The sequence below is a fragment of the Nonomuraea recticatena genome, from assembly GCF_039533245.1.
GTDB classification, from domain to species: Bacteria; Actinomycetota; Actinomycetes; order Streptosporangiales; family Streptosporangiaceae; genus Nonomuraea; species Nonomuraea roseola.
The window spans coordinates 55961-110741 of the sequence record NZ_BAAATE010000029.1; the positions used below are offsets into that span (position 1 = coordinate 55961).

59 protein-coding genes and 1 pseudogene (2 of these 60 cut by a window edge) are annotated in these 54781 nt (G+C 70.0%); 30 read left to right on the top strand and 30 right to left on the bottom strand.

Annotation, left to right across the window (positions count from 1 at the left end):
* A protein-coding gene (locus ABFX50_RS38180) for an SDR family oxidoreductase (RefSeq protein ID WP_346153543.1) crosses the window boundary here: on the bottom strand, positions 1-671 show its 5' portion. 193 nt of this gene lie to the left of the window's left edge; only the first 671 of its 864 coding nucleotides appear in the window; the start codon lies at positions 669-671; its stop codon lies off the left edge, out of view.
* Positions 672-760: 89 nt separating this feature from the next.
* On the opposite strand from ABFX50_RS38180, the gene ABFX50_RS38185 reads away from it, so the two are divergent.
* Together ABFX50_RS38185 and ABFX50_RS38190 are read left to right on the top strand one after the other, a co-directional pair.
* Positions 761-1717 carry a helix-turn-helix transcriptional regulator gene (locus ABFX50_RS38185; RefSeq protein ID WP_346153545.1) on the top strand — a complete coding sequence of 319 codons (957 nt, stop codon included), beginning with the start codon at positions 761-763 and terminating at the stop codon, positions 1715-1717.
* A 321-nt stretch (positions 1718-2038) separates the two neighbouring features.
* Positions 2039-2857, top strand: a complete 819-nt coding sequence (locus tag ABFX50_RS38190) for a S1 family peptidase (RefSeq protein WP_346153547.1) — start codon at positions 2039-2041, stop codon at positions 2855-2857.
* Between the two features lie 531 nt (positions 2858-3388).
* Here the strand turns inward: ABFX50_RS38190 and ABFX50_RS38195 are convergent.
* The 3 genes from ABFX50_RS38195 to ABFX50_RS38205 all read right to left on the bottom strand — a co-directional run bounded on the left by ABFX50_RS38195 (position 3389) and on the right by ABFX50_RS38205 (position 6445).
* Positions 3389-3757, bottom strand: a complete 369-nt coding sequence (locus ABFX50_RS38195) for a hypothetical protein (RefSeq protein ID WP_346153549.1) — start codon at positions 3755-3757, stop codon at positions 3389-3391.
* A gap of 291 nt (positions 3758-4048) precedes the next feature.
* Positions 4049-4834, bottom strand: a complete 786-nt coding sequence (locus tag ABFX50_RS38200; RefSeq protein WP_346153551.1) for a MerR family transcriptional regulator — start codon at positions 4832-4834, stop codon at positions 4049-4051.
* 96 nt (positions 4835-4930) lie between these two features.
* Positions 4931-6445, bottom strand: a complete 1515-nt coding sequence (locus tag ABFX50_RS38205) for a serine hydrolase domain-containing protein (protein ID WP_346153553.1) — start codon at positions 6443-6445, stop codon at positions 4931-4933.
* A gap of 105 nt (positions 6446-6550) precedes the next feature.
* Between ABFX50_RS38205 and ABFX50_RS38210 the strand changes: the two genes are divergently transcribed.
* Positions 6551-6718 (top strand): hypothetical protein, encoded by a 168-nt coding sequence (locus ABFX50_RS38210; RefSeq protein ID WP_346153555.1) that lies wholly within the window; start codon positions 6551-6553, stop codon positions 6716-6718.
* Positions 6719-7211: 493 nt separating this feature from the next.
* Here ABFX50_RS38210 and ABFX50_RS38215 read toward each other — a convergent pair whose 3' ends face one another.
* Positions 7212-7925, bottom strand: a complete 714-nt coding sequence (locus ABFX50_RS38215; RefSeq protein ID WP_346153556.1) for a C39 family peptidase — start codon at positions 7923-7925, stop codon at positions 7212-7214.
* Positions 7926-8239: 314 nt separating this feature from the next.
* On the opposite strand from ABFX50_RS38215, the gene ABFX50_RS38220 reads away from it, so the two are divergent.
* The gene (locus tag ABFX50_RS38220) at positions 8240-8815 is read left to right on the top strand and encodes a DoxX family protein (RefSeq protein ID WP_346153558.1); all 576 of its coding nucleotides are present in this window, start codon (positions 8240-8242) and stop codon (positions 8813-8815) included.
* Positions 8816-8882: 67 nt separating this feature from the next.
* On the opposite strand, the gene ABFX50_RS38225 is transcribed toward ABFX50_RS38220, so the two are convergent.
* Positions 8883-9356 carry an RrF2 family transcriptional regulator gene (locus tag ABFX50_RS38225; protein WP_346153560.1) on the bottom strand — a complete coding sequence of 158 codons (474 nt, stop codon included), beginning with the start codon at positions 9354-9356 and terminating at the stop codon, positions 8883-8885.
* 80 nt (positions 9357-9436) lie between these two features.
* Here ABFX50_RS38225 and ABFX50_RS38230 point away from each other — a divergent pair, with 80 nt between their 5' ends.
* Positions 9437-10180: an SDR family oxidoreductase gene (locus tag ABFX50_RS38230; protein ID WP_346153562.1), complete on the top strand. Its 744-nt coding sequence runs from the start codon at positions 9437-9439 to the stop codon at positions 10178-10180.
* 36 nt (positions 10181-10216) lie between these two features.
* On the opposite strand, the gene ABFX50_RS38235 is transcribed toward ABFX50_RS38230, so the two are convergent.
* Positions 10217-11101, bottom strand: a complete 885-nt coding sequence (locus ABFX50_RS38235; protein WP_346153564.1) for a LysR family transcriptional regulator — start codon at positions 11099-11101, stop codon at positions 10217-10219.
* A gap of 79 nt (positions 11102-11180) precedes the next feature.
* Here ABFX50_RS38235 and ABFX50_RS38240 point away from each other — a divergent pair, with 79 nt between their 5' ends.
* Complete coding sequence (locus ABFX50_RS38240; protein WP_346153566.1) at positions 11181-12401, top strand: MFS transporter; 1221 nt, start codon at positions 11181-11183, stop codon at positions 12399-12401.
* A gap of 3 nt (positions 12402-12404) precedes the next feature.
* Positions 12405-13061, top strand: a complete 657-nt coding sequence (locus tag ABFX50_RS38245; RefSeq protein ID WP_346153568.1) for an NAD(P)-dependent oxidoreductase — start codon at positions 12405-12407, stop codon at positions 13059-13061.
* On the opposite strand, the gene ABFX50_RS38250 is transcribed toward ABFX50_RS38245, so the two are convergent.
* Positions 13045-13608, bottom strand: a complete 564-nt coding sequence (locus ABFX50_RS38250; RefSeq protein ID WP_346153570.1) for a GNAT family N-acetyltransferase — start codon at positions 13606-13608, stop codon at positions 13045-13047. The two genes, ABFX50_RS38245 and ABFX50_RS38250, sit on opposite strands and share 17 nt — an antisense overlap.
* 68 nt (positions 13609-13676) lie before the next feature.
* On the opposite strand from ABFX50_RS38250, the gene ABFX50_RS38255 reads away from it, so the two are divergent.
* Both ABFX50_RS38255 and ABFX50_RS38260 read left to right on the top strand, forming a co-directional pair.
* Positions 13677-14705, top strand: coding sequence for an aminotransferase class V-fold PLP-dependent enzyme (locus tag ABFX50_RS38255; protein WP_346153572.1), 1029 nt, complete (start codon positions 13677-13679; stop codon positions 14703-14705).
* Positions 14706-14759: 54 nt separating this feature from the next.
* Complete coding sequence (locus tag ABFX50_RS38260) at positions 14760-15077, top strand: DUF952 domain-containing protein (RefSeq protein ID WP_183643651.1); 318 nt, start codon at positions 14760-14762, stop codon at positions 15075-15077.
* On the opposite strand, the gene ABFX50_RS38265 is transcribed toward ABFX50_RS38260, so the two are convergent.
* From ABFX50_RS38265 to yczR, 4 genes are all read right to left on the bottom strand, one after another.
* Positions 15056-15859, bottom strand: coding sequence for an ABC transporter permease (locus ABFX50_RS38265; protein ID WP_346117674.1), 804 nt, complete (start codon positions 15857-15859; stop codon positions 15056-15058). The genes ABFX50_RS38260 and ABFX50_RS38265 overlap by 22 nt on opposite strands.
* A gap of 2 nt (positions 15860-15861) precedes the next feature.
* Entirely contained in the window at positions 15862-16620 is a 759-nt protein-coding gene (locus tag ABFX50_RS38270) for an ABC transporter permease (RefSeq protein WP_346153575.1), read from the bottom strand.
* Positions 16620-17564: an ABC transporter ATP-binding protein gene (locus ABFX50_RS38275; protein ID WP_346153576.1), complete on the bottom strand. Its 945-nt coding sequence runs from the start codon at positions 17562-17564 to the stop codon at positions 16620-16622. Before ABFX50_RS38275 ends, ABFX50_RS38270 begins: the two co-directional genes overlap by 1 nt.
* A 195-nt stretch (positions 17565-17759) precedes the next feature.
* Positions 17760-19208 (bottom strand): MocR-like transcription factor YczR, encoded by a 1449-nt coding sequence (gene yczR / locus ABFX50_RS38280; protein WP_346153578.1) that lies wholly within the window; start codon positions 19206-19208, stop codon positions 17760-17762.
* 101 nt (positions 19209-19309) lie between these two features.
* Here yczR and yczE point away from each other — a divergent pair, with 101 nt between their 5' ends.
* A complete protein-coding gene (gene yczE, locus ABFX50_RS38285; protein WP_346153580.1) occupies positions 19310-19924 on the top strand; it encodes a membrane protein YczE in 615 nt (204 codons plus the stop codon).
* A 76-nt stretch (positions 19925-20000) separates the two neighbouring features.
* On the opposite strand, the gene ABFX50_RS38290 is transcribed toward yczE, so the two are convergent.
* The gene (locus ABFX50_RS38290) at positions 20001-20228 is read right to left on the bottom strand and encodes a hypothetical protein (RefSeq protein ID WP_183643665.1); all 228 of its coding nucleotides are present in this window, start codon (positions 20226-20228) and stop codon (positions 20001-20003) included.
* Positions 20229-20416: 188 nt separating this feature from the next.
* On the opposite strand from ABFX50_RS38290, the gene ABFX50_RS38295 reads away from it, so the two are divergent.
* From ABFX50_RS38295 to ABFX50_RS38310, 4 genes are all read left to right on the top strand, one after another.
* Positions 20417-20881, top strand: coding sequence for a hypothetical protein (locus ABFX50_RS38295; protein WP_346153582.1), 465 nt, complete (start codon positions 20417-20419; stop codon positions 20879-20881).
* Positions 20882-20900: 19 nt separating this feature from the next.
* A complete protein-coding gene (locus tag ABFX50_RS38300; protein WP_183643671.1) occupies positions 20901-21146 on the top strand; it encodes a hypothetical protein in 246 nt (81 codons plus the stop codon).
* A gap of 345 nt (positions 21147-21491) precedes the next feature.
* Entirely contained in the window at positions 21492-23165 is a 1674-nt protein-coding gene (locus ABFX50_RS38305) for an enoyl-CoA hydratase-related protein (protein WP_346153584.1), read from the top strand.
* Positions 23166-23215: 50 nt separating this feature from the next.
* The gene (locus ABFX50_RS38310) at positions 23216-24745 is read left to right on the top strand and encodes a helix-turn-helix domain-containing protein (protein ID WP_346117661.1); all 1530 of its coding nucleotides are present in this window, start codon (positions 23216-23218) and stop codon (positions 24743-24745) included.
* Between the two features lie 102 nt (positions 24746-24847).
* Here ABFX50_RS38310 and ABFX50_RS38315 read toward each other — a convergent pair.
* Together ABFX50_RS38315 and ABFX50_RS38320 are read right to left on the bottom strand one after the other, a co-directional pair.
* Positions 24848-25138 (bottom strand): annotated as a pseudogene (locus ABFX50_RS38315) (glycosyl transferase); the annotation flags it as partial.
* Between the two features lie 38 nt (positions 25139-25176).
* Positions 25177-25431 (bottom strand): hypothetical protein, encoded by a 255-nt coding sequence (locus ABFX50_RS38320; RefSeq protein WP_346153589.1) that lies wholly within the window; start codon positions 25429-25431, stop codon positions 25177-25179.
* Between the two features lie 98 nt (positions 25432-25529).
* On the opposite strand from ABFX50_RS38320, the gene ABFX50_RS38325 reads away from it, so the two are divergent.
* The gene (locus ABFX50_RS38325; RefSeq protein ID WP_346153591.1) at positions 25530-26570 is read left to right on the top strand and encodes a tyrosine-type recombinase/integrase; all 1041 of its coding nucleotides are present in this window, start codon (positions 25530-25532) and stop codon (positions 26568-26570) included.
* An 8-nt stretch (positions 26571-26578) separates the two neighbouring features.
* On the top strand, positions 26579-27205 hold the full coding sequence (locus ABFX50_RS38330; protein WP_183643685.1) for a LysE family translocator: 627 nt from the start codon (positions 26579-26581) through the stop codon (positions 27203-27205).
* Positions 27206-27218: 13 nt separating this feature from the next.
* Here ABFX50_RS38330 and ABFX50_RS38335 read toward each other — a convergent pair whose 3' ends face one another.
* The 3 genes from ABFX50_RS38335 to ABFX50_RS38345 form a co-directional block, all read right to left on the bottom strand.
* Positions 27219-28001 carry an SDR family NAD(P)-dependent oxidoreductase gene (locus ABFX50_RS38335; RefSeq protein WP_346117647.1) on the bottom strand — a complete coding sequence of 261 codons (783 nt, stop codon included), beginning with the start codon at positions 27999-28001 and terminating at the stop codon, positions 27219-27221.
* Between the two features lie 76 nt (positions 28002-28077).
* Positions 28078-28221, bottom strand: a complete 144-nt coding sequence (locus tag ABFX50_RS38340; protein WP_346153593.1) for a hypothetical protein — start codon at positions 28219-28221, stop codon at positions 28078-28080.
* A 49-nt stretch (positions 28222-28270) separates the two neighbouring features.
* The gene (locus tag ABFX50_RS38345; protein ID WP_346153595.1) at positions 28271-28744 is read right to left on the bottom strand and encodes a PaaI family thioesterase; all 474 of its coding nucleotides are present in this window, start codon (positions 28742-28744) and stop codon (positions 28271-28273) included.
* Between the two features lie 152 nt (positions 28745-28896).
* On the opposite strand from ABFX50_RS38345, the gene ABFX50_RS38350 reads away from it, so the two are divergent.
* Positions 28897-29097: a hypothetical protein gene (locus ABFX50_RS38350; RefSeq protein ID WP_346153597.1), complete on the top strand. Its 201-nt coding sequence runs from the start codon at positions 28897-28899 to the stop codon at positions 29095-29097.
* 313 nt (positions 29098-29410) lie between these two features.
* Here ABFX50_RS38350 and ABFX50_RS38355 read toward each other — a convergent pair whose 3' ends face one another.
* The 4 genes from ABFX50_RS38355 to ABFX50_RS38370 all read right to left on the bottom strand — a co-directional run bounded on the left by ABFX50_RS38355 (position 29411) and on the right by ABFX50_RS38370 (position 33170).
* Positions 29411-30241, bottom strand: a complete 831-nt coding sequence (locus ABFX50_RS38355; protein ID WP_346153599.1) for a nitroreductase/quinone reductase family protein — start codon at positions 30239-30241, stop codon at positions 29411-29413.
* 528 nt (positions 30242-30769) lie between these two features.
* Positions 30770-31744 carry an FAD/NAD(P)-binding protein gene (locus ABFX50_RS38360; RefSeq protein WP_346153601.1) on the bottom strand — a complete coding sequence of 325 codons (975 nt, stop codon included), beginning with the start codon at positions 31742-31744 and terminating at the stop codon, positions 30770-30772.
* Positions 31745-31860: 116 nt separating this feature from the next.
* The gene (locus ABFX50_RS38365) at positions 31861-32385 is read right to left on the bottom strand and encodes a GyrI-like domain-containing protein (RefSeq protein WP_346153603.1); all 525 of its coding nucleotides are present in this window, start codon (positions 32383-32385) and stop codon (positions 31861-31863) included.
* Complete coding sequence (locus tag ABFX50_RS38370) at positions 32382-33170, bottom strand: MerR family transcriptional regulator (RefSeq protein ID WP_346153605.1); 789 nt, start codon at positions 33168-33170, stop codon at positions 32382-32384. Before ABFX50_RS38370 ends, ABFX50_RS38365 begins: the two co-directional genes overlap by 4 nt.
* Before the next feature lie 79 nt (positions 33171-33249).
* Here ABFX50_RS38370 and ABFX50_RS38375 point away from each other — a divergent pair, with 79 nt between their 5' ends.
* Complete coding sequence (locus ABFX50_RS38375) at positions 33250-34014, top strand: MerR family transcriptional regulator (RefSeq protein WP_346153607.1); 765 nt, start codon at positions 33250-33252, stop codon at positions 34012-34014.
* A gap of 317 nt (positions 34015-34331) precedes the next feature.
* Entirely contained in the window at positions 34332-35159 is an 828-nt protein-coding gene (locus ABFX50_RS38380) for an SRPBCC domain-containing protein (protein WP_346153609.1), read from the top strand.
* Here the strand turns inward: ABFX50_RS38380 and ABFX50_RS38385 are convergent.
* Positions 35134-36180 (bottom strand): DUF4037 domain-containing protein, encoded by a 1047-nt coding sequence (locus ABFX50_RS38385; RefSeq protein ID WP_346153611.1) that lies wholly within the window; start codon positions 36178-36180, stop codon positions 35134-35136. The two genes, ABFX50_RS38380 and ABFX50_RS38385, sit on opposite strands and share 26 nt — an antisense overlap.
* Positions 36181-36352: 172 nt before the next feature.
* On the opposite strand from ABFX50_RS38385, the gene ABFX50_RS38390 reads away from it, so the two are divergent.
* A complete protein-coding gene (locus ABFX50_RS38390; RefSeq protein ID WP_346153612.1) occupies positions 36353-36688 on the top strand; it encodes a DUF3817 domain-containing protein in 336 nt (111 codons plus the stop codon).
* Here the strand turns inward: ABFX50_RS38390 and ABFX50_RS38395 are convergent.
* From ABFX50_RS38395 to ABFX50_RS38405, 3 genes are all read right to left on the bottom strand, one after another.
* Entirely contained in the window at positions 36646-37389 is a 744-nt protein-coding gene (locus ABFX50_RS38395; RefSeq protein ID WP_346153614.1) for a GNAT family N-acetyltransferase, read from the bottom strand. The genes ABFX50_RS38390 and ABFX50_RS38395 overlap by 43 nt on opposite strands.
* Positions 37386-38816 carry an adenylosuccinate lyase gene (purB, locus tag ABFX50_RS38400; protein ID WP_346153616.1) on the bottom strand — a complete coding sequence of 477 codons (1431 nt, stop codon included), beginning with the start codon at positions 38814-38816 and terminating at the stop codon, positions 37386-37388. The genes ABFX50_RS38395 and purB overlap by 4 nt, the downstream gene beginning before the upstream one ends.
* A gap of 92 nt (positions 38817-38908) precedes the next feature.
* Positions 38909-42067: an efflux RND transporter permease subunit gene (locus tag ABFX50_RS38405; RefSeq protein WP_379503504.1), complete on the bottom strand. Its 3159-nt coding sequence runs from the start codon at positions 42065-42067 to the stop codon at positions 38909-38911.
* Between the two features lie 162 nt (positions 42068-42229).
* On the opposite strand from ABFX50_RS38405, the gene ABFX50_RS38410 reads away from it, so the two are divergent.
* From ABFX50_RS38410 to ABFX50_RS38420, 3 genes are all read left to right on the top strand, one after another.
* Positions 42230-42706, top strand: coding sequence for a MarR family winged helix-turn-helix transcriptional regulator (locus ABFX50_RS38410; RefSeq protein WP_346153620.1), 477 nt, complete (start codon positions 42230-42232; stop codon positions 42704-42706).
* A gap of 217 nt (positions 42707-42923) precedes the next feature.
* Entirely contained in the window at positions 42924-43736 is an 813-nt protein-coding gene (locus tag ABFX50_RS38415) for an aminoglycoside 3'-phosphotransferase (protein WP_346153622.1), read from the top strand.
* A gap of 91 nt (positions 43737-43827) precedes the next feature.
* A complete protein-coding gene (locus tag ABFX50_RS38420) occupies positions 43828-44613 on the top strand; it encodes a GNAT family N-acetyltransferase (protein ID WP_346153623.1) in 786 nt (261 codons plus the stop codon).
* A gap of 43 nt (positions 44614-44656) precedes the next feature.
* Here the strand turns inward: ABFX50_RS38420 and ABFX50_RS38425 are convergent, their stop codons facing one another.
* Together ABFX50_RS38425 and ABFX50_RS38430 are read right to left on the bottom strand one after the other, a co-directional pair.
* Positions 44657-46936, bottom strand: a complete 2280-nt coding sequence (locus ABFX50_RS38425) for a HelD family protein (RefSeq protein WP_346153625.1) — start codon at positions 46934-46936, stop codon at positions 44657-44659.
* A 162-nt stretch (positions 46937-47098) separates the two neighbouring features.
* On the bottom strand, positions 47099-47938 hold the full coding sequence (locus tag ABFX50_RS38430; protein ID WP_346153627.1) for a LysR family transcriptional regulator: 840 nt from the start codon (positions 47936-47938) through the stop codon (positions 47099-47101).
* Positions 47939-48010: 72 nt separating this feature from the next.
* On the opposite strand from ABFX50_RS38430, the gene ABFX50_RS38435 reads away from it, so the two are divergent.
* On the top strand, positions 48011-49237 hold the full coding sequence (locus ABFX50_RS38435) for an MFS transporter (protein WP_346153629.1): 1227 nt from the start codon (positions 48011-48013) through the stop codon (positions 49235-49237).
* Positions 49238-49310: 73 nt separating this feature from the next.
* Here the strand turns inward: ABFX50_RS38435 and ABFX50_RS38440 are convergent, their stop codons facing one another.
* Entirely contained in the window at positions 49311-49934 is a 624-nt protein-coding gene (locus tag ABFX50_RS38440) for a maleylpyruvate isomerase family mycothiol-dependent enzyme (RefSeq protein WP_346153631.1), read from the bottom strand.
* A gap of 60 nt (positions 49935-49994) precedes the next feature.
* On the opposite strand from ABFX50_RS38440, the gene ABFX50_RS38445 reads away from it, so the two are divergent.
* From ABFX50_RS38445 to ABFX50_RS38455, 3 genes are all read left to right on the top strand, one after another.
* A complete protein-coding gene (locus tag ABFX50_RS38445; RefSeq protein ID WP_346153633.1) occupies positions 49995-50978 on the top strand; it encodes a sigma-70 family RNA polymerase sigma factor in 984 nt (327 codons plus the stop codon).
* Positions 50979-51229: 251 nt separating this feature from the next.
* Positions 51230-51547: a hypothetical protein gene (locus ABFX50_RS38450; protein ID WP_346153635.1), complete on the top strand. Its 318-nt coding sequence runs from the start codon at positions 51230-51232 to the stop codon at positions 51545-51547.
* A gap of 146 nt (positions 51548-51693) precedes the next feature.
* Complete coding sequence (locus ABFX50_RS38455) at positions 51694-52104, top strand: VOC family protein (protein ID WP_346153636.1); 411 nt, start codon at positions 51694-51696, stop codon at positions 52102-52104.
* A 46-nt stretch (positions 52105-52150) separates the two neighbouring features.
* On the opposite strand, the gene ABFX50_RS38460 is transcribed toward ABFX50_RS38455, so the two are convergent.
* The gene (locus ABFX50_RS38460; protein ID WP_346153638.1) at positions 52151-52795 is read right to left on the bottom strand and encodes a dihydrofolate reductase family protein; all 645 of its coding nucleotides are present in this window, start codon (positions 52793-52795) and stop codon (positions 52151-52153) included.
* Positions 52796-52972: 177 nt separating this feature from the next.
* On the opposite strand from ABFX50_RS38460, the gene ABFX50_RS38465 reads away from it, so the two are divergent.
* The 3 genes in view from ABFX50_RS38465 to ABFX50_RS38475 are tightly spaced (at most 7 nt apart) and all read left to right on the top strand, a layout consistent with a single transcriptional unit that may run on beyond the window.
* Positions 52973-53341 (top strand): YciI family protein, encoded by a 369-nt coding sequence (locus ABFX50_RS38465; RefSeq protein ID WP_346153640.1) that lies wholly within the window; start codon positions 52973-52975, stop codon positions 53339-53341.
* A gap of 7 nt (positions 53342-53348) precedes the next feature.
* Complete coding sequence (locus ABFX50_RS38470) at positions 53349-53687, top strand: YciI family protein (RefSeq protein WP_346153642.1); 339 nt, start codon at positions 53349-53351, stop codon at positions 53685-53687.
* Positions 53684-54781: the 5' portion of an RNA polymerase sigma factor gene (locus ABFX50_RS38475; protein ID WP_346153644.1), read on the top strand. It continues 147 nt past the right edge of the window; the window shows 1098 of its 1245 coding nt (coding positions 1-1098); it begins with the start codon at positions 53684-53686; its stop codon lies off the right edge, out of view. The genes ABFX50_RS38470 and ABFX50_RS38475 overlap by 4 nt, the downstream gene beginning before the upstream one ends.

Below are 54781 nucleotides of genomic sequence, written 5' to 3' on the forward strand. Positions count from 1 at the left end.
AACCCTCCCTGGGCCTTCATCAGCTCACGGGCACGCTCGCGGCTGACCTCCTCATAGCGGACGGGTTCGCCGAGCGCCTCGGCGATGGCCGCGACCTGCTCGCGCACGGTGACCAGGCCGGGACCCGTCAGGGTGTAGGCCCTGCCGTGGTGACCGTCCTCCAGCAGCGCGGCCACCGCGACGGCGGCGATGTCGGCCTCGTGGATCAGGTTCATCGGCTCGTCGGCGAAGGGATAGCGCACCACCCGCTCCGCCCGGATGGACGGCGCCCAGATCTGCAGCATGTTCGTCATGAACCCGCACGGCCGCACGTGCGTCCACTCCAGTCCGGACTCCTCGACCGCCTGCTCCACCGGGTTGGTGTGCAGGCCCGCGGTCACCGACGCCGCCGACAACACCACGATGCGCCCTACCCCCGCCTGCCTCGCCAGCGTGACGACCTCGCGCGCGCTGTCGGCCACCGAGAACAGGTACATCCGTTCCACGCCCTCCAGCGCGCCGGCCATGCCGGCCGGCGCGGTCAGGTCGCCCTCGACGACCTCCACCTGCGGCGGCAGCTGGGCCGCCGCGGGGTTGCGGGTCAGCGCCCGTACGCTCACACCCGCCCGCACCAGCTGGTCCACCACGTGGCGGCCGACGATTCCCGTCGCCCCAGTAACCAAGATCTTCATGTGCGTTCCTTCCGCCGTGTCGTTCACGAAGGCAACGCTAGAGTTGATTCCGGTCACTTCCTGGCCGGAATGTGAGGGAATCTGGGCGCATGGCGAACACGAGTTCCCGCATGCTGCGATTGCTGTCCCTGCTGCAAACCCACCGCTACTGGCCCGGCGTGGAACTGGCCGACCGGCTCGCCGTGAGCGAGCGCACTCTGCGCCGCGACATCGACCGGCTGCGCGAGCTGGGTTACCCGGTCCACGCCAGCCGCGGCGTCGCCGGCGGCTACCAGCTGCGATCCGGTACGGCGATGCCGCCTCTGCTGCTCGACGACGAGGAGGCCGTCGCCATCGCGGTCAGCCTGCGCACCGCCGCAGGTGGCACCGTCGAAGGCATGGAGGAGACCTCGCTGCGCGCCCTGACCAAGGTCGTGCAGGTGATGCCTGCCCGCCTGCGCCGCCGCGTGGATGCCCTGCGGGCCTACACGGTCACCGCCCCGGCGGACGGCCCGCAGGTCGACGCCGCCACGCTCACCGTGATCGCCCAGGCGTGCCGCGATGACGAACGGCTCACCTTCACCTATGCCACCCCGTCCGGCGAGCCGACCACCCGGCTGGTCGAGCCGCACCGTCTTGTCTCGCTCAAGCGGCGTTGGTATCTGGTCGCCTGGGACCTCGACCGCGCGGACTGGCGTGTCTTCCGCCTCGACCGCCTCACCGACCCGGCCGCCACCGCAGCCCGCTTCCGCCCGCGCGACCTGCCCGCCGCCGACGCCGCCGCCTTCGTCGCCGAACGGCTCGGCTCCCGCCCTACCCGGCACGACATCACCGTCCTCCTCCACGCCCCGGCCGGCGAGGTCGAGCAGGTCGTCGCCGTCACCGGCGGCCAGGTGGAGCCCGTCGACGACCACTCCTGCCGTCTGCGCCTGCAGGTGGACGCCTTCGACTGGCCGGTGCTCATCCTCGCCGCGGTGGGCGCGCGATTCGACGTCATCCATCCCCCCGAGTTCCGCCACCACCTGCGCGACCTGGGCGGGCTCTTCCTGCGCGCAGGCACCGCCTAGCAGCTCACGTCCCTCTGGCGGTTCCGCTGCGTCGTTGCCAGGCCGGCTGATGCCTTCAGCGCGACGAGGCGGCGATGCCGTCGGCGTTGTTGACCAGCAGGTCCAGCCGCCCGGGCGCGCTCCGGGACGCTCGGCCATGCACCCGCCCGGCCCGGCCAGGGTGCGAGGGCCGACTCGTGCGGGTCGCGCGTCGTTGGGCACATCCGCCCTGGTCGGGTGGGGTTACCCCTACCCCGCGTTGGCCTGTTGGCATGATTACCCCGACAAAGCCGGACACATAGCTTCATAACGTCACAAACAACCGATGAAGGGGCTTCACCCGTGTCTGGCACCACCTCGTTGCGCCGTATCGTCTCCCGCTCCGCCGTCGTCGCGCTGGCCGGCGCGGCCTGCCTCGCAGTCACCGCCGGGAGCGCCGGAGCGATCATCAACGGCTCCAAGCCCACCGAGCCCTACCCCTTCATGGCGACCATCCCGACCACGGCCCCTCTCATGGGCCTCACGGACGGCAACTGCGGCGCGGCCCTGATCAACCCGCAGTGGGTCGTGACCGCGGCGCACTGCCTCGACATGGAGATCGGCTCGATCCCGAAGGGGACGGTGCGCATCGGCAGCGACGAGCGCAAGTCCGGCGGCGCCGTCCGCAAGATCGCGCAGGCGTTCCTGCACCCGAACTACGTCCAGAATGCGCCGAACAAGAACGACATCGCGCTGGTCCGCCTCGACCGCCCGGTCAGCATCAAGCCCATCAAGATCGCCGACCGGGCGGGCAGGCCCGGCACGCCGACCCGGATCCTCGGCTTCGGCATCACCACGTTCAGCGCCAACCCGGCTGACTGGAAGATGGCCGAGAAACTGCGCCAGCTCGACACCCGCCGCGGCGCGCCGTCCGAGTGCGGCCCCGGCTTCGCCGACGACACCCGCCTGTGCACGGTCAGCCAGAAGCCCAAGGCCATGGCCTGCAACGGCGACTCCGGCGGCCCCCAGATCCAGCGCGGTCGCGGCGGCCGCTGGGAGCTGATCGGCGTCACCTCCGGCCCCGGCGCCAAGAGCCCCTCCTGCGAGCAGGGTCCCGGCCTCTACACCAACGTGCCCGCCTACAGCGAATGGATCAACAAGACCATCCGCGCGAACAGCTGAGCCGCGGCCCCGCAGGCCAGGTGACGGACCGGGCACGTCCGGTTTGGAGAGCGAGAAGCGCGAGACCTCGCACTCCTCGCATGCGCAGGCGAGGCGCGGGCGAACATGCCTGTCGGTGAAGAAGCAGGTGGTACCGCTGTCCGGAGCGGCGAGGGCCGAGGCGCTCGCCCGCTCGAGCGGGGCGTCCCGGCAGGAGCGGTGATTCCAGCGGCTCGTCCAGGGGGATACCCGACCGGTCGATGCGCGGGCAGTCGCCTGGATCTGTCCGGTCGTTGAGGTCGTACTCGGTGATGCGTCGGCCGGGACGATGGATCCGCAGGACCAGCTCCGCGCGGCGGGCTCCGGACAGCAGATCGGCGGTCTTCCCTTCCTCGGGACACCCCCGAGGAGATCAGCGAGTTCCGGGCGAGGCTCGCGCGCGGCCTGCGCAGCCGGACTGTCATCCCGGCCGCGACCCTGACCGCCCCCGAGCAGTTTGCCTACGCACGCGCGCAGCATGCTCTCGGCGACCTGCACCGGATCGTCGAGGTGTCACCGCGGAGCATGGTCATCCTTGACGGCACGGTGGCCTTCGTCCGGATCGACCCTGACGACTACGCGGCAGGGGCGATGACGATCCGCCATCCGGGCATCGTCGCCACCCTCGGCGACCCCCCTGCCGGCTTTCGGCGCGGTCTTCAGGGTCTGCACCGTCGACCTGGCGCGGAAGGCTTGGATGCGTCGGTTGACGGCGTCGACGCCTTCGATGCGCTCCATGGACTCGGCCACGCCTGCCTGGGGGTGGGCCAGCAGCCCCCAGAGCGAGTTCAGCCGGTGAAGCTCATGCGAGGTCTCCTCCAGCCGCTGCCGGATGAGCCGGTCCATCGCCACGGGCGGGCGGGACCGCCACGAGGTCTTCATCCACGTACCCCAGCGCCTGGAGCTCGTGGAGCGTCTCATCCGCCGGGTCCGACCGGTATGAACCTTGCAGGAGGTCCAGATAGAGACGCTCCTGCGGCGCGGTGAGACGCACGCGGCCTCCTCGTTGTGAGAGTCGTGCAGCACTATGCACGATTCGTGCAGAAAGTGCACCTTCTGGCGCCCACAACGCCCTGTCAGGATCGTGTCCGTTTCGAACGGAGGCCTGTATTGAGAAGCAAACCGCAGCCCCTGGTCGTGATGACGTTGCTCAGCAGCTGAAAAGCGGCGCGGTCAGTGGGAGTCCGGTCTGGGGATACGGACGCCGGCGGCGCGGAGCCTGGCCTCGAAAAGCGCGGCCAGCCGCGCCGCGGCCGGCGTCTGCTCCTCGCCGTGGTGGGCGATCAGCCTGTACCGGGTCGCGGCCTCGGTGCGGGCTTGCATGCCGGTCACGGTCTTCAGCAGCGCGGAGTCGGCGAGGTAGTGGTCGGCCGCGGCGGTGGCCAGCTCGGCGATGCGAGGGTCGTCCGGTTCCCAGGTCGCGGCTTCGGCCGCGCGCCTGGCCAAGGCGACGAGCGCGGTGTCTTCGAGGGCGTGCTCGAAATGGGTGAGGTAGTCGTCGAAGCCCTCTGGGACCAGTGCCCTGGCCAGCACCCAGCCTTCCCTGGTGGCCGCCACCTCGTCGGCGGGGAATCCGAGGTCGGGCATCCGCTCCAGCAGCGCCACAGCGCGGTCGGGCAGCAGAGCCCGGTCACCATCGGCGAGCCGGTGCAGCGTGTCACGCCGCGCGGTCAACTCCTCGATCCGTTCGGTGAGCTGCCGCTCGACGTCGGCGAGCGCGGCGGCGAACAGCGCGGCGTCGGCGTCGAGCAGGGGGCCGATCTCGGCCAGCGGCACCCCGGCGGCGGCCAGCGTCCGGATCTGCACCAGCCGCAGCAGGTCGGCCGACCCGTACCGCCGGTAGCCGGAGCTGTCGCGTTCCGGCTCCTTCACCAGGCCGAGCTTGTGGTAATGCCGCACCGTCTTCACCGTGACGCCGACGAACGCCGCCGCCTGCCCGATCGTGACTCCGTTTGTCATCTGCTCAGCCTGCCTTGTGCTCAAGTTCGGCGACTACGCACACCACCGCCGCACGACCGGAAGGGTTAGCCCTCGAGGCGTACGGGTCACAGGTGCTCAGTCCTTCGGCCGAGCCGGAGCACCGCAGAACACCTCGTTGACGAGCCTTCGCCGGGCGTTCTGGAACGCCGCTGCGATGGACAGGTCGGCGTCGTCCACGCAGTTCAGCGCGGCGATCAGGGTCTTGCCGCCGTCGGGTGTGCTGTACATCAGCGCCGCGTGGCCCACCGCGGCGCCGTTGTGGCAGATGACGGTGCCGCCGCCGTCGGTGTTCACCACGAACACTCCCAGCCCGTAGTCCATGTCCGGGATGCCCGTCGGGTGCGGGGCGCACATCTCGGCCAGCAGCGGGGCCGGCAGGAGCTTGCCGCCCAGCAGCGCGGAGATGAACGTGTGCAGGTCCTGGGTGGTCGAGATCATGTCACCGCCGCTGGAGATCCAGGACGGGTTCTGGCGGGTGATGTCGACCGTCTTCTGCTCGCCGCCGTCCTCATACCGGTAGTAGGCGTGGGCGTACGGGCCGGGGATCTCCGGACCGTCCGGCACCACCGTGCCCGACAGGGCCAGCGGCCCCAGGATCAGCCGCTGCATCTCCTCGGCGACCGAACGGCCGGTGACCTTCTCGATCAGCAGCCTGGCCAGCACGTAGTTGGTGTTGGAATAGCTCCAGCCCGCCCCCGGCTCGAACCGCGCCGGCTTGGACAACGCCAGCTCCACCAGCTCCTGCGGCCGGTAGGTCTTGAACCGGTTGTCCATCCACTCCTTGCCCGTCGTGCCGTAGGGGATGGCGATCCCCGGCGCGACCGTCCCGTCGTCGTAGACCTCGCCGCTGAAGTTGAACACCCCGCTGGTGTGCTGCAGCAGCATCCGCACCGTGATCCGCTCGTCCAGCCCGAACTCGGGCAGGTAGTCCGCCGCCGGGCTGTCCAGCCCGACCTTGCCCTCGGCCACCAGTTGCAGCACCAGGGTCGCGATGAAGGTCTTGGTGTTGCTGCCGATCCGGACATGCCCGTTCGTCGGCGGCTTCGCGGACCCACCCAGCTCGGCCGTCCCGGCGCTGCCCACCCACTCGCCCCGCTCATCGTGCACGCGCACCGACACCCCGACGAAGCCGGAATCGACGATCTCCTCGATGGCCTTCTCCAGCCCCGGGCGAGCCCGCCCGGCAGCGGCCACCCCGCCGGCGTCGAGGGCGGCGGTGATCTTGCGGGCCATCTCGGCCGTGGTGCTGGGCTGGTCCAGGTGGGCCTGGGCTGATTCGACGGCGAGGAGGATGGTACTGCGGAAGTTGTCGGCTTCTGCCGGAGCCTGCTTGCCGAGCAGCTTCACGGCTGCGGTCAGGGCCGGCAGTACCCGGTCGGCGAGTACGGCGACGGTCTTGCCCTCCAGGTCGATGTCCCTGGCCTTCGCGGCGAGCACGTGCCCGACCAGACCTGTCGCCGATGTCAGGGCGATGGTGGCATTCGTGGCGGCTTTGTGGGGCGAGCCGGTGGCGGCGGCCATCAACGACACGGCGCCGTACGCGGCGGTCCGCAGGGTGCTCTTGTCCTGGTCGGAAAGGGTGAGGGACATGGTGGTTCACTCCGTCGAATCTGTTGTGTCCTGTCGGCTTGGTGCCGCTGCGCCGAGCTTCCACCCTGACCCAAGGTCAACCTCAACGGTGATCTAGCTCACATCATGAGGGTGGGGACAGCGTCGGGAGCCGGCCTGGCCGACGAGGCGCGGATCGACGCTTCCGTAGGAGGCGCGCGCGAGCGGGCCGCCGACACGGACACCGACCACAAGGAGCTCGCTGCCGAAGAAGCCGCGCGCCTCCGACTCGATCCCAACCAGCCGCCCACGTAGGGCCGGATCCGTATGGCTCGGCGATACCGGCTGCTCATCCGGGCGGAGAGCGATCCACGCCGTGGACAAGCGGCCTCGATCAACGATCAATCGCGCCGCAGCCCCCGGATCGGCGGAGTAGGAGGAGGCAGTATCTGGTCCGATGACGCTGGGTCGGCCGGACGTGACAGGGGACAAGAGCTGGGTGCCGAGCGGCGGAGTGACGTCAGGGATCATACTGCCGTCAGCTCCGGCGACATCGGCGACATGTCTGCTGCTTCGTGCGCGGCTTGTGCCGTAGCGACGAGGACACTCCGCGGCGATCGTCACGGATCGCGGCGCGGTGGTGCAGACCGCGTGGGTAGCGCTCGCCCATGCGGTCATCGCGATCCCGCGCCTGATTCGCAAGGCATGAGCGGCCACCGACGGGACATACGGCCCGCCCGGCGCCCGTGACCTATCCGCGCGACCTCTTATGGTTTGGAGCGAGATCAGGAACAGATCTGTCGCACTCTCACTTTCTGACGGGCTGGAGCATGCCCCAGTAGCGGTGACCAGACTCGTTTCTTTCGGTCGACTCGGTGGCCTTGGCGAGCTGTGCCAAGGTGATGGTGTACTTGCCGCCTCCACCGGCGAAGGGATTGGGATCCCAGACAAGGATGGTCTTTGCTTCCTTGTCATAGCCGTAGGCGACGACGAAGTGACCGACGTCCGTCGCGCCGAAGTCGACGCCCCTGTACCAGGGGAGCCGGTCGATGAAGAGCTGGATCGGAACGGCCTTGCGGAGAACGCCGACGCTGTAGGCGACCCGCTCGCCCAGACGCTTGGCGTTGTACACGTCCCATGCGGGCGCATAGACGTATCCGGTCTTCTTGGAATATGCGTTCAGCACCCGCAGCATGTCTTCGGCGGACGTGCCGTCCTTGGTGGTGCGCATCTTCTTGGCCAAGGTGGCCTGGCCGACCTTGATGCCGAGCGTGCGGAGAGAGATCTCAGCCGCTGCCGGGGCGCACCAGTAGTCCGTGGCCTGGAAGACCCCCTTGATCGGGAGTTTGGCCCGGGCCGGTGACGTGGACCCGGCGGGCAAGGTCGCCTGCGCGATGGCACTGCTCACCCGGAGCTGGGTACTGACGGCGGCTGGGGCGGCCTGCGCGCTGCCTGGCTGGAGGGCGACGAAAGCTGAGACCAGGACGGCACTCAGTGCGGTACATGCTGAAAGCTTCTTCACGGGGGGAGATCTCCAGGGGAGTTGGGACACTGGTGAACGATCTTGGCCGGACTTTACATGATCCGCTTTACCGTCTTGTCTGACCCCGATACCCGTACCGCCCGCACCGTCCCAGCCCACGTGCACGGTACAGATTCTTGTTTCCGCAGCTAGACCGCGTCTCGCGTGTCCCACCGTGTCCCACGGACGGCGCGCCGGACCGCGCTGGGTGGTCAGATGAGTCCTGTCACCACGTACCGACCACGTGCTGACGAAGGAACGAACAGAACCAGCGAGTTCCCCGGTCAACCCGATGAGAAAGGTAGTGGCAGGACATGAACCGTCACCTCAGCGAGAACGTACTCGGCGTTAAGGACATGGAGCAGCAGCCCAAGGCGCGCGGAAAGAGGTTCACGCTCAACGGCGCGCTGTGGTCTCTTCAGGTGTTGTTCGGCTTCTTCTTCGCCGGCAGCGGTTTCGGCAAGGTGCTGCTCTACGACGGAGCTCTGTATGCGGCAGCGCCCCGGGCCGTGGCCTGGTACGCCGCGGTGCCGCAGTCCCTGATCGTCTTCATCGGGATCTGTGAGGTACTCGGCGGCGTCGGCATGATCCTGCCGGCGATGACGGGAGTCAAACCGAAGCTCACGCCGCTCGCCGCCGCCGGCCTGACGCTGACGATGATCCTCGCGGCTGTTTTCCATATCGTGCGCGGCGAATACGCACTGGTGCCCGCGAATCTCTTGCTGGGAGGCGTCGCGGCGTTCATCGCGGTCGGACGATGGAAGCTGAGGCCCATCGCACCCGCGATCCTCACCACCTCACGCGCACTCCAGTCGTTCGCGGTCCTCGGCGCACTGACCCTGCTGGTATTCGTACCGACGTGGTACACGATGACCAACGTCCAATTCTGACCACGTCGCCTGCCGCCTTCCGCCGACCCCCCGGGGGCTCCAAACGCCATCATCCAGGCGCTGCGCTCTACGTCGTTCCAGTCAGGCGCTGCCGGGTGCGGGATGGTGCGGACGGGGGCAGTGTGGCCAGGATGTCGGCGAGGGTCACCCCGGCCAGGCTGCTGCGCCACGCCTGGTGGGCTTCGGCCATCTTCTCTGCCAGGACGCAGGTGCGTCGGCACTCCTCGGCCGGCAGCGCTCCCCGTCCCTGCTGGCGGATCTCGCGGCACTCATACGGTGAGGACGTGCCGGCGACGGCCTCGACGATCTGCAGGAGCGTGATCTCGGAGGCGGAGCGCGCGAGCCGGAATCCGCCTCGCGGCCCGGTGGTGGCGGCCAGCAGGCCGGCCCGGACGAGCGCCTGCAGCTGCTTGGCCAGATAGGGCGCCGGAAGGTCGTAGTACTGCGCGAGCTGTGTCGTCGACGCAGTCGCTCCCGGATCGAGCTGTGCCAGCGACGTGGCGCAGTGCAGGACCCATTCCGTGCTCACAGGCAGCTTCACGGCCCGAGTCTATCGCAGACATTGCGGACCTTTTTAGTCCTTGATAGCCTCCGTGTCGTAACGAGACAAGGGAGAACGTCATGCGGATCGCCGTCGCCGGCGCCACCGGGAACATCGGAGCCCTCACCGTCGCCGCCCTGGAAAGGGACGGCCACCACGTCACGCGCATCAGCCGCTCGCTCGGCGTGGACCTGTCGACCGGCGCAGGACTCGAGGACGCACTGACAGGCGTCGAGGCCGTCGTCGACGCCACCAACGGGCCCGCGACCGACCGACAGGAGACGGTGGCCTACTTCGGCACCACCACGCGCAACCTGCTCGCCGCCGAGGAGCGGGCCGGAGTCCGGCACCACGTGCTGCTCTCCATCGCCGGGGTCGACCGCATCGAAGGCAACGCGCACTACGCCGGCAAGCGGGAGCAGGAGCGCCTCGTGAGCGCGGGACCGGTGCCGTGGACGATCGTCCCGGCCACGCAGTTCCACGACTTCGCCGCGATGGTGGCCGGCTGGAGCGAGCAGGACGGCGTCGCCACCATCGCACCGCTGCTGGTGCAGCCGATCGCGCCCGCGGACGTGGCCGAGGTCCTGGCCGAGGTCGCGGCGGGGGAGCCGCGGGGGCGTCACGCCGACATCGCAGGGCCCGAACCGCAGGACCTGGTGGACATGGCCCGGCGCACCCACCAGGCGCTCGGCCGTACGGTGAAACTCGTGCCGACGTGGTCGACGACGTTCGGCCCGGAGATGGCAGGCAACGTGCTGCTGCCCGGCGAGGGCGCCCGCATCACGCCGACCACCTTCGACCAGTGGCTCGCGCAACAGCGATAGAGCGCCGGACGAGACGACCTCCTCGAGCCTCAGCCGTCAGCCCGTGTCGGGCCGGCCGCCGGTCAGACCGGCCAGGAAGGCCGCGGCGGCGGGGGAGGGGCGGTGCAGGCTCCAGATCAGATGCTCCATCCGCGCGGGCGCGTCCATCACCCGCAGCATCCGCAGCTCCGTCGTCTCACCCACGAACGCCGCGGGCAGCATCGCGATGCCCAGCCCCTGACGGATCAGCCGCGCCATGAAGTCGGCGGCCGTCACCTCGAAGGCCACCTCCCTCGTCAACCCCGCCGCCGCGAACGCCTCATCCGACTGCGCCCGCCCCGCCGTCCCCTCGGGGAAGTCGACGAACACCTCCTGCGCCAGCCTGCGCAGGTCCACCGCCACCTCGCCGGCCAGCCGATGCCCGGCCGGCACCACCGCCACCAGCTCCCCCCTGGCCAGCTCGCGGCTGCGCACCCCCTTCGGCGACATCCCCAGCGGCAGGCCGAGGAAGGCCACGTCCATGTCGCCCTGCCGGACCCGCTCGGTCAGCTCCTCGCTGGCGCCCACCCGCAGCGTCACCTTCACCTGCGAGTGACGGGCATGGAAGTCCTTCAACGCCCGCGGCAGGTCGACGGCGGCCACCGTCGGGATCGCCCCCAGCGCCAACCGGCCGCGGATCTCGCCCGCGGCCGCCGCCACCTCCGCCCGCGCCCGCTCGGCCGCCTCCAGCGCCTGGCGCGCCGCGGGCAGGAACGCCTCACCCTCGGGCGTCAGCCGCACCCGCCTGCTGGTGCGTTCGAACAGCCTGGCGCCCAGCTCGCGCTCCAGCCTGGCGATCTGATGGCTGAGCGCCGACTGCACCACCATGCACCGCTCGGCCGCCCTGGTGAAGTTGCTCGTCTCGGCGACCGCCACCACGTACCGCATCTGCTGGAGTTCCATCCATCAATCGTGAACCACGATCGTTCACATGACAAACATGTGTTGGACTCATCGATCCATGGTCCGCCACGCTAGGACCATGACGAACCGGACACTCTCCCGCGGACTGCTGTTGCTCATGTCAACAGCCACCGGCCTCGCCGTCGCCGGCAACTACTTCGCCCAACCCCTGCTCGACCTCATCAGCAGAGAACTCGCACTCACCACAGGCGCCGCCGCCCTCCTGGTCACCGCCGCCCAAGGCGGCTACGCCCTCGGACTGATCCTCCTGGTGCCCCTCGGCGACCTGGTCGAACGACGCCGCCTGGCCGTCATCCTCTACGCCCTGACCGCGCTGTTCCTGCTCGTCTCCGCCACCGCAGCCACCGGCCCCATCCTGCTGGCAGGCACCGTACTGACCGCACTGACCTCCGTCGCCGCCCAGGTCATCGTGCCCTTCGCCGCCACACTCGCCGACCCCGCCGAACGCGGCAAAGTCGTCGGCACCGTCATGACCGGCCTACTGCTCGGCCTGCTCCTGGCCCGCACCGCCGCCGGCGCCCTGTCCGAACTCGGCGGCTGGCGGACCGTCTACTGGGTCAACGCCGGCCTCATGCTCCTCATGGCCGTCCTGCTGCGCGTCTACCTGCCCCGCCTGCACACCCGCGCCGGCCTCAGCTACCCCGCCCTGCTCCGCTCGATCTACACCCTGCTGCGCGAGGAGCCCGTCCTGCGCTGGCGCGCCGGCATCGGCGCCCTGGCCCTCGGCTCCTTCAGCGTCCTGTGGACCGCCCTGACCTTCCTGCTGGTCCAGCAGCCCTACGGCTGGAGCGAATCCAGCATCGGACTGTTCGGCCTCGTCGGCGCCGCCGGCGCCCTCACCGCCACCATCGCAGGACGCCTGGCCGACCGGGGCCACGTCCAGGCCGTCACCGCCGCCGGCACCATGCTCATGCTCGCCTCCTGGCTGCCCCTGGCCGCCGGCGCCCGCTCCCTCATCTGGCTCCTGGTCGGCGTCATCGTCCTCGACCTGGCCCAGCAGGCGGTCCTCAACAGCAACCAGAACGTCATCTACGCCCTACGCCCCGAAGCCCGCAACCGCATCAACTCCGCCTACATGACCTCCTACTTCATCGGCGGCGCCATCGGCTCGGCCCTCACCTCACTGGTCTGGGTCGCCCACGGCTGGAACGGCGTGGTCATCCTCGGCGCCACCCTCTCGGCAGGCACCCTCGCCCTGTGGGCGCTCGAACGCCTCACCACCCGCACCCCCGCCACCCCCGCCGACGCCGCACGCCCCCTCGTCCCCGCAGGCAGGTAACCCATGCGCATCACCGTCTTCGGAGCAGCAGGAGCCGTCGGCAGCCGCGTCGTGGCCGAGGCGCTCTCCCGCGGCCACCACGTCACCGCCGTCGTCCGCGACCCCTCCCGCCACCAGCCGGCCCTCACCGCCGCCCACCCCGACACCGCCGCCACCCTCGGCGTCGGCGACGCGAGCGACCCCGCCGACGCCGCCCGCCTCATCGCCGGCCACGACCTCGTCATCACCGCCGTCCGCCCCGCCCCAGGACACGAAGCCGACCTCGTCACCGCCACCCAAACCCTGCTGAGCGCCGCACACCACGCCGCCACCAGAATCCTGCTCGTCGGCGGCGCCGCCACCCTCACCGTGCCAGGCTCCGGCGCCACCATGGTGCTGGACGACCCCGCCCACCTACCCGCCGCCTACCGCCCCATCGCGCTCGCCTGCGCCGCCCAACTCCAAGCCTGCCGCGCCTCCGACGCCGACTGGACCTACCTCAGCCCCGCCGCACAACTCCTGCCGGGCACGCGCACCGGCACCTACCGCCTCGGCGCCGACGAACTCCTCCTGGACGCCGACGGCACCTCGGCCATCTCCATGGAGGACCTGGCCGTGGCGCTGCTCGACGAGGCCGAACACCCCCGCCACCGGCGCACCAGGTTCACCGTCGCCTACTGACCCACTCCCGCGACAGCATCGCGAAGATCACCTCATCGCACCACTCACCCTTGACCCGCTCGTTCTCCACCAGATGCGCCTCCTTGCGCATCCCCAGCTTCTCCAGCACCCGCGCCGAAGCGGCGTTACGCCCGTCGAGACGGCCCACGATCCGGTGCAGACCCAGCTCCTCGAAACCCAGCCGCAGCATCTCCACCGACGCCTCCGGCGCATACCCCCTGCCGTGGAAGTCGGGATGCAGCACATAACCGATCTCGCCCTGCTGACGCTCACGACTGGTCCAGATCAACAGCACCTGCCCGATCAGCCGCCCCGTCTCCCGCAAGGTGACCGCCAGATCCAGCACATCACCCTCCTCCTGCAACGCCACCCGCGTGACGCGCTTGTCGAGAAAGGCCCGAGAGGCCTCCAGATCCCGAGGCTCCCAGTACAGGAACCTGGCCACCTCGGGCAGCCGCTCGAAGGAGTAAGTGGCCTCCAGGTCATCGACGGTGAAAGGACGCAGAAGCAGACGGTCGGTCAGAATCGGAAACGAAGGCTTGAGCACGACACGCAGTGTAGGAACCCCCACCCCGCCCCTGCGACACCTTTTCCCCGCCTGCCTAAGCTGCCTGCATGGACCTCGACGCGGCCAGAAAACTCTGGGAACCCGCCCCCGGCTGGCTCAACACCGCCAGCTACGGCCTGCCACCCCGCCCCGCCCTCGACGACCTGCACACCGCCCTCACCCAATGGCGGCACGGCAGCACCGACTGGCAGCCATGGGACGCCACCGTCACCCGCTCCCGCGCCGCCTTCGCCACCCTCATCGGCGCGCCCGCCGACGACATCACCCTCAGCTCCACCGCCTCCCAGATCTTCTCCCAGATCGCCACCGCCCTACCGCCCGGCTCACGCGTGCTCGTACCCGACATCGAGTTCACCAGCAACGTCTACCCCTGGGCCATGGCCGCCCACGTCGACACCGCCCCACCCGACCAGCTCGCCGAAGCCATCACCCCGCACACCAGCGCCGTGGCCTTCAGCCTCATCCAGTCGGCCACCGGCCACAAAGCCCCGCTCGCCGACATCATCCAAGCCGCCCGCGCCCACGACACCCTCGTCATCGCCGACGCCAGCCAAGCCTGCGGTTGGCTGCCCGTCACCACCGACGGCCTCGACGCCCTGGCCTGCGCCGCCTACAAATGGCTGATGTGCCCACGCGGCGCCGCCTTCGGCTACCTGTCACCCCGCCTGCGCGCCCGCATGCGCCCCACCGCCGCCAACTGGTACTCCGGCACCAGCATGTACGGCATGCCGCTCACCCACCGCCCCGGCGCCCGAGCCTTCGACCTGTCACCGGCCTGGTTCTCCTACGTCGCCGCCGCCCCCACCCTCGAACTGCTCAACCAACTCGACCTCGCCGACATCCACGCCCACAACCTCGCCCTGGCCAACCGCTTCCGCGCCGGAGCAGGACTACCGCCGGGCGACAGCGCCATCGTCTCCCTCGACACCGACGCGCTCGGTACCGGAGCCGAAACGGGCCGCCGCCTCGAACGCGCCGGCGTGCGCGCCGCCGTACGGGCAGGCAGACTACGCGTCTCCTTCCACCTCTACACCAGCGAAAGCGACGTCGACCTCGCCCTGCAAGCCCTCACCTGACACTCCACCCGCCGACCCACCGACACCGACCGACCGACCACGAAGGCACCCCACATGACCGTCCTGCACATCGCCTACGCCACCGACTGGGAAGCCGCCCAGCACACCGGCGAATACCGCATCTCCACCCGCGGCCGCACACTCGAACAAGAAGGCTTCATCCACTGCAGCGCCACCCGCGCCCAGGCCCGCACCGTCACCGAACTCTTCTACGCCGACGTCACCGAACCCCTACTCCTCCTCGAGATCGACCCCACCGGCCTCGACATCCGCTACGAAGTGCCCGAAGGAGCCCACGAAGCCTTCCCCCACCTCTACGGACCCCTGCCCACCAGCTCGGTGAGCGCCGTCTACGAACACAACACCCGCTGAATCCGCCGCGAGGCCACCCACAACCCCAACCCGGCCAGCACCACCAGATACAGCGCGTGCCCTGCCAACGCCCACTCCACCCGGCCCAACGCCAGCCCCCGCACCAGCTCCACCGCGTGATACAGCGGCGTCACCTGCACCACCGCCGCCAGCACCGGGGGATAGCCCCCCACCGGCGCGAACGTCCCCGAAAACAGGAACAACGAGAACTGCGCCGCCGTCATCAGGTCGAAGTCCTGCCACCCCCGCAAGAACGTCGACACCGCCATCCCCGCCGCCCCGAACGCCACCCCCACCAGCATCGTCGCAGGAAAGGCCGCCAACGCCCACCACGGCTCAGCCAGCCCCATCACCGCCATCACCAGCAAGAACGCCGCCGTGTAGAACGAACTGCGCACCATCGCCCACGTCAGCTCACCCAACGCCACCTCGATCGGCCGCACCGGCGTCGCCAAGATCGCCTCAAACGTCTTGGCGTACTTCATCTTGAAGAAGAAGTTGAACGTCGTCTCCGCCAACGCCCCGTTCATCGCCGACGCCGCCAGCATCGCCGGAGCCACGAACACCGCGTAGGACACCACCCGCCCATCACCCAGCGGAATCCGCCCCACCAGCGCCCCCACACCGACCCCGATCGACAACAGGTACAGCAGCGGCTCGAAGAACCCCGACACCAGCACCAGCCAGTACGAAGCGCCACTGCGCAACGCACCCACATTGCGGCCGACCACCGCGCCCACCCGGCCCACCGACACCTGCCGGGCCACCATCAACGTCACCATGATCAGTCCTGAAGTCGCTTACGGAAGGAGAACGCCGCCCACCACAACCCAGCCACCCCGAAGGCCAGCAGATACCCCACATGCACCCACACCGACCACGGGGGAGCCACCCCCAACGTCGCCGCCCTGCACAGCTCCACCCCATGCCACAGCGGCGAGGCGTACGCCAACGGCCGCACCAACGCCGGCAACTGCTCCACAGGGAAGAACACCCCCGCGAACAACGTCGAAGGGATCATCACGAACCGAAACAGCAACGCGAAATAGCTGTCATGGTCGATCGAGGCCGAGAACGCCGACACCGGCGCCGCCACAGCCACCGCCAGCACCCCTACCACCAGCAGCGTCACCGCCGCCCACGGCGAGGCCAACACCCCGAAAGCCGCCACCACCGCCAGGAACACCACCGCCGCGACCTCGACCCTGAACACGATGTACAGCATCCAGCCGCGCACCATGTCCCACGCCGACACCCGCGTCGCGAACATCGCGTGCGCGCCCCGCGTCCACTTGAACTCACCCAGCACGCTGTAGGTGCACTCACCCACCGCCATCTGGAAAGCCGTCGAAGCCAGCACCCCCGGCACGATCCACTCCACGTACGACACGCCCTCCACCGTGCCCACGTAACCGCCGACCCCCAGCCCGATGCTCACCAGGAACAACAACGGCAGCAGAAACGACGAGAACAACGACGCCCGCCACAACCGCTTGTACAACGTCAGGTGCCGCTCCAGCACCGCCACCGTGGGATGCGCCATCAGTCCACCAACGTCCGGCCGGTCAGGTGCAGGAACACATCCTCCAGCGACGCCCGCCGCACCAGCACACTCGAGGGCGCCAACCCCCTGCGATGCACCTCCGACACCGCGTCGTCGCCGTCCTTGGCATACAGCAGGATCCGATCAGGCAGCACATCCACCCGATCACCCACCCCCGACAGCCGCTCCACGAACCCCTCCAACGGCTCAGCGCCGAACCGCAACTCCACCACCTCGGGCGAGGCATACGACTCGATCAGCGACCGAGGCGAACCCTCAGCCACGATCCGCCCCCCGTCCATCACCACCAGCCGGTCGCACAACTGCTCGGCCTCGTCCATGTAGTGCGTCGTCAACACCAACGTCACCCCACGCTGCTTCAACCGGAACAACCGCTCCCACAGCAGGTGCCGCGCCTGCGGATCGAGCCCCGTCGTCGGCTCGTCCAACAGCACCAGATCCGGCTCGTTCACCATCGCCCTCGCGATCGTCAGCCGCCGCTTCATACCCCCCGACAGCGGCTCCACCTTCGAGGAGGCCTTGTCACGCAACTGCGCGAAGTCGAGCATCTCCTCGGCCCGCTCGCGCGCCTGCGCCCGCGACAGCCCGAAGTACCTGGCATACGTCGTCAGGTTCTCCCGCACCGTCAGATCAGGATCAAGGTTGTCCAACTGCGGGCACACCCCCAGCCGAGCCCTGATCGCCGGCCCCTCCCGCACCGGATCCATCCCCAGGATCCGCAGCTCACCGGCCGACGGCATCGACACACACGAGATCATCCGCATCGTCGACGACTTGCCCGCACCGTTGGGACCCAGGAACCCGAACGCCTCACCGGGCTCGACGTCGAGATCGATGCCGTCCACCGCAGTGAACTCACCGAAGCGCTTGACCAGCCCGCGCGCGTGAATAAGAGGTTGATGTTCAGCCACGAGGCCGAACACTAACCAACCCCACCGACAAACCCGCAAGTGAATAAAGCGCGGCCCGCCCCCGAGGAGCGGCCGGCGCGGGGGAGTGGCACCACCCCGCGCGCCTCCTCCCGCCCGTCGCCCGCCCCAGGCCGGCGGCCACCACAGCGGCCACCACAGCGATCACCACGCGAGCCGACCAGAGCCGGCCCGCCTGAACAACGCCGATCACACCACCCAATGCGGCCGCCGAGAGGCCGACGACGACGAAACCCCATCGGCCACAGCGGCGGCCAACCGCCGCACCGCCTCACCCAGAACATCCGCAGACACCGTGTACGGAATACGCAACCGCTGCTCGAACACCCCAGGATCAGCCGCGAAGTACGCACCGCCCTCGATCCGCACCCCATAGTCCAACGCCCGCTCAGCCAGCGCCGACGCCACAGGCTCACCCAGATCCACCCACAACGACAGCCCACCCGCAGGCACCCGCCACGACCACTGCGGAACATGCTCACCCAACGCCGCCACCAGAGCGGCACGCTGCTCCCGCAACCGCTCCAGAAGCGAAGGCAACAACTCCCCGGCCCGCCCCAGCAGAACCAGCGCCAAAAGCTGATCAAGCACCGAACCACCCAAGTCCGTGGCCACCCGCTGACCCGCCAGCTCCGTCACCAACTGCGACGGCGCCCGCAACCACCCGATACGCAGACCACCCCAGTACGTCTTGCTCATCGACCCGATCGTGATGACCTGACCACCCCCACCCGACGGCGCATGACAGGCGAAAGGCGACGGCGCGGCACCATCGAGCGCCAACTCGGCCAACGTCTCATCCACCACCAACCACGCCCCACAGCGCTGAGCCGCACGCAGAACCCGACCCCGCTCACCCTCCGGCATGAGACAACCAGTCGGATTGTGAAAATCAGGGATCAGATAGGCCAGCTGCGGCACCACCTGACCCAACGTCGACTCCACGATCTCCACATCCCACCCGCCATCACCCACCGGCACCGACACCGCACGCAACCGCGCCCGACGCATCGCCTCCAACGCATTCGGATACGACGGACTCTCCACCACCACCCGATCACCCGCACGACACAACAGCCCCAACACCAGCGTCAACGCATGCTGAGCACCAGAGGTCACCAAAATCTGCTCAGGCACCGTCGCCAGACCCCGCAACGTGAAACGCTCCGCCACCGCCGCACGCAACTCCGGCAGACCATAAGGGTGATAACCGGGGGAGCCCGCCTGCTCCACCAACTCAGGACCGACCCGCGCCAGCGCATCGGCAAGCACCGCCCCCGGCAACGCCGGAGCCGCCCTGGCCAGATCGATCGCGCTGTCCCTCGACCCCAGCAGCCGCGACACCCCACTCGGCGCACGACCCTCGGGCAGCGCCGTCCACGTCCCCGAACCCTGACGGCTCCGCGCGAAACCACTCTCACGCAACAGGTCGTACACCGCGGTGACAGTCGCCCTGCTGACGTCCAACGCCGCAGCCAGCTCCCGCTCAGCGGGAAGCCTGACATGCAACGCGACCCGCCCGTCCAGGATCAGCGCGCTGATCGCCTGAGCCAGATGCCGGTAAGCGGGCCTCGCCCCCGCCAGGTCCGGCAACATCGCGGCGAGCTGCCGACTGCCCACCATCCGGTCAGCGGCCATACCACTCTCCTGAAATTGGCCATGTCACCCAGGCCAATCACCCTACAGACTCGCCCCCAATGGCCTGAAAGCCCCCATGACAACACCCCGGAGACGACCACATGGAACTCACCTACGTCCCCCTCGGCGAACGACCCCTCCGACGCCTTCCCCAACTGCTCATCGGCCTCACCCTGTACGGCCTCAGCCTCTCACTCCTGGTCAGAGCCTCACTCGGCGTCAACCCCTGGAGCGCCCTGCACGAAGGCCTGACCCACCACACCACCCTCAGCTTCGGCACGATCAGCGCCGTCCTGGGCGCACTCGTCCTGCTGCTGTGGATCCCACTCAAACAGCGACCGACACTCGGCACCGCCGCCAACATCATCGTCCTGGCCTACTCAGCCGACCTCGGCCTCGCGCTCATCCCAGAAGACCTCGAACTGCCCGCACGCATCGCCCTGCTGACCGGGGGAGTGCTCCTCAACGGACTGTCCGTCGCCATCTACGTCGGCGCCCGCCTCGGACCAGGCCCCAGAGACGGCCTCATGACCGGCGCCTCCGCCGCGACCGGACGCTCCATCCGGCTGGTCCGCACCCTCATCGAGATCACCGTGCTCGCCGCCGGCTGGCTCCTCGGCGGCAGCGTGGGCGCCGGCACCGTGCTGTACGCACTCGCGGTCGGGCCGATCGCCCAGTTCTTCATGCCCAGGTTCGCCTACACGAGCACACCCTGAGCCGGCCCCCACCGGACACAGGCGAGCGGCGCCACCTCCGACACCACGGGGGAGGGGCGCCACCACACCTCGACGTCTAAGAAGTCAGCACCCGCACCGCAGGCGCCTGCGGAGCCGCCATCGACGGCTGCTGCTGCCGTACCGCATCCACCGAACGCTGCCGCGGCGAGACGCGCTCAGCGCAGCCGCCCTCGCAGTAACCGTTGGTGACGATCAGCCGCCCCCTGGCAGGCGTGTACGCCTCACGGCCGGAAGCGGGCAGGACCCCCTGGCACACCTGGCACAAAATCGCGTCGTTCCCCACGTGTGCTCCCTATCCGAAGTCTCGCCGGATAACCCACACTATGCGCACTCAATCATTCCGGGTCAGTATTTCCACGATCCGTCAAACACATCGGTCAACATCCGGGGGAGCAAGCCGACACGCCGCACACCAGATCTACTTGACATAATGTTCATTATCGAGCAACCAGATCGGGCTACGATCAAGCCATGCCGAACATCGGAGTCCCCGAAATCCTCATGCTGCTCACCATCGTCGGCATCATCGCAGCCATCATCGCGGCCATCGCCATCACCGCCGGCAAGATCGCGCGAGGCCGCACACCACATCCGATGATCACACCCACGACGCCCGCCGAACTCGAACATCAGCTGCAGGCACTCGTCAACGAGGGCAAGACCATCCTCGCCATCAAGATCCTGCGCCAGCACACCGGCCTCAGCCTCCAGGACGCCAAAACCGCCGTCGACGGCATGCGCGCAGGACGCCGCCTCATCGACCACCCCGCCATGACCCGCCTGCCACAGCCACCCCCACGCCTGCACCAGGCCGACCTCGCCACCAGAGTCCGCGAGCTCAAGGCCGCCGGACGCGAGCAGCAGGCCGTGCATCTGGTCATCGGCGAGACCGGCATGACCCAGGGCGAGGCACAGACCTTCGTGCAAGCGCTGTGATCGGCGTTACGATCGACACATGCCGACGAGTCTGGGTTCCCTCGTCCTCCTGACCGTTCTCGTGACAGCGGCGATCATCTGGTTGATCTTCCTGGCCGTACGGCTGACGCGGCGCCCCCGAAACCGCCTCCTGCCCTCCCTCGACATCACCGACCAGGCGCGTGAGCTGAAGGCCTCCGGGCAGTTCACCGACGCGGTCTTCCTGGTGCGCGGCGAGACGGGAATGAGTCATCGCGCCGCCACGAGATTCGTGCGAAAGCTATGAATCGAGGCTAAACCGGACAGAAGGTGAATTCTGTTTGGTATAAGAAACGTGCGCCGGAAGCGCCCCTGACGTGCGCCGCGAGACGGACCGCGCCCAGGCGCTCTCCCGCACGCGTACGGCCAGGCCGGAGCCCCGCCCGCCGTACCTGACGACCCCGTTTCCCTGTGACGCACCTCTCCCCCCTTTGGCGATCACTCGAGCCGGAGTTATGTCCCCTTTGCGCCCCCCTGTCCGGGTGGAGATGTCCGAAAATTCGGGAAATTGCGCTGTTCAGTCACTTGGCTTTGCTGAGTCATGTCAGCATCACTTGTTCAGTCGAAGCTCAGCTCTGAAGGATGACCTCACGTGCGGATTCTGCTCCTTGTCTCTGCGTTCAACGGCCTGACCCAGCGCGCCTGGATCGAACTTCGCGAGGCCGGCCACGAGGTGACGGTGGAACTGGCGCTGTCGGAGGAGGTGATGCTCGAGGCGGTGGCTCTGGCCAAGCCCGACCTGGTGATCTGCCCCTTCCTGAAGGACAGGGTCCCCGAGCGGCTGTGGCGCGAGCACCGGGTGATCATCATCCACCCCGGCCCGCGTGGGGACAGGGGCCCGTCCTCGCTGGACTGGGCGATCCTGGAGGGCGAGCGGCGCTGGGGCGTGACGGCGTTGCAGGCGGTCGAGGAGATGGACGCGGGGCCGATCTGGGGGTGGCGGGAGTTCGCGTTGCCGGCCGAGCCGATGCGTAAGAGCTCGCTGTACAACGGGCTGGTCTCGGACGCCGCGGTGGAGTTGGTGGTGGAGGTGGTGCAGAAGGCGGCTGATCCTTCGTTCGTGCCTGTGCCGCTGGATTACGGGCGTCCTGAGGTGTGGGGCCGGTTGCGTCCTGCGATGGTGCGGGCCGATCGGGAGTTCTCGTGGGCGGAGTCGTCGGAGCGGGTGGTGCGGCGGATCAGGGCGGCTGACGGGTCGCCGGGTGCGGCGGCGTTGCTGTGCGGGATGCCGGTGCGGGTGTTCGATGCGCGGATGGGTCCTGAGCTGGTGGGTCAGCCGGGGTCGGTGGCCGCTCGCCGGGGTGGGGCGGTGTTGGTGCACACCGGTGACGGGACGGTGTGGGTCGGTCAGCTGCGGCGTGAGGACCGGGTCGGGGTGAAGCTGCCGGCTGTGTCGGTGTTGCGTCGGCGGCTGGGGCGGGCGCCGGGTAGTCAGCCGGGGTTTTCGGAGATCACGTATCAGCGGGCCGGCCGGGTGGGGGTGGTGAGTTTCGACTTCTACAACGGGGCGATGGCGACGAATCAGTGCCGGCGGCTGGTGGAGGCGTTGCAGTACGCGGTGGCGCAGGACACGCGGGTGGTGGTGGTTCGCGGTGGTGAGGTGTTCTCGAACGGGATTCATCTGAATGTGATCGAGTCGGCGCGGCATCCGGAGATGGAGGCGTGGATGAACATCAACGCCATCAACGGGGTGTGCAAGGAGATCATCGGCTGTACGGGGCAGTTGGTGGTGGCGTCGATGGGGGGTAACGCGGGCGCGGGTGGGGTGATGATGGCGCTCGGGGCGGATCGGGTGCTGGTGCGTGAGGGGCGGGTGCTGAATCCGCATTATCGGACGATGGGGTTGTTCGGTTCGGAGTACTGGACGTATGTGCTGCCTCGGCGGGTGGGTGCGGAGGTGGCGCAGTCGTTGACGGGTGAGGCGTTGCCGTTGGGGGCGGCGTCGGCGGTGTCGCTGGGGTTGGCTGATCGGTTGTTGAAGGGGTCGAGGGAGGAGTTCGAGCAGGAGGTTCTGGAGTACGCCGAGCGGTTGGCGGGGCGGGATGACTATGAGGAGCTGGTGCGGGTGAAGCGGGAGCGGCGTGAGGAGGATGAGCGGCGTAAGCCGTTGGAGGCGTATCGGATCGAGGAGCTGGCGGAGATGAGCAGGGACATGTTCGATGATCGGCATGGGTTCGCTGAGGCGCGGCGGGCGTTTGTGGGGAAGGCGAAGGCGGTGGCGACGCCGGCGCATCTTGCGTCGCATCGTGGGACGTCTGGTCTCTGAGGTCTCGTTTGTCGCGTGTGCATCTCATATGTGAGATATGTTCTCCTGCTATGGCGGATGACTATCTTGTGCGGATCGGCAGGCTGATCCGGGATGCGCGGCAGCATCGGGGTTGGACGCAGCTTCAGCTGGCGGAGGCTTTGGCGACGAGTCAGAGCGCGGTGAACCGGATCGAGAAGGGCAATCAGAACATCAGTCTTGAGATGATTGCCCGGATCGGTGAGGCGTTGGACAGCGAGATCGTGTCGCTGGGTTATGCGGGGCCGATGCATCTTCGGGTGGTGGGTGGCCGGCGGTTGTCGGGCAGCATCGAGGTGAAGACGAGCAAGAACGCGTGTGTGGCGTTGTTGTGCGCGTCGTTGCTGAATTCGGGGCGGACGATCCTGCGGAAGGTGGCGCGGATCGAGGAGGTCTACCGGATTCTGGAGGTGCTGGCCTCGATCGGGGTGCGGGCGCGGTGGATCAACGACGGGAGCGATCTGGAGATCGTTCCGCCGGCGCGGCTGGATCTGGGGTCGATGGACACCGAGGCGGCTCGCCGTACCAGGAGTGTGATCATGTTCCTGGGGCCGTTGATGCATCGGGCGGAGCAGTTCGAGATTCCGTACGCGGGCGGGTGCGATCTGGGGACGCGGACGGTGCAGCCGCACATGAGCGCGTTGAAGCATTTCGGTCTGGAGCTGACGGCGACGGGCGGGATGTATCACGCGAAGGTGGACGCGTCGGTCTCCCCCACCAGGCCGATCGTGTTGACCGAGCGGGGCGACACGGTGACGGAGAACGCCCTGCTGGCGGCGGCGCGTCATGACGGGGTGTCGGTGATCCGTAACGCGTCGTCGAACTACATGGTGCAGGACCTGTGCTTCTTCCTGGAGGAGCTGGGTGTGAAGGTGGAGGGTGTCGGGACGACGACGCTGACGGTGCACGGGGTGCCGCAGATCGAGGCGGATGTCGACTACTCCCCCTCCGAGGATCCGGTGGAGGCGATGAGTCTGCTGGCGGCGGCGGTGGTGACGTCGTCGGAGCTGACGATCTGCAGGGTGCCGATCGAGTTCCTGGAGATCGAGCTGGCGGTGCTCGAGGAGATGGGGCTGGATCATGATCGGGGGGTGGAGTATCGGGCGGCGAACGGTCGTACGCGTCTGGTGGATCTGACGGTGCGGCCTTCGAAGCTCGTCTCCCCCACCGACAAGATTCATCCGATGCCGTTCCCCGGGCTGAACATCGACAATGTGCCGTTCTTCGCGGCGATCGCGGCGACGGCGCAGGGCTCGACGCTGATTCATGACTGGGTCTACGACAATCGGGCGATCTATCTGACGGAGCTGACGCGGCTGGGTGCGTCGGTGAAGTTGCTGGATCCGCATCGGGTGCTGGTGGAGGGGCCGACGCGGTGGCGGTCGGCGGAGATGATGTGCCCGCCGGCGTTGCGTCCCGCGGTGGTGGTGCTGCTGGCGATGATGGCGGCGGAGGGCACGTCGGTGCTGCGGAACGTGTATGTGATCAATCGGGGTTATGAGGATCTGGCGGAGCGGTTGACGGCGCTGGGTGCGCGGATCGAGATCTTCCGCGACATCTAGGGTCCTGTCCCCCGCCTTAGGGCTGCCCCGCCGCTCCCCTGCCGTTGGGGGGTGGCGGGGCTCTGCCGTCTGCGGGGCGGCGCTCTGCCGGGTGCGGCGGGCTCAGGGCAGGGCGGCCTCGATGAGGTCGGCTGCGCGCTTGGTGCCGCCTTCGGCCTGCAGGTGGCGTTGGATGGCGGCGAGGCGTTCGGTGACGTGGGGGTCGCCGGTGAGGTCGAGCAGGGCCTGGCGCAGGGCGGTGGCGGTGGCCTGGTCGGTGTCGAGGCGGCGGGCGACGCCGAGTTCGGTGAGGCGGCCGGCGTTGGAGAACTGGTCGACGGCCTGGGGTACGGCGATCATGGGGACGGCGCAGGCGAGTCCTTCGGCGGCGCCGATGTCGTAGAGGAACAGGTCGGGCCGGTCGTCGTGGTAGGCCTGGCGGAGTTGGGGGGTCATGGCCTGGTTGTCGCGCAGGAAGACGTCGAGTTGGGCGATGGTGTCGTCGGGCCAGCCGTCGGGGTCGTCGTGGGTGGGCAGGGTGAGGTGTAGGGCTTGGGTTCGGCTCCGGCGGAGGTGATGACGTCGTGGTAGGAGGGGTCGTTGGCGTAGGTGACGCGATGGCCGCGGCGCACCAGCTCGGCGATGACCTCCAGGCTCGGGTTGACGTGGCCGGGTGCCGGAATGCTGACCATGGCGATGTGTGACATGGTCAGCAAAGCTATCGGGGCTGGTCGCGGGGCTCCTCGCGTTTTTGTCGGTGCCGCTCGGTACGGTCTTTGCGCTGATGTTCTAGGCGAGGAGGGGCATGCGGCCTGCGGAGCTCAACAGGCTGACGGTGCGGGAGGCGGCTGACCGTTATGTGGAGTTGGTGCGTGCCAAGACGTTGACGGGGGCGTTGTCGATGTCGACGGCGGAGGTCTACGCGCGGGATGTGGCGACGTTGGTGGCGCTGGCCGGTGAGGGGGCGGTGCTCGACGATCTGACGGGCGAGGACGTGGATGCGATTTTGCTGGCGTTCGCGCGTAAGCCTGACGGGCGCAGGGCCGAGCCGACGGGCGGGTTGCAGAGCGCCTCTTCGCAGGCGCGGTTCAGGCGGTCGATCTCGGCGCTGTTCAAGCACGCGACGCTGGCGGGTTGGGTGCAGATCAATCCGATGGCGATGGCGACGGTGACGGCCAGGGAGCGGGGCGGGCTGCGGGCCGAGCGGCGGGCGTTGACGCGGGAGCAGGCGCAGGGGCTGATCGGCGCGGCCAGGGAGTTGGGGGCCGAGCCCGAGGTTGCGGCGCCGGTGGCGAAGGGGCGGCGCAGGCCGCGTAGTGACCAGCGTACGGAGTCGCGTGACGCGTTGATCGTGTTGTTGTTGTCGACTGTGGGTCCGCGGGTGTCGGAGCTGGTGCGGGCCAATGTGGAGGATTTCTACACCAACGACGGGGTGCGTTACTGGCGGATCTTCGGCAAGGGCGGCAAGACGCGTGATGTGCCGTTGCCGGGGGTGGTGGCGCAGGCGTTGGAGGCGTATCTGGCCGGGGGGCGTCCTGAGACGGCCGACAAGGCGTTGCTGTTGTCGTGGCGGGGGCGGCGGCTGGCGCGCGGTGATGTGCAGGCGGTGATCGACAGGGTGCAGCGGCAGGTCGATCCTGCGCAGCGGCGTTCGGTGACGCCGCATGGTCTGCGGCACACGACGGCGACGCACCTGCTGGCCGACGCGGTGGACATGGACGCGGTGCGGCGGGTGCTGGGGCACAGTGATCTGGCGACGTTGGGGCGTTATCGCGATGAGCTGCCCGGTGAGCTGGAGGTGGCGATGCGCTCCCATCCGTTGCTGAAGCCTCCCGATCGGCGATGATGGACGGCATGACTTCGGCTTTGTGGTCGTTCGCGGTGGTTGCGGGGTTGGTCACGATCGTGCCGGGGCTCGACACGGCGCTGGTGCTGCGGGCGGCGTTGACGCGGGGCAGGCGGGTGGCTTTCGCGACGGCGCTGGGGGTCAACACCGGGGTGCTGGTGTGGGGGGCGGCCGCGGCGGCGGGGTTGTCGGCGTTGCTGACCGCTTCGCAGGTGGCTTTCACCGCGTTGCGTTACGCGGGTGCGGCCTACCTGGTGTGGTTCGGGGTGTCGATGATCGTGAAGGCTCGGCGGCCGGCGCAGGGGGTGGCCGAGCCTGCCGTACGGGAGGGTGGCGGGCTGGTCTCGGCGTGGGCCAGGGGCGCGCTGACGAACCTGCTCAATCCCAAGATCGGCGTGTTCTACGTGGCGTTGCTGCCGCAGTTCCTGCCGCAGGAGGCGCCGCCGCTGGTGGGCGGGTTGCTGCTGGCGCTGGTGCACAACGTGGAGGGTCTGGCCTGGTTCACGTTGCTGATCTTCGGGGCGGGGGCGGCCAGGTCGTGGCTGGAGCGGCCGGTGGCGCGCCGGGTGATCGACAGGGTGACGGGCACGGTGCTGGTGGCCTTCGGGCTGCGGCTGGCGTTGTCGCCGCAGTAGCGGCCGGGAGCGCTCAGATGAGCCCGCCGTCGACGTGGATGTTCTGGCCTGTCACCCAGCCGCTGTCGGGTCCGGCGAGGAAGGCGACGACGGCCGCGACGTCGGCGGGGGTGCCGAGCCTGCCCAGGGGGGTCATGGTGGCCACGGCCTGGCGTTGCTGTTCGGTGGTCGCCTCGCGCAGCAGGTCGGTGTCGGTGGGGCCGGGTGAGATGGTGTTGACGGTGATGCCGCGTCCTGCCAGTTCCTTGGCCGCGACCCTGCTGAACTGCTCGACGGCGGCTTTGCTCGCGGTGTAGAGGGCCTCGCCCGGGCTGGGCCAGGTCGTGCTGACGGTCGACAGGTTGATGATCCTGCCGCCGTCTCGCAGGTGGGGCAGGGCGTGCTGGATGGTGAAGAAGACGCCTTTGGCGTTGACGGCCATGGCATGGTCGTAGTCGGCCTCGGTGACCTCGGAGATGGGGCGGTCGGCGGCGATGGCGGCGTTGTTGACCAGGATGTCGAGGCCGGGTTCGGGGAAGCGCTCGTGGGCGGTGGTGAAGGCGGTGGCGAACAGTCGCTGGATGTCGTCGAGGTCGGTCAGGTCGAGCCGTACGGGCCAGGCGCCGCCGTCGGCCGAGCCGCGCAGGGCGCCGACCTCGAGGTCGATCTCGGCGGCCACGCGCCGGGCTGCGGCCTCAGCCGAGGCGTAGGTGAAGACGACCGAGGCGCCGTCGGCGGCCAGGCGTTGCACGATGGCCCTTCCGATGCCGCGTGAGCCGCCCGTCACCAGCGCGGTTCTGCCTGTCAGTGGCCCCATGGTCGCCCCTTTCGCCGGCTTGCCCTCCTCTCCCCTGCCACAGATGAGGCGCTTCAGTCGGCGCGGGCGGCCGGTGTCAGGTTCGTACGGCGGGCGTCAGGTGGAGCGCGATCTGGTCGAGGGAGACGTCGAGCACCTCGGCCAGGGCGGCGATGGTGAAGAAGGCGGGCGTGGGGATGCGGCCTCCGAAACCTCGGCACCGGGTACGCGGGACAGTCATCCTGGCATCGGGCACGAAGCCGCCGTCAAGCCAGGCCGGAGAGGCGGCTTCAGCGGTGCTCGCCCGGCTGTTCAGCTCTTTCATTCAGGCACATCAGCGTCTGCTGGCCCGTCGCGACGAGCGTCCGGTGCCCCTCCTGGACGCCGAACACCTCCAACTGGCACACGGTCAGCGTCCGCCCGGCTTTCAGAACCGTTCCCACGGCCTCGATGTGCTCGCCTACGGCAGGCCGCAGAAGATTGATCTTGTACTCCACTGTGAGCACCGCGGTGTTCTCGGGAAAGAGGGTGAACCCCGCATAGCCGCCCGCGCTGTCGGCGATGGCGCTGGTGGCTCCCGCATGGATGTAGCCGTGCTGCTGGGTGACCTCGGGCCGGCTGGGGAGCACGATGTGCACGCATCCTGGTGCGATGTGCACGATGCGCGCGCCGAGATGGCGCATCAATCCCTGACGTTCGAAACTGGCCCTGATACGCGCCTGCACCTCAGGGCTTGCCTGCTGCCGTCGCTGCCGATCTTCCATGGCCCTCCTCCATCGTTCGCCCGTCTTCCTGGCCCCCGTGCCAGCCCGTTCCGGCCTACGTGGTCTGCCCCTACTTGACCAGTTGCGCTGCCGGCAGCGCCAGACCGAACACGATCATCGCGGCATCGCAGACGCGACTCGCCTCTCGCGCGGTGAGCCATTCACCCGAGGAGACATCGACGCCTCCCCGACTACCGCCCAGCACCGGCGCCGCCCTCCCCCACGCCACCACCGACCACCACGTCCCCCTTCTGCTCACCCTCGCCGCCACGATCAGCCCTGGCCAAGGCGTCACCACCGCCACCGACCGCACCGTCTTCGGCGACTTCACCCGCTCCCCCCAAGCCGCCTGACACAGACCCCTACCGCACGCCGCCATCCCGTCGCCCTGGTCGGGGCCACGCAGCGGGGCGCTGGATGCCTCAAAGGTCGGCGGTCTTGCTGCGGACGATGAGGTCCACCGCATCCCGAATCTCGCGCAGGAGCGCGAGGGTCTGCTCGACGGCTGCGGCGATGGCCTGTCCGCCGGGGGGCGAGGGGGATCCAGCAGCGCGAAAGAGGCGCTGCAGCCCGGTCGGCGCTGCTCGCCCGCCTCTTCCCCACCCCCGGGGGCGCGCTCCCCTGCCATGCCCTCCGCCGCATGACCACGCGCCCCCGGACGGGCGCCTACGCGTCGAGGATGGGGATCAGCTGCTCCTCCTCGTAGGTCAGATGGCTCTCCACGGCGTCGATGAGCCGGTCGACCTCGGCCAGCACCTGGGCGGGGTCAGCGTCGGCGGCGGAGACGACCTGCTGTAGTTCCTCGATCAGCGCGGCGACGGTGTGGTGCTCCTCCCCCAGCCGCTCGATCGTCGGGGCGAGCTCGGGGTGGCGGGCGGCCAGGGCGGGGAACATTCCCTGGTCCTCGTGGGTGTGGTGGACGTGCAGCCCCTGGCAGAACGTCAGGCAGTTCACCCGCAGCTGGGCGCCCAGTCCGGCGCCCGACTCGGTGATCTCCTTGCGGATCAGGGCCAGCTCCCGCCTGAAGGTGTTGTGGATGAGTCTGAGCGCCTCGCCGAAGGAGCCGGCCTTGATGTTGGGCGGCCCGCTCGGGATCTCCTTCAGCGCCACGACCGGCAGGACGCGGGTGGTCTTGGCCTGGTAGTCGGCCCATCCGGGGTCGGCCTCGACCGCGCGGGCGAACAGGCGGTCGCGCTCTTGTCCCTCCAGGACGACGGCGTGCGCGTCGTAGGTGAAGACGCCGGTCTCGACCTGGACGCGCGGGTTGGCCACCACGTTGTGGAACCAGGCCGGGTGCTGGGCCGCGCCTCCGGCCGAGCCGATGACCAGGACGCGGTCGCCGTCGGGCAGGTATCCGAGCGGGGTGGTGTGCGGGCGGCCCGAGCGCGCTCCGGTGGTGGTCAGCAGGAGCAGTCTGGCTCCTTCGAAGTATCCGCCGACCCGCCCTTCGTTGGCCCGGAACTCCTCGATGATCTGCTGGTTGAACTCGTTCGGCATTCTCTGCTTTCTTCTTCGGGATGCGGTGAGCATGACGACGTCACCACGGCAGGACCGTGGTGCGGCGGGGAGGGGACGGCGCGCCCTGACGCCCGGCGGGGCTGACCCGGCGGGTGGTGTACGGCGGCGCCGTGCAGAGGGGGATGTCGCGCGTCGGCGCGGAACGGTGGCCCACAGGCGGAGCGGACAGCGAAGGCGGACCTCTGGCCCGCCCGGCGCTCACGCCGTGGCCGGGACCCTCACTCGCTCGTGGCCCAAGCAGGCCGACCCGGCAGTCACATCAAGCACCCTAGCGGCACCGAAGTCGGCCAGGCAACGCCGCCCCGACGCCGGCGGGGGCCGTGACGGCTTCCGGCCGTCGGGCAGCCACCGGCCTCCTGGCCACGCCGCGCCGGTGCGGCGCGCCCTGGGCCTGCCGTCTCGCGTGGCCGGCCGGAGCGTCTGTGCGCCGTCGGCCGTACCGCGCCGTCCGCCGTACCGCGCCGCGCGCTTGGCCCGCGCGGCGGGGACGACGGGACGGCGACTCGGTCACCCGGCTCGCGCGGTGAGCACCGCCTGGGCGGTCCTGGCGGCTTGGGCGGCGACGCCCAGGATGCCGGAGGTGATGAACGGGCCGCCCCCTGCGAGGTCCCCGACCACGTGCAGGCGTGGATCGGCAGGGACCAGTCCCCCGGCCGGATGCGGTGCCGCCAGGTCTTCGGCCAGCAGGGAGGCGACCAGCTGCGCGGCCGCGTGCGGCACGGCCTGCGGGGAGGGGTTCACGGCATTGACGACGACGTCCGCGCTCTGCGTGCCGTCGTCGCAGCGCAGCCGGAAGCGGCCGTGCGCGGCTTGGATCTCGCGGACGCCCGCGGCCACGGTGAGCTGCCCGCGATCCAGAAGCTCCATCAGGACGCGCGCGTTGACCGGCACCATGGGTGAGGCGAGGCTGGTGGCCAGCCGGAAGTGACGCCGCAGTCGCCCGCGGTCGGGCTGGGGCAGCAGCCGCCAGGCGTAGGGGCCGAGGGCGTGTGCCGTCTCCTGCAGGACGCGGCGGCCGATCGCGGGATCGTCGACGGCGGCCAGCTGGCGTCGCAGCCGCCGTCCGGGCTCGTCGGTTCTGGCGGACAGCAGGTCGGCCGCGAAGTCGTCGAAGTCCTCCCCGGCCTGGTCCAGTTCGGCGCGCAGCAACTGGATGAGGTCGTCCAGGGTGACGGCGCCGCTCTCGCGGTGCAGCGCGCTCACGTGCCCGTCCTCGGCGCGCAACCTCAGCCGGTCTGCGGAGGCGGCCATCGCGGTGACGCGGGCGGCGTGCACGCGTACGTGCCAACCTCGCTCGCGCAGGGCGGCCAGTGCCGTCTCGGCGGTGTGCCGCAGGTAGTGGCCGTAGAGCGCGCGGGGAACGAGCGGCTGTCCCAGCAGGCCGTCGAGGTGGGCGGGAGCGCGCTCGCCCAGCCAGGCCGCGTAGTGCCCCCTGTCACGGTGACGGATCGACATGAGGGCGGGTGGGGCGTTGACCAGCACCGTGTCCAGGTTGAGCGGCGGGCGTCGATCCCCCTCAAACGAGGGGTTGGCCCGAAGCGGAACATGGGGAAGGCTCACCGGGGGTCCGGACCACAGGCAGGAGGCTCACGGGTCGATCATGGGGCGGTCGCCGCGCTCCTGACCGGCTGGCGCAGCACGGTGCGCATCGTGGCGGGGTCGCTCTCGCCCAGGTCCGACAGGTACACCTCGTGGTGCAGGCCGTTGGCCACCAGGTCGTGGGCGTCCATGTAGTCCTGCATCGCCGCCAGCGTGAGGTGCTCGTCGCTGTAGGGGCCCTCGTGCAGCGCTTCGACGCACTCGCCCTCGGTGAAGGTGACGACCTGCACCCGGTCGACGGCGGCGCCCGAGGGGCGCGCCGCCTCCCTCGCGCGTTCCATCTGCCCGTCGGCCGGTACGGCGGGCAGCGGCAGGTGCAGGTGCCAGCGCCACTGCTCGCGCGGCACCTGAAGCGCGGGCCGCTCGTCCTCCACCCACCAGCGGCCCTCCAGCGGGCCGAAGGCGACGTTCATGGCGGCGGCGACGGTGTAGAGCGCGGTGATGGCCGAGGTGTGCTCGCCGCCGCCGGGTTCGCCGAGTCCTGAGACGGTCAGCGCGGTGACGGGCCCGTAGGTGGTGATCACTGGTCTTCCTCCAGGGGGATCTGCAGATGGGTGATGAGCTGGTCTGCGGGGGTGGTGGCCGGGTCGCTGGCGTAGACCTCCCTGAGCGGGCCGTGCACGGGGTGGTTGCGTTCGGCGCACCACGACAGCAGGGCGTGCGCGGTCAGGGAGATCTGGTCGTAGGGGCCGATGTGGGTGGCCTGGGCGAAGCGGCCTCCCGGCAGGAGGCGGCTGGTGGTGCCGGTGACGGGCGCGTCGCTTTCCAGGGCCACCTCGACGGTGAGGGGTTCGTTCAGGTCGACGGGGAACAGTCCGATCAGGCGGGGCGCGGCCTGCTGGAGATGGGCGTGCTGGAGACGGGCGGCCAGGAGCCTGGCCACGCACGCGGAGGTGGCGCGGCCCACGTCCAGGTCGTCGGCGGCCTGTTCGCTGGTCACCGCGACCAGGCGGGGGCTCTCCTCGACCATGCGGACCTGGGCCGACGGCAGCCCGTCGGCCATGACCTTCTCCAGGGCGGCCAGGGTGCGGCGGCGGCGGCGCAGTTCGCTGTCCAGGTCGTCGCGGACCTGGCCGAGCGCGCCTGCCGTACCCGACAGGACCTGCGCGATGACCGCGAGCGGCACGTCCAGTGACCGCAGCAATCCGATCGACATGGCCTGGCGGGCCTGGGAGGGGTGGTAGTAGCGGTAGCCGGTGTCGTCGTCGACGTGGGCGGGCGGCAGCAGGCCCAGGTCGGCGTAGTGGCGCAGCTGTTTGACGCTGAGCCTGCTGAGACGGGCGAACTGCCCGATTGGCAGGAGGTCCATGTCTCAAGGATGGGCTCTCCCTCGGCAGGAGAGTCCAACCGGTTGACCCTCACGGTGGGTGAGGGTTCATGCTGGAGGGATGAGTTTGACGGTGGGGCGGGTGGCGCGGCTGGCGGGGGTGACGGTGCGGACGCTGCACCACTACGACGAGATCGGCCTGCTGTCGCCCTCCGAGCGCACCCAGGCGGGCTACCGGCGTTACAGCGACGCCGATTTGGAGCGGCTGCAGCAGGTGCTGTTCTACAGGGAGCTCGGGTTCGGGCTGGAGGAGATCACCGCGATCCTGGACGACCCCGGCAGTGACGAGATGACGCACCTGCGCCGCCAGCACGAGCTGCTCATGGCGCGCCTCGACCGGCTGCGGGACATGGTGGCGGCGGTGGAGGTCGCGATGGAGGCGCGGACGATGAACATCACGCTCACGCCCGAGGAGCGCTTCGAGGTGTTCGGCGGCTTCCGTCCCGAGCGGTACGAGGCGGAGGTGCGGCGGCGCTGGGGCGGCACGCGGGAGTACGCCGAAAGCCGCCGCCGGGTCGCCTCCTACACCAAGGACGACTGGCTGCGGCTGCGCGATGAGGCGGCGCTGATCACCGAGGAGCTGGTGGCGGCGATGAAGGCGGGCCTTCCCGCGGACGGCGAGGCGGTGATGGAGCTGGCCGAACGGCATCGCGAGCACATCAGCCGCTGGTTCTACGAGTGCACGCCCGCCATCCATCGTTGCCTGGGCGAGTTGTACGTCGGCGACGCCCGTTTCACCGAGACGTTGGAGTCCGTGGCGTCGGGCCTGGCGGCGTATCTGAGTGAGGCGATCGAGGCCAACGCCGACCGGCGGGAAGGGGCGTGAGCGTGGCCCGTTTAGAGAACGTGGGGTATCCGATAGCCGGAGCGTACGTTCCTTTGAGAACGACGCAGCGGGTCGATCTGGCCCGCCGTGGCCGTCCACGCCGTCAACAACCTGGCCCTGCCGATGCTGGTGCTCCTCACCGGAACCACCGGGCCGGCAACGGCGGCGGGCTGACATGCCACCCCGCGGTGAGGCGAAAACGTGCGGCGGGAACGAGACCGGCGCACGCCGCGCGCGGCTGAGCGGACCTGAGGTCCTCACGGTCGACGGCGAGCGGTTCGCGGCTGCCCGCCGCCGGCGGCGGGTATAGGCCCTGCATGAACATCCAGTCCCTGGACAGCGATCTGGGCCGCAGCGTCCTGCGGATGGAACGCCCGCTGCCGCACCCCGTGCACGCGGTGTGGCGGGCCCTGACCGACCGCGCCGTGCTGGCCCGCTGGTTCCCCGCCGACCTGCGCATCGACGACCCCATGCCGGGCGGCAAGGTGGTCTTCGACTTCGGCGCAGGCGAGCGCGCCATGATCGGGATGGTCACCGACTTCGAGCCGCCCCGCCTGCTGGCCTACACCTGGGAGGGCGACCACCTGCGCTGGCAGGTGCGCCCAGGGGCGCTGACGCTGGCCCACACCTTCGACGACAGGGCGGGCGCGGCCAGCTTCGCCGCGGGCTGGCACACCTGCCTGCGGATCCTGGCCGCCGAACTGGCCGGCCTGCCCGCCCCCGAGGCGGAGGACACCGCCGAACTGCACGACGCCTTCGTCAACGAGTTCGGGCTCGACGAGCCGGAGTTCGGCCCCGGCTCGGTGCGCCTGGAACGCCAGCTGACCAGGAGCGCCGAACTGGTGTGGCGGGAGCTGACGGCGGGCCTGCAGGTGCGCGCCGACGGCCCGGTCCCGGCCGGCTTCACCTGCGGGCCCATCCCCGCGGGCAACGTCGCCGAGGTCGAGCCCGAGCGCAGACTCCTCTACTACACCCCCGACGGCACAGTGGCCTGGGAGCTGGGTGAGGGCACCGGGCAGGGCGCACGCCTGGTCCTGACCCACAGCGGAACCTCCGCCGCAGGACGTGAGCTGGCCGCCTCGGCCTGGCGCGAACACCTGAGGCGGCTGGCCGACCGGCTCAGGCGGCTGCCGGCTGAAGGGTGAGCACGGCGGCGGTCACCGCTCTGGCGCGGGCCGGATGGGTGAGGATCTCGACGCTGTCGCACATCTGGTCGACGCTGCCGCACAGCGCAAGCGCCCGCACCTGCGGGTCGCCGATGGACTCCAGCAGCGCCTCGGCCAGGCGCCCGCCGTCGATCACCTGGAAGGGCCGGTCATGGAAGGGCCGCACCGACGTCTCGACGGGGCCGGTGAGCGCGATCCTGTTGTGCACGGCGGCCAGCCGTTCGTAGGCGGCGCTGAGAGCCGCCTCGCGATCCCGCCAGGTGCGGGCGGCCAGCGCCGCCCCCAGGGCCTCGCCGAGCTCGGCGGCGCCCGGCAGGCGGGCCAGCGCGCTGCCGAGCCACTTGGCGTAGGGGGGATAGCGTCGCCGTTGCAGCAGCGCCAGCCGCATCACCTCCCTGACCAGCCGCCCGCCCAGCGTCGCCGAGCCGAGCTCGTCGCCCACCTCGGCGCACCGGCCGGGAAAGGACTCCTCCTGCCCGATGCGCTGCCACTGGCAGGCCAGCACGTACCGCCACAGGTCGTCGGGATACCAGCGCAGCGCCGCCCGCACCCGGTTCAGCTCCCCCAGCCCGTCGTGGAAGACCTCCCCGCACGTCACCTCGGCCAGCGCCTGCCACGGCGCCGACAACCAGTCCAGCGGCGTGATCGGCCCCCGCGGGTCGAAGCCCAGCCGTGAGGTGAGCCAGCCGCCCAGCTCGGCCACCCGCACCCCGTGACGCACCTGGCCGTGCTGGGCGAACACGGTCGGATAGCCGCAAAAGATGGAGGGAAGTCCCGCCTCGACCGCCGCCTCGGTCTCGGCGGCGGCGCCGGGCGGCACGAACAGCAGCACGCGAGGACCCCAGTCGTGGTCGGCGCTGCGCTGGGTGTCGAAGGCCAGCACCTCCGAGCCGGGACCGATGAGGGCGGCACTGTGCGGGATATCGGCGACGAGCGGCGCCACCACGTCGGCGTAGTAGGCGCGGCTCAGCTCAAGACCAGGAACAAAACCGGACATCATTCGTTCAACTGTGCCTGAGCGGTCCCGGAACCTCACCCGATTTTCTCACCCGCAGCCCAGAGCAGCCGGGCCGCCCGGCAGGCGGCCCGGCAGGCAGCCCGGATGACCTGGCGGCCCACCCTGCCCCTAGGCTGGCCTGCGCACCACCACACCAGCGAAAGGGTCGCCTCCTGTGCTCCGCCTGTTCCGCGCCGTCGCCATTGCCGAAGCCTGCTCCTGGGTCGGCCTGCTGGCCGGCATGTACGTCAAATACATCGCGCAGGCCGGCGAGCTCGGCGTGAAAATCTTCGGGCCCGTCCACGGCGGCCTGTTCGTGCTCTACCTCGCCGCGGTGCTGCTGCTGGCCCGCCAGGAGGGCTGGAGCAGAGCCACCACCGTGCTCGGCCTGGCCTGCTCGGTGCCGCCGCTGGCCACCGTCTGGTTCGAACGCCGCCAGCAGCGCCGAAGGAGCCACCCGGGAGAGCCTCAGGCGGCCACCTCGGTCGCCGCCACCGGCAGCCGGCGATAGCCGAGCCGCTCGTAGACGGCCAGCGCGGCGGCGTTGTGGTCATCGACCATCAGCGCCGCCCTGCCGTGCGCGGCCACCAGCCTGCCGCTCAACCACCTGCACACCCGCGCGGCCAGCCCCCTGCCCCGATGGGCGGCGTCGGTGGCCACCCCCGCCAGGAACCCGACCGACGGCGCGCTCCACGCGTCGGCGGCCACGGCCGCCAGCCTGCCCTCCACCCGCAGCCCCGCCCACCGCGTCACCCCCGGCCTGCCGGGAGCGGCATAGGAGTCGGGGGCGTGGACGGCCAGCAGCTTGGAGATCTCCTCATCGAAGGAGCCCTCCAGCCACGACACCCCGTCGGCGGGACCCACCGGCACATGGTCCAGACTCATCCAGGAAAAGCCCGCCACCCACCGCAGCGGCTCGACCTCGGCCACCACGCGCCGCATCAGCTCCGCCTCACCCAGCGGGCGAAAGCCGGGACCCACCTCGGCCAGCGCGTGCCGTACCAGCGTGGCGGCCTGCGCCGGCGCGCCCCACACAGCCAGCCTGTCACGCAGCGACACCCCCGGGCCCGCGGCCACCACCGCCTCGCCCGACGACTCCCGCACAGCCCACGCCCTGGCGCCGCCACGCAGATCCTGAGCCGCCCACACCACCAGGTCGTCGTCGCCGCACGCGTCCGCCACCTGCTCCAGCGAGGTCAGCTCGACGATCACAGGATGGCGCCGGGCGCGTAGCCGGCCGCCTGCGGGTAGCGGGCCACGATCTCCCCCACCCGCTGCGAGACCGACTCGACCTGGTCGGCCGCCGCGCCCGTGAAGGAGACCCTGTCGGCCAGCAACGCCTGCAGCTGCGCCTCATCCAGCGGGAAGCGCTCGTCGCCGCCCAGCCGCTCCAGCAGCCTGTTGGCCTGCCCCTGCGAGCGCATCGCCAGCGCCGAGGCCACCGCGTGCTCCTTGATCAGCTCGTGCGCCTGCTCGCGGCCCACCCCGGCCCGCACCGCGGCCATCAGCATCTTGGTCGTGCCCAGGAACGGCAGATAGCGATCCAGCTCGGCCGAGATGACCGCGGGGAAGGCGCCGAACTCGGCCAGCACCGTCAGCATCGTCTCCACCAGCCCGTCGAAGGCGAAGAACGCGTCCGGCAGCGCCACCCTGCGCACCACCGAGCACGACACGTCGCCCTCGTTCCACTGATCGCCGGCCAGCTCACCGGTCATCGACGCATACCCGCGCAGAATCACCGTCAGGCCGTTGACCCGCTCGCACGAGCGGGTGTTCATCTTGTGCGGCATCGCCGACGAGCCGACCTGCCCCTCCTTGAAACCCTCGGTGACCAGCTCGTGCCCGGCCATCAGCCTGATCGTCTTGGCCAGCGAACTCGGCGCGGCCGCCAACTGCACCAGCGCCGTGACCACCTCGAAGTCCAGCGAACGCGGATAGACCTGCCCCACGCTGGTGAAGCGCCGCTCGAAGCCCAGGTGCGCGGCCACCTGCTCCTCCAGCGCCGCCAGCTTGGCCCGGTCGCCGCCCAGCAGGTCAAGCATGTCCTGCGCGGTGCCGACAGGACCCTTGATGCCGCGCAGCGGGTAACGGCCGATCAGCTCCTCCAGCCGCGCGAAAGCCACCAGCAGCTCGTCGGCCGCTCCGGCGAAACGCTTGCCCAACGTCGTGGCCTGCGCGGCCACGTTGTGCGAACGGCCCGCCATCACCGTCGCCTCGTGCTCCTCGGCCAGCGAGGCCAGCCGCGCCAGCAACGCCACCGCCCGATCACGCACCAGCAGCAGGCTGTCGCGGATCTGCAACTGCTCGACGTTCTCGGTCAGGTCACGCGAGGTCATGCCCTTGTGCACGTGCTCATGCCCGGCCAGCGCGTTGAACTCCTCGATGCGGGCCTTCACATCGTGCCTGCTGACCCGCTCCCGCTCGGCGATGGAGGCCAGATCGACCTGCTCGACGACCTTGTCGTAGTCGTCGATCGCCTGCTGCGGCACCGCGACGCCCAACTGCGCCTGCGCCCTCAACACCGCCAGCCACAGCCGCCGCTCGGCGACCACCTTGTACTCGGGAGACCACAGGCGGGCCAGCTCGCCGGAGGCGTAGCGGGCGGCCAGAACATTGGGGATCAACGGCTTGGACGTCACGTTGCCCCAGTGTATGGGGCCCGCCCCCCGCACATGCGAAAGGGGGGCGGCCCCCGCAGGGACCGCCCCCCTTCATCGTTCACGCTCCGGCGCTAGGCCGGGGCGGCCACCTTCTCCTTGGCGTGCGCCGGCGCGGCCGGAGTGCGGCGCAGCCGCTCCTTGGTCCGCTCCACCATCGTGTACAGCGTCGGCACCAGCACCAGCGTCAGCAGCGTCGAGGAGATCAACCCGCCGATCACCACGATCGCCAGCGGCTGGGAGATGAACCCGCCCGAGCCCGTCACCCCCAGCGCCATCGGCGCCAGCGCGCCGATCGTGGCCACCGCGGTCATCAGGATCGGCCGCAGCCTGCGCCTGCCACCCTCGATGACCGCCTCCACCACGCCCATGCCCTGCTCGCGGTACTGGTTGATCAGGTCGATCAGCACGATCGCGTTCGTCACCACGATGCCGATCAGCATCAGCATGCCGATCAACGCGGGCACACCCATCGGCGTCCCCGTCGCCAGCAGCAGCCCGATCGCGCCCGTCGCCGCGAACGGCACCGACACCAACAGGATCAGCGGCTGCACGAAACTCCTGAACGCCGCCACCATGATCATGAAGACGATCGCGATCGCCGCCACCATCGCCAGCCCCAGGTCGGCGAACGCGTCGGCCTGATCGGCCGACACCCCGCCGATCGTGTACGCGGCACCCGCCGGCAGCGCCAGCGCGTCCAGCTTGGCCGTCAGCGTCTGCGTCACGCTGCCCAGGTCGCTGGCGGCCGCCTTGGCCGACACCGTCGCCGAACGCTCACCGTCGATCCTGGTGATCTGCGTCGGCCCGTCCACCTGCGACACCTTCGCCACCTGCGACACCTTGACCGGCCCGACCTTGAGGTCCTCGACCTCCTCCACATCCGCAGGCGCGTCGTCGCCGCGCAGGATCAGATCGCTGGCGATGCCGTCCAAAGTCAGCTGACCCAGCGGCGCGCCACGGAAGGCCTGCGCCACCGCCTGCCCGACCTGCGCCTCGGTCACGCCCTTCTCAGCGGCCTTCTCCCTGTCGACGGCCACCTCGATCCGCGGCGCGCTGCCCTCCAGGTTGGAGGAGACGTCACGCAACTGCGGCAGCTCACCCATCGCCGCCTTCACCTGCTCGGCCGCGCGGCCCAGCGTCTGCGAGTCCGGCGCCTGCACGATCACGTCGATGGAGTCGGAGGCGAAGCCGCCGCCGCCCTGCCCGCCGACCGTCACCTCACCCACACCCGACAGCTCCTTCAGCTCGGCACGCAGCCGCTCCTGCAGCGCCGCCGTGTCCGCGCCCTCCTCGGCCGTCAGCGAGTACGACACCCGATCGGCGCCGCCGCCCGTGCCGCCCATCATCGCGTTGCCGCCGCCGACGTTGACCTGGTAGGAACGCACGCCCTCCAACTCGGCCAGCACCCGCTCCACCTTCTTGGCCGCCGCGTCGGTCGTGGCCAGATCCGTGCCCACCGGCATCCGCTGGCTCACCGAGATCGTGTCCTGGCCCGAGGAGTCGATGAAGTTGGTCTCCAGCCTGCCCGCCAAGCCCATCGTCGCGGCGAAGACCACCACACCGATCAGCACCGTCACCAGACGGCGACGCGTGGCGAACCGCAACACCGGCAGGTACATGCGCTGCAGCGGGCTGCGCAGCTCCTTGGCCTCGGCCGCCTCCCTGACCGCCCTGGCCTCCTCAGGCTCCAGCGCCGGCGCCTTCAAGAACCAGTAGGCCAGCACCGGGATGACCGTCAGCGACACCAGCAACGAAGCCAGCAGCGCCACCGTCACCGTGACCGCGAACGGCGCGAACAGCTCACCCACCATGCCGCCCACGAACGCGATCGGCGCGAACACCGCCACCGTCGTCAGCGTCGAGGCCGTCACCGCGCCCGACACCTCACGCACCGCCGCTGTCACCGCCGTCCGCTTCGGCTCGCCGTAACCCAGATGCCGCTTGATGTTCTCCAGCACCACGATCGAGTCGTCGACCACCCGGCCCACCGCGATCGTCAGCGCGCCCAGCGTCAGCATGTTCAGCGAGTAGTCACCCGCCCACAACGCGATCAACGCGATCACCACCGACAGCGGGATCGACACCGCCGTCACCAGCGTCGAGCGCACCGACAGCAGGAACACCAAGATGACCAGCACCGCGAACGCCAGACCCAGCAGACCCTCGGTCGTCAGCGACTCGATCGAACGCTCCACGTACGGCGCCTGATCGAAGATCACCGTCACCGCCGCGCCGCCGAGCGCCGCCCCCAGCTCCGGCAGCCTGTCGCGTACGGCATGCGAGATGCTCACCGCGTTGCCGTCCGGCGTCATCGTCACCGACACGCCCAGACTCGGCTCGCCGTTGGTCCGCGTCAGCGTCGTGGCCTCGGCCTTGCGCCGCTCCACCTTCGCCACCTCGCCCAGCTTCACCGGCTTGGGCGGCTTCGGCGCGACAGCAGGCGTCGCCGGGCTGGCCGGGTTCGCCTGCGGCCGGCCGGGCTGGGCGAGCTGGCCGGTGGGCCTGCCCGTCTGCTGCTGAGAGGCCTGCGGCGCAACCTGCTGCGGCGCGGGCGTCAGATACAGGTCCTTCAGCGCCTCGATCGAGTCGACCCGCTCGCCCACCTGGACCGTCAGCGACTTGCCGTCCTCGGTCAGCGTGCCGGCCGGGACCGGCGTGCCGTTCGCCTTCAGCACCTCGGGGATCTGCGCGGGCGACACACCCTTCTTCGCCATCTTCTTGGCGTCGGGCGTGATCACCACCTCTTCGTCCCTGGCGCCGGTGACGTCGGCCTCGCGCACCCCCTCGATGCCCTGCAGCTCCGGCACCATGACGCGGCGCAGCCTGTCGGCCATCTGCCGCTCGTCACCGCCGTCGCCCACCGCCAGCACCAGCACCGGGATGTCGTCGGTGTTGCCCGCCACCACCTGCGGGTCGACCCCGTCGGGCAGCGGGATACGGCTGACGGCCTGCTGCATCTTGGCCAGCGAGTCGTCGATGTCGGTGCCGTAGGCGAAGGCCACCTGGATCTGCGCCATCCCCTCCTTCGACGTCGAGGTCATCTTCTCCATGCCGTCGATGCCGGCGAAGGAGTCCTCGATCGGCTTGGTGACCAGATCCTCGACGATCTCAGGCGAGGCCCCGGGATAGGGCGCGACGACGAACGCGCCAGGGAACGACAACGACGGCAGCAACTGCTGCTTGAGCTGCGGAATGGTGAAGGCGCCGAACGCGCTCAACACGATCGCCACCAATATGACGAGACTTCGGTTGGCGAGGCTCAACCGGGCCAGAGCAGTCATCCGGTCCTCACGGGGGAAGCGACAAAAGAATTCGCCTCAGACTAACACTTCGCCTTGAGCGAATATTTAACTGACCGTGTCTTTCCTGATAACCTTCTCAGGAAGCGAGAGGTGAGAGTGGACGACGAACGCGAGACCCTGATTCGCCAGATCAGCGAGACCCAACGCGGCCTCGGACGACTCCTGGCCCAGGACCGCTCACCCCTGTTCGACTCCAACCTCACCATGCGGCAGCTCAAAGTCGTCATCCTCCTGTCATGCACAGGCTCCGCCTCAGGACAGGAACTCGCCGGCAACCTCGGCGTCGGCCTCGGCACCGTCACCGGCATCGTCGACAGACTCGTCGGCCACGGCCTCGTCACCCGCCACGAGGACCCCCACGACCGGCGCGTACGACGAGTCCAGCTCACCGACGCCGGCCGCACCCTCGTCGAAGAGCTCAACGACGCCGGGCTACGCAACTACCGGCGCATCATGGAGCGGCTCGACCTCGACTCCCTGCGCTCCCTGGCCGACATCACCGCCAAGATCGCCGCCATCGCGGCCGAACTCCCCTTCCCCCGCCACAACACCACCGCGGCCCGCTGAACCTCTCCAACACTCCCCCGTACCTCAGGGAACGTTGCAGGAAGAAACGACCGCGAGGACCGCACGAACACCATGAACACCGCCACGCCTGACGAGACGCAGCAGCGAGCCGACCTGACACCCGCCACCCCGGCCACCAGGGCGTCGCACGCCCCGTAAAAGCCCAGCTCGAAACCCGATAGCGCCGACGCCGCGACCCTGCGAGGATCACGTCGTCATGAGCCGCCCCCACACCTCCGAGATCCCCACCGGCCCCGTCGCCGTCCCCCGCATCGTCACCACCCTCGCCGGCGACGACACCATCACCCCCGTCTGGCGCAACGCACTCGGCGGCCTCACCTTCCGCCTCGACAACCCGAACGGCACCACCAGATATGCCAAATGGGTCGCCACCGGCACCCCCGAGATCGACCTGCCCGCCGAAGCCCGACGCCTGGCCTGGGCACAGCGATGGGCCACCGTCCCACCCGTCATCGACCACGGCACCAACCCCGACGGCGCCTGGCTCCTCACCGCCGCCGTCCCCGGCCAATCAGCCATCCAACCCCGATGGATCGCCGACCCCGCCACCGCCGCCGCAGCCATCGGCCGAGGACTACGACTCCTCCACGACGCCCTGCCCGTCGACGACTGCCCCTTCGACTGGAGCGTCCAACGACGACTCACCCGCGCCGACGAACGCCTCGCCAACGGCGAAGGCCCAGCCGACTGGTTCCCCGAACACCAACACCTCGACCCCGAACACGCCCGCGCACGCCTCGCCGAACCACCCCCGATCGACCACCTCGTCGTCTGCCACGGAGACGCCTGCGTCCCCAACACCCTGCTCCACCACGACGGCACCTTCGCCGCCCACGTCGACCTCGGCTCACTCGGCCTCGCCGACCGATGGGCCGACCTCGCCGTGGCGGCCTGGAGCGCCGAAGAGGACTACGGCCCCGGCTACGACGGCATCCTCTACGACGCCTACGGCATCGACCCCGACCCCGAACGCCTCGCCTACTACCGCCTGCTCTGGGACCTGGCCTGACCCGCCCTCACCCTCCCCAAAGGAAAAGGGAAGGACCAGCCATGCCGGCTACGACCACTCCTCAACGGCCTCCACTCACCCAGGACCAACCATGAACCCCCACGACACCCTCGCCCTCTTCGACGACCAGATGCGCCGCCACGCCCAACCCGACGACGCCCACGCCACCCTCCACCTCACCGACGGCGTCCTACGCCAGACCAGCACCCGCCAAGGCTGGAACGGCATCCTCTGGAGCGACCTCGACCACACCACCGCCGACACCGCCATCGCCAACCAGATCAGCCACTTCGCCGCACTCGGCCACGACTTCGAATGGAAGCTCTACGCCCACGACCAGCCCACCGACCTCGCCCAACGCCTCCTCGCCGCAGGCGCCACCCAAGAACCCACCGAAACGCTCATGGTCGCCACCATCAGCGACCTGCCCACCACCACCCCGCCACCCGACGGCATCCACCTGCACCCCGTCACCGACCCCGCAGGCGTCGACCTCATGATGCAGGTCCACCAGCAGGCCTTCGACACCACCGCCACCCACATCAAGCACCGCCTGCTCACCCAACTCGCCGAGGCACCCGACACCGTCGCCGCCGTCGTCGCCATGGCAGGCACCCGCCCCGTCAGCGCCGCCCGCCTCGACCTGCACCCCGGCACCCACTTCGCCAGCCTCTGGAGCGGCGGAACCGTACCCGACTGGCGCGGACGCGGCATCTACCGGGCCCTGGTCGCCTACCGCACGCGCATCGCCGCCGCCCACGGCTACCGATACCTGCAGGTCGACGCCTCCGACGACAGCCGCCCCATCCTGAGCCGCCTCGGCTTCACCGCGCTGACCACGACCACGCCGCACCTGTTTGTTGTTGAGGGTCTTTAGTCCACTAAGGATGGGCGACCGAAGGTCGCCCCGCCAACCGCCTTTACAAAGTAGATTTCAAGCGTCGGAGAACTTCGGGAAGCCGATCGGGACAGAGCACGGTCAATCGCCTGGTCGCCCGCGTCACCGCCACGTACAGGTCCCTGGCCGACTGCCGCAGGATCCCCTCGGGGTCCACCACGACCACCGAGTCGAACTCCAGCCCCTTGCACTGGGTCACCGTCAGCACCACCACCGGCGCGTCGAGGTCGTCACCGCCGGGCACCAGCGCCGCCACCCGCGTGTGCACGGCGTCAGAGGTCACCACCCCGACCCTGCCCTCCCCGATCTCGCGCCTCTCGGCCTCCACCAGCGACGGCACCTGCTCGGGCCCGCCCCGTACGGCAAGCGGCGCCGCCCCGCCCCGCCGTACCGACTCGGGCGGTTCGAGGAGGGAGTCGACGGCGCGCAGCACGTCGGCGGCCACCTCCATGATCTCCACCGGTGTGCGGTAGTTGACCAGCAGCCGCTCCTCCCGCCAGCGACCGGCCAGGTAGGGGTCCAGCATCTCGGCCCACGAGCGCGCCCCGGCCGCCGAGCCGGTCTGCGCCACGTCGCCCACCACCGTCAGCGACAGGGCAGGGACCCTGCGCATCACCACCCGCCAGGCCATCGGCGACAGCTCCTGGGCCTCGTCCACGATCACGTGCCCGTAGGCCCACGTGCGGTCGGCCGCCGCCCTGTCGGCCGTCGTCAGGGCCGCACCATCGTCGTCATGCCTGTGGGCCAGCGCCGACGCCACCATCACGCCCTCCTCGGCCAGGCCGGTGGAGACCAGCACCTCACCGGCGTACAGCTCGGCCTCCCGCCTGGCCTCACCCGCTCTGCGCGCCGCCGCCCTGCTCGCCGAGTCGTCCTCGCCCAGCAACTCGGCCGCCTCGTCCAGCAGCGGCACGTCGCCGACCGTCCACGGCGCGCTCGCCGGCCGTACCAGCGCCCGCCAGTCGAGGTCGCCCGCCACGGCGGACAACGTCTCGGGGCTCGACAGCAGCTCTGAGACCAGGCGCTGCGGCGTCAGCTCCGGCCACAGCGCCTCCAGCGCCGCGCGCACCTCGGGCAGATCCCACAGCCGCTCGGCCTCGTAGGCCAGCTCCTGCTCGGTGTAGGGCTCCTGCCTGCCGGGCAGCTCCTTCTCCAGCGCCGCCACCGCCTCTGCCGGCAGGAAGTTCTCCAGCGCGAGCGAGGCGTCCAGGCTCACCAGCAGGTCGCGCGCCAGCTCCCTCAGCATCTCGGTGACGAACAGCTTGCGGGCCATGTTGTGCGGCAGCCGTACCGCCCTGGCCCTGTCCCTGACGCGCGCGCACGTCTCGTGCGCGACCCTCGCCACACCCCCGTCGACCTCGATCTCCAGGTCGCCCTGCGGCACCCGCTGCCGCCGCCGTACGGCCTGCGCCACCACCCCGGCCATCCGCGCGTCGCCCTTGACCACCGCGGCGGCCGGCGGGTCGGCCGCGACGGCCCGCACACCGGGATACAGCTCCCCCACCGTGGCCATCACCACCTGCCTCTCACCCAGCGCAGGCAGCACCTGCTCGATGTAGCGCAGGAACATCGAGTTGGGCCCGACGACCAGCACGCCGCGCCGCTCCAGCGTGTCGCGGTGCGCGTACAGCAGGTAGGCCGCGCGGTGCAGCGCCGCCACCGTCTTGCCCGTGCCGGGGCCGCCCTGCACCACCAGCGCCCCCTGCAGGTCCGAGCGGATCACCCGGTCCTGCTCGGTCTGGATGGTGGCCACCACGTCACTCATCCGCCCGGTACGGCCCCGCCGCAGCGCCGCCATCAACGCCGCCTCGCCGACGAGGGAGCGCCTGTCGCTCTCGCTCATTCGCTCCAGGTCGAAAGCCTCGTCGTCGAGGCCGATGACGGTGCGCTCCCTCAGATGCAGGTGACGGCGGCGCACCAGCGTGCCGGGATCGCCCGGCGTGGCCACGTAGAACGGCCTGGCGGCAGGGGCCCGCCAGTCGATCAGCACCGACTCGTGCTCGTCGTCGCGCAGCCCGATGCGGCCGATGTAGGTGGTGACGCCGTCGGCGTCGTCGATCCTGCCGAAGCACAGCCCGCGCTCGACGCCCGACAGCTGCGCCAGCCTGCGCCACTGCTCCGCGGCGGCCACCTCCCGCTCGACCCTCCCCTGCACGTTGGCGACCGCTCCGCCGCGCCCGAAGACCTCGCCCAGCGCCTGCTCAGCCCGCCGTCTGGCCAGGTCGAGACGGTCGTAGAGCATGGTGACGCGCGCCTGCTCGGTCCTGATGGCCTCGGCAACCCCATCTTGACGAATCGACATGTGATTGATACCATCGGAGTGTGGAGGTTTAGCAGCCTCTTTTTGGCGTACCTAAGTTTTCTACTCTAGCATCGCCGGTCATCGCGCGCCCCCTTTCCGGATCCGTGCCCCTCGCTCTTGCTGACCTTCCTGGGCAGCGGGGACAGCGTCCCCGCGTGCGGCTCAGATCATCCGCCGCAGGGCGGTCTCCACGGCGTCGATGAGCGCATCGCCTTCGGTACCGGGGCGGCGGGCAAGACCGAGTTCGACGTCCGGCAGAGCGGGCAGCGCGGCCGCATCGTGGCAGGCCATGGCCGGCTCGAGGTTGGCGGGTATGAGCGCCGCGACCCCGAGCCCGGCCCGTAGCGCGGCGAGCACTCCGGCGAGACTGTTGCTTTCGAACGCCACCCGCCAGCGCCGCCCGGTGCCTTCCAGCGTTTCCAGCACCGACGTTCGCCAGGCGCACGTGTTGGAGAACAGCACCACCGGCAGCGGATCGGCGTCAACGGCGACACCAGGCCCGACCGCCCAGACCAGCGGCAGACGCACCGTCCAGCGCGGCGGCCAGGGAAGATCCGGGACCTCGTCGAGCACGAGCTGGACACGGCCGGTGTCGTAGGCCTCCCGCATCGCCGCGTTGGAAAGACTGAGCACCTCAAGCGTCGCGTCGGGGTGCAGCCGCGCGAGGTCGGCGAGCACCTGAGAAAGGCGGGAAGCGGCGAGATCCTCGAGAAGCCCCACGCCGCAATGCCCGGTGAGCGCACGCCCCGTTTCGGCGAGCGCCTGGGCCGACAACGCGAGAATGCGCTCGGCGTAGGGCAGCAGTTCCTCGCCCGCCCTGGTCGGCCAGACGCCGGACGGCGCCCGGTGCAGCAGCGGACTGCCGACGGCCCTCTCGAGCTTGCGCAGGTGCTGGCTGAGCGCGGGCTGGGTACGGCCGAGCGCGGCCGCCGCCCGGCTGATGCTGCCCGCTCGCACGGCGGTGACGAATGACCGCAGCAGTGCGGTCTCGAGATCAGCCATAAGCATTCATTATGCCCGGTCCAACAAATGAGCGACTTCCTATGGCAATACTGATGATTTAGCGTCAAACCGGTGATCAGATTTCGACAGGTGCTCGCGGTGCCGGGGATGACGCCGCTGTTGGGCATCTCGCTGCTCGTTCGTGCCGCGATCACGGCGGACGCGATGGCGCTGACGATGTACGTCGTGCTTGCCCTCGACATGAGTTACGCGGCGGCGGGAGCCGTGGTGGCGGCGCTCACCGCCGGTGTCGCGCTGGGCGGGCCGCTGCTGGGCCGGATGATCGACCGGCGGGGCCTGCGTACCGTGCTGCTGGCCACCGTTGCGCCGCAGATCGTGTTCTGGCTGACCGTGCCTGTGCAGCCGTACGTGATCTTGCTGGGTGCCTCCTTCGCCGCCGGTCTGCTGATGGTGCCGGTCCAATCGGTCACCAGGCAGGCGATCACCGCGATGACGACGACAGCGCAGCGGCGGGCGGCGTTCGCGCTGGACTCGGTGGCGGGCGAGCTGTCGTACATGGTGGGCCCGGCAGTGGTGATCCTTTGCGCGGCGAAGATGTCCCCCGGCGTGGTGGCATGGGGAGTGGGCGCCGCGATCGTCGCCGGCGGGGCAGGGATTGCCCTGCTCAACCCGCCGATGCGGGCCGAGGACGAGACGGACGGCGACGCGGCGGCCCGGCCCCGGCGCAGGGAGTGGCTGGGAGCGCGCATGGCGGCTGTCCTGACGATGGGGTTCGGCGTCGCGATGCTGCTCAGCGGCGTCGACCTGGCCATCGTCGCCACCCTCCAAGAAGCCGGTCAGGTCTCGTGGGCGGCCATGGTCATCGCCGTGTTCGGGGTGACGTCCGTCGCGGGTGGTCTGGTGTACGGAGCGCTGTCCCGGCCGATGCCCACCTGGCTGCTGCTCGGCCTGCTCGGGCTGGTGACGATTCCGGCCGGATTCGCCCATGACTGGCCTTGGCTGTGCGTGGCCGTCATCGGTTCCGGACTGCTGACCGCACCGACCCTCTCCACGGTCTCCGACGCGGTGAGCCGGCTGGCGCCGGCCGGTGTGCGAGGCGAGGCGACCGGCATGCAGGCCTCGGCGGCGAGCGCGGGGTTCGCGCTCGGCTCCCCGATCGTGGGCATGGCGATCGACGTGTCAGCGCCTGCGGGCGGCTTCGCGGCAGCCGGCCTGGCCGGCCTGCTCGCCGCACTGACGGGATACCTGCTCTCGCGCCGGTCACCTGCCGCCGCATCGTCTCCGTCGTCTTCAGCGCAGGCACTCGAGCCCTGCGACACCGTCGCGCCGGCCCCATGACGTGCGCCCGGTACGGCCATGGGCGTCCCGCGCCGGTGAACATCTCCTTCCTCGTCGTTCGAGAGTGATGCCGTCAGCGTTCGCGCAGGACCGCCACGCCGTCGCCCGACAGCTCGTCGTGGTAGCCGGCGCGCCCGGTCATCGCCATGATCAGCGCCAGCGTCGAACCGGTCACCGAGGGCCCGGAGCCGCTGGCGAACGGCCCGTCGTCGGCGGCCAGCCGCAGGCCGCGCACCCGCCCCTTGGCCAGGACGACCTGGTCGGAGCCCACGTAGTACTCGGCCAGGCGGGTGAGCGTGGCGATCGGGTGGTCGCGGCGGATGCCCAGAGGCCGGCGGATGTCCTCCCCGTGGACCACCGTCTCGCCCAGCATGGCCACCACGGGCAGCGGCGGCTTGGTCCTGCTCGTCACGGCCCTGCGGAACCTCTCCAGCGTCTCGGCCGGTGACGCCCCCAGCTGCTCGGCCAGCCGCATCGCCACCTGCCGGTCGAAGTCGAACCGGCAGCGCACCACCCCCGCCAGCCACCGCACGGGACCGAGGCGGGCGCCCGCGATCAGGTGGGCCAGCACCTCGCGCACGGACAGGCCCTCGCAGAGGGACGGCGTCGCCCACTGCCCGTCCGTCAGCGCCGCGAGATCGGCGGCCAGAGCCGCCCGCTCGGCGTGGATGAGCGCCCAAAGTTCGGAATCTGTCATGTCAGAGCACCTCCAGTCGTTGACAGGTAGGACTGCGGTCATGAGGCAGAATCGTCGCCTGTGACGGAGAACACCGATCTGGCTCAGGCCCGAGCGGGGGATGACGCGGCGTTCACCCGCCTCATCCAGCCGCTCCAGCGCGAGCTGCACGCCCACTGCTACCGCATGCTCGGCTCCGTCCACGACGCCGACGACGCCCTGCAGGAGGCGCTTGTCCGGGCCTGGCGTGGACTGCCCCGCTTCGAGGGCCGCTCGACCATGCGCTCCTGGCTCTACACGGTGGCCACCCGGACGTGCCTGGACCTGGTGAAGACCCGCGACAGGCGCGCCCTGCCCGTCGACCTCGGCCCGTCGAGCGACCACGCGGTGCTCGACGCCGCGCCGGTGACCGAGCAGCCATGGCTGGGCCCGTACCACGACGTCGGGCTGGACTACGAGCAGCGCGAGGCCGTCGAACTCGCCTTCGTCGCGGCACTGCAGCACCTGCCGGGCAACCAGCGTGCCGCCCTGCTGTTGTTCGACGTGCTGGGATTCTCCGCCGCCGAGATCGCCGCCATGATGGACGCCTCCACCACCTCCGTGAACTCCGCCCTGGCCCGGGCCCGCAGGGTCGTCGCCGACCGGGTCCCAGGCCCCAGCCAGCAGCCGACCCTGCGGACCCTCGGCGACGCCCGCGTCCGGGCCCTGGTCACGGACTTCGCCACCGCGCTGGAGCGCGGCGACGCCGACGCGCTGGTGGCGCTGCTCACCGCCGACGTCACCTGGTCGATGCCGCCTCTGGCGCAGTGGTACGGCGGGCTGCCGGCGGTCACCGACTTCGCGGTCGAGGTCCCGCTGACCCGGTGTCCCAGCTGGCGCCACCTGCCCACCACCGCCAACGGCCAGCCCGCCGTGGCCTTCTACCTGGGCCAGTCCGCCGAAGGGCCGCACGAGGCGTGGTCGATCACCGTCTTCGGGCTGCGCGGGGAGCGCATCGCCGAGATCACCTCGTTCCTCGGCCCCGACCACTTCCCCGCCTTCGGCCTGCCCTCCGAGCTCCCCTGACCCAGGTGCCTGACAGCCTGCCCCTTCCTGGCCGGCGCTGGTCGTGATCCATCGCGCGTAGTCCAGGAGCGGCGGCGGGACTCGGCATGGCCGGCACCTCGCATCCGGCCTTGATCAGTGTCACAAGGAGGACTAGCCTGATCGCCGTTGCTGCCGGACGGCGAGGCCGAGGCGATCGCGCCGCGCGGCAGGAGCCCCGACCACGACGAGCTGCTCGACCACACCGCCATGGAGTTTGGGACCGACTGACGATGAGCGCCGAAGAGGATTTCAAGCAGGTCGGCGCCGAGCTGGCCGACCTGGGTGTACGGATCTCCACGATGATGGGGAGCCCCGCGCTCAAGGATCAGGCGGGGAAGGTGTTCGCGAGCCTGCAGCGCGACGGCGCGATGGTGTTCCGGCTGGTCAGGGACACCCCCGAACACACCACCGCGCTCCAGCTGGCCGGGGCGTCCCTGTTCGACCCCTCGGGGCAGGGCAGGGCGATCAAGGACTGGGTGGTCGTGCCCCACTCCTCGGCCGAGAAGTGGACGGATCTGGCCGAGGCCGCCCTCAGCCGCCCACGCTGATCAGCAGGCCACCTCGACGGTGCGCCGGCGGGTGCCCGAGCCCGGCAGGAGGCGAACCATCGGGCGGGACGATCTGCCGACGTCATGGGGCAGGGAAGACAGCGATCGAATGGCCCCGGTCACCGACCGCAACTAGCGTGACCGGCATGGACATCACCATTCACACGACCTTCCTTCCGCATGACGACCCGGACGCCTCCCTGGCATTCTGGCGAGACGTCCTCGGCTTCGAGGTCCGCAACGACGTCGGAAGCGGCAAGATGCGCTGGATCACGGTCGGCCCCGTCGGCCAGCCCGGCACGTCCATCCTCCTCGGGCCGCCGGCCGCCGACCCCGGCATCACCGAGGACGAGCGCCGCACCATCGTCGAGATGATGGCCAAGGGCACCTACGGCTGGATCGTCCTTGCCACCGCCGACGTCGACGGCGCCTTCGAGCGGCTGGCGGCCGGCCACGCCGAGGTCGTCCAGGAGCCGACCGATCAGCCGTACGGGGTACGCGACTGCGCCTTCCGTGATCCCGCCGGCAACCTGATCCGCGTCCAAGAGCTCCGCTGAGCCGTCCGGCGATCTCATCGCCGACAGGGGCGCACGGGGTCAGTGGTCACCGTCTCCAGAACAGCAGGTGGGTGACCCCGCTGGGGCTCGGTACGGTCTCAAGGTGGAAGCGGTCGAGCAGGTCGGTGTGGCTCTCCCACAGTCGTTCACCTCGATGGAGGTCGACGGGCGCGACGGCGATGTGCATCGTGTCGACCAGGTCGGCCTCGATGAACGCGCGGACGGTGGCGACTCCGCCGCCGAGGCGCACGTCCCGGCCGTCGGCGGCCTGCTTCGCGCGTGCCAGCGCCTCGGCCGGTGACGCGTCGAGGAAATGGAAGGTGGTGTCAGCCAGGGTGAAGGACGGGCGTTCGTGGTGGGTGAGCACGAAGACCGGTGTCCGGAACGGCGGGGTCTCTCCCCACCATCCCTGCCACTCGTGGTTCTCCCAGGGACCACGCTGGGGGCCGAACTTGTTACGCCCCATGATCTCCGCTCCGATGTTGCGGGTGTGGTCGCGGGTCAGGTAGTCGTCCAGGCCGCGAGTGCCGTCCGGCTCGGTGCGGTTCACCCAGCTGGCGGTGGCACCCGCCCAGGACCACAGGGGAGCGGGGTCCGCGTGACCGAAGGGCCGGTCCAGGCTCTGCCCCTCGCCGGCGCCGAACCCATCCTGCGACACGTTGAAACACTGCACCCTCAACAACTGCGACATACGTCCTCCTCGGAAGTCGGCAAGCAACACGGAACGCCCAGGCCAGGCGTCCCTTCGGGGGGGTAGTCGGAACAGCGGGGAGATTCTTGCGGTCGGTACCGCAAGAATGCGGCACCGGCGTCGACTCCATGGTGAACGGCGCCTCAAGGGTGCCGCCCGACCATCGAAGGAGACGACATGAAGTTCTTGTTGATCATGCACAGCAACCCGCAGATCTGGGATGCGCTGACCGAGGAGGAGCGCAACGAGGTGATGAGCGGCCACGGCGCGTTCATGGAGACCGTCAAGAAGTCCGGGGAGATGATCGGCACCGTCGCGCTGGCCGACCCGTCGCAGAGCGCGGTGGTCAAGGTCAGGGGCGGCGTCCCGGCGGTGACGGACGGGCCCTACCTCGAGGCCAAGGAGTACCTCGGCGGCTACTACCTGGTGGAGTGCGACAGCAGGCAGCGTGCTCTGGAGCTGGCCGCGCTCATCCCGGACGCCGGCGTCGAGGGCCTGGGCATCGAGGTGCGGCCCGTGGTCTACGCAGGCACGGCGGACGACTGAGCACGCGGTGAAGTTCCTGCTGAATCTCTACCTGAACGCGGCGGACCCACCGGGGGAAGGGTTTGACCCTGAGGGCTTCCTGGCGGCGTCCGGGCAGGCAGGGGAGCTGATCAGTGCCCACGCCTTCGCCGACCCTTCCCTCAGCACCGCCGTGAGGGACAGGGACGGCGTGGTGGCAGTGACCGACGGCCCGTACCTACCGGCCTCGGAGCATGTGGCCGGCCAGTACGTGGTGGACTGCGAGAGCCGGGAGCGTGCCGTGGAACTGGCCACCCTGCTGTCGAGCGGTCACGCCTGCGGCGTGGAGGTGCGGCCACTGATGGACTCGGCCGGGATGGAGATGTGAGCGCGTCCGAACGCCTCGAGGACCTGCTGCGCGAACTGGCGCCGCAGGTCCTCGGCGTGCTCCTGCACCGGTACGGCGGGTTCGAGGAGTGCGAGGACGCGGTCCAGGAGGCGTTGCTCGCGGCCGCGATGCAGTGGCCCGCCGAGGGCGTCCCGGAAAGCCCGCGCTCCTGGCTGGTGACCGTCGCCTCCCGCCGCCTGATCGACCAGGTACGCAGCGAGCAGGCCCGCCGCCGGAGGGAGGCCACCGCGGCGGTACGGGAGGCGCCGGACGCCGGCCTCGCGCCGAACCCAGGCGACGAAGGCCCCCGCGACCACGACGACACCCTCACGCTGCTGTTCCTGTGCTGCCATCCGGCGCTGACGCCCGCCTCCCAGGTGGCGCTCACGCTGCGCGCCGTCGGCGGCCTCACCACCGCCGAGGTGGCGCGGGCATTCCTCATGCCGGAGGCCACCATGGCGCCGCGGATCAGCCGCGCCAAGCAACGGATCAAGGCCGTCGGCGCCTCGTTCGAGATGCCGAGCGCCCAGGAGTGGCCCGACCGGCTGGACGCCGTCCTGCAGGTGCTCTACCTGATCTTCAACGAGGGCTACACCGCCAGCTCAGGACCCGACCTGCACCGCGGCGAGCTCACCACAGAGGCGATCAGGCTCACCCGGATGGTGCACAGGTCCTTGCCGGATGACGGTGAGGTCGCCGGTCTCCTGTCGCTGATGCTGCTGACCGACGCCCGCCGCGCGGCCCGCACCGGCCCGGACGGCGCCCTCGTGCCACTGGCCGAGCAGGACAGGAACCTGTGGGACGCCGCCATGATCGAAGAGGGCACCGCGCTGGTCACCGCGAGCATGTCCGCCTCACCCCTCGGCCCTTACCAGCTCCAGGCGGCGATCGCCGCGCTGCACGTCCAGGCGCCGCGGGCCGCGGACACCGACTGGGAACAGATCCGCATTCTGTACGCAATCCTCACTCGGATCGCGCCGAACCCGATGGTCACGCTCAATCACGCCGTCGCGGTCGCGATGACCCGCGGGCCCCAGGCCGGCCTCGAACTGCTGGAAAGCCTGGACGGCGACCCCCGGCTCGCCCGTCACCAC

Bases quoted from the DNA above. Each gene is read 5' to 3' on its own strand.
- ABFX50_RS38185 (WP_346153545.1), top strand. From the start codon at position 761: ATGGCGAACACGAGTTCCCGCATGCTGCGATTGCTGTCCCTGCTGCAA.
- ABFX50_RS38195 (WP_346153549.1), bottom strand. From the start codon at position 3,757: ATGAAGACCTCGTGGCGGTCCCGCCCGCCCGTGGCGATGGACCGGCTC.
- ABFX50_RS38200 (WP_346153551.1), bottom strand. From the start codon at position 4,834: ATGACAAACGGAGTCACGATCGGGCAGGCGGCGGCGTTCGTCGGCGTC.
- ABFX50_RS38205 (WP_346153553.1), bottom strand. From the start codon at position 6,445: ATGTCCCTCACCCTTTCCGACCAGGACAAGAGCACCCTGCGGACCGCC.
- ABFX50_RS38210 (WP_346153555.1), top strand. From the start codon at position 6,551: ATGAGGGTGGGGACAGCGTCGGGAGCCGGCCTGGCCGACGAGGCGCGG.
- ABFX50_RS38220 (WP_346153558.1), top strand. From the start codon at position 8,240: ATGAACCGTCACCTCAGCGAGAACGTACTCGGCGTTAAGGACATGGAG.
- ABFX50_RS38230 (WP_346153562.1), top strand. From the start codon at position 9,437: ATGCGGATCGCCGTCGCCGGCGCCACCGGGAACATCGGAGCCCTCACC.
- ABFX50_RS38235 (WP_346153564.1), bottom strand. From the start codon at position 11,101: ATGGAACTCCAGCAGATGCGGTACGTGGTGGCGGTCGCCGAGACGAGC.
- ABFX50_RS38240 (WP_346153566.1), top strand. From the start codon at position 11,181: ATGACGAACCGGACACTCTCCCGCGGACTGCTGTTGCTCATGTCAACA.
- ABFX50_RS38245 (WP_346153568.1), top strand. From the start codon at position 12,405: ATGCGCATCACCGTCTTCGGAGCAGCAGGAGCCGTCGGCAGCCGCGTC.
- ABFX50_RS38255 (WP_346153572.1), top strand. From the start codon at position 13,677: ATGGACCTCGACGCGGCCAGAAAACTCTGGGAACCCGCCCCCGGCTGG.
- ABFX50_RS38260 (WP_183643651.1), top strand. From the start codon at position 14,760: ATGACCGTCCTGCACATCGCCTACGCCACCGACTGGGAAGCCGCCCAG.
- ABFX50_RS38265 (WP_346117674.1), bottom strand. From the start codon at position 15,859: ATGGTGACGTTGATGGTGGCCCGGCAGGTGTCGGTGGGCCGGGTGGGC.
- ABFX50_RS38270 (WP_346153575.1), bottom strand. From the start codon at position 16,620: ATGGCGCATCCCACGGTGGCGGTGCTGGAGCGGCACCTGACGTTGTAC.
- yczR (WP_346153578.1), bottom strand. From the start codon at position 19,208: ATGGCCGCTGACCGGATGGTGGGCAGTCGGCAGCTCGCCGCGATGTTG.
- yczE (WP_346153580.1), top strand. From the start codon at position 19,310: ATGGAACTCACCTACGTCCCCCTCGGCGAACGACCCCTCCGACGCCTT.
- ABFX50_RS38295 (WP_346153582.1), top strand. From the start codon at position 20,417: ATGCCGAACATCGGAGTCCCCGAAATCCTCATGCTGCTCACCATCGTC.
- ABFX50_RS38300 (WP_183643671.1), top strand. From the start codon at position 20,901: ATGCCGACGAGTCTGGGTTCCCTCGTCCTCCTGACCGTTCTCGTGACA.
- ABFX50_RS38310 (WP_346117661.1), top strand. From the start codon at position 23,216: ATGGCGGATGACTATCTTGTGCGGATCGGCAGGCTGATCCGGGATGCG.
- ABFX50_RS38320 (WP_346153589.1), bottom strand. From the start codon at position 25,431: ATGTCACACATCGCCATGGTCAGCATTCCGGCACCCGGCCACGTCAAC.
- ABFX50_RS38325 (WP_346153591.1), top strand. From the start codon at position 25,530: ATGCGGCCTGCGGAGCTCAACAGGCTGACGGTGCGGGAGGCGGCTGAC.
- ABFX50_RS38330 (WP_183643685.1), top strand. From the start codon at position 26,579: ATGACTTCGGCTTTGTGGTCGTTCGCGGTGGTTGCGGGGTTGGTCACG.
- ABFX50_RS38335 (WP_346117647.1), bottom strand. From the start codon at position 28,001: ATGGGGCCACTGACAGGCAGAACCGCGCTGGTGACGGGCGGCTCACGC.
- ABFX50_RS38340 (WP_346153593.1), bottom strand. From the start codon at position 28,221: ATGACTGTCCCGCGTACCCGGTGCCGAGGTTTCGGAGGCCGCATCCCC.
- ABFX50_RS38345 (WP_346153595.1), bottom strand. From the start codon at position 28,744: ATGGAAGATCGGCAGCGACGGCAGCAGGCAAGCCCTGAGGTGCAGGCG.
- ABFX50_RS38355 (WP_346153599.1), bottom strand. From the start codon at position 30,241: ATGCCGAACGAGTTCAACCAGCAGATCATCGAGGAGTTCCGGGCCAAC.
- ABFX50_RS38370 (WP_346153605.1), bottom strand. From the start codon at position 33,170: ATGGACCTCCTGCCAATCGGGCAGTTCGCCCGTCTCAGCAGGCTCAGC.
- ABFX50_RS38375 (WP_346153607.1), top strand. From the start codon at position 33,250: ATGAGTTTGACGGTGGGGCGGGTGGCGCGGCTGGCGGGGGTGACGGTG.
- ABFX50_RS38380 (WP_346153609.1), top strand. From the start codon at position 34,332: ATGAACATCCAGTCCCTGGACAGCGATCTGGGCCGCAGCGTCCTGCGG.
- ABFX50_RS38385 (WP_346153611.1), bottom strand. From the start codon at position 36,180: ATGATGTCCGGTTTTGTTCCTGGTCTTGAGCTGAGCCGCGCCTACTAC.
- ABFX50_RS38415 (WP_346153622.1), top strand. From the start codon at position 42,924: ATGAGCCGCCCCCACACCTCCGAGATCCCCACCGGCCCCGTCGCCGTC.
- ABFX50_RS38420 (WP_346153623.1), top strand. From the start codon at position 43,828: ATGAACCCCCACGACACCCTCGCCCTCTTCGACGACCAGATGCGCCGC.
- ABFX50_RS38425 (WP_346153625.1), bottom strand. From the start codon at position 46,936: ATGTCGATTCGTCAAGATGGGGTTGCCGAGGCCATCAGGACCGAGCAG.
- ABFX50_RS38430 (WP_346153627.1), bottom strand. From the start codon at position 47,938: ATGGCTGATCTCGAGACCGCACTGCTGCGGTCATTCGTCACCGCCGTG.
- ABFX50_RS38440 (WP_346153631.1), bottom strand. From the start codon at position 49,934: ATGACAGATTCCGAACTTTGGGCGCTCATCCACGCCGAGCGGGCGGCT.
- ABFX50_RS38450 (WP_346153635.1), top strand. From the start codon at position 51,230: ATGAGCGCCGAAGAGGATTTCAAGCAGGTCGGCGCCGAGCTGGCCGAC.
- ABFX50_RS38455 (WP_346153636.1), top strand. From the start codon at position 51,694: ATGGACATCACCATTCACACGACCTTCCTTCCGCATGACGACCCGGAC.
- ABFX50_RS38460 (WP_346153638.1), bottom strand. From the start codon at position 52,795: ATGTCGCAGTTGTTGAGGGTGCAGTGTTTCAACGTGTCGCAGGATGGG.
- ABFX50_RS38465 (WP_346153640.1), top strand. From the start codon at position 52,973: ATGAAGTTCTTGTTGATCATGCACAGCAACCCGCAGATCTGGGATGCG.